The following is a 45,792-nucleotide window of genomic DNA, read 5'->3' on the forward strand; positions in this document are numbered from 1 at the left end:
CCCGCCAGAGCCACGGCCGGGCTGGGCCGGGGTTCGCGATGCCCGCCGGCCGGGGCCGGCGTCACCGCAGCCGCCGTGCCGGCTCGAGGCCGTCGTCGGACCGATCCGGCTCGCCGGCATGGCTGAGGACTGCCTGTCGGTCCACGTGTGGAGCCCTGGCCTGCGCGAACGCCGACCGGTGCTGGTGTTCCTGCACGGGGGCGGGTACGCCGCCGGCGCCGGCGCGCAGGACTGGTACGACGGTGCGCGGCTCGCGGACGAGGGCGGCATCGTCGTGGTCACGGTCAACTACCGGCTCGGGGCGCTCGGGTTCCTCTGTCCCAGTGAGTTGTCCGACGACCTGGGCACCGGCAACGCCGGCCTGCACGACCAGGTCGCGGCGCTGCGGTGGGTGCGCGACAACATCGCGAACTTCGGCGGCGACCCGGACCGGGTCACACTGGCCGGCCAGTCCGCCGGGGCGCTGTCCGCGCTCGCGATGATGTCCAGTCCGCGGGCCGCCGGCCTGTTCCACCGGGTCGTCCTGCAGAGCACGCCGACCGGGATCGCGCCGCGGTCGCCGGGGGACGCGACGGCCGTCACTGAGCAGTACCTCCACCTGCTCGACCTGAAGCCGAACCAGATCCACCGGCTGCGGACGCTGCCGGTCGAGCGGTTGCTCGACGCTCAGGCCACGCTGATGGGAACGGCGCCGCCGCTGCGGCTGGAGCCGCCGTTCCAGCTGGTCGTCGACGGCGACCTGGTCGCGGCCGACCTGGTCGGCACGCCCGGCTGGGCCGACGGCATGGACCGCCTCGTGGGCAGTACCCGCGACGAGGTCGAGGGCTGGGTCCGAGCCTGCCGGCGCCTCGCCGGCGCCGACCGGGCCGGCGCGGTCGCGGTGGCTCGCGACTTCCTCGGCGACGCGGCCGAGGCCGAGTTCGACCGGATCGCCGAGCGCGCACCCGGGGCCGATCCACGGAAGGTCCTCAGCCTGCTGGCCACCGACTTCTTCTTCGAGCGCGACGTGCCCGAGATCGCCGCCGGGGCGCGGCGGTCATACGTCTACCGGTTCGACTGGGCCCCGGCCGGCGCGCCGTTCGGGGCGAGCCACTGCCTGGAGCTGCCGTTCGTGTTCGGCACGCTGGACGCGTGGCGCGAGGCGCCGATGCTCGCCGGTGCGGACCCAGCCGACCAGATGGCGCTGGCGGACGCGATGGCACCGGCGTGGGCGGCGTTCGCCCGGACCGGAAACCCCGCCCACGACGGGATTCCGGCGTGGCCGACCCACCAGGACGGCGGCGTCATGCACTTCGCCTCGACACCGTCCTCCACCGGCTGATCGCCGTGTAGGTGACCAGGAACAGCATCGAACCCAGGATCACCAAGCCCAGCAGGGCCGCCACGTACATGCCGGACACGTCGAGGTCCAGCGCGCCGATCGCGAGCGAGACCACGACGGTGAACGCGAGGAACACCGGCGCCGCGAGCCATGCCCGATGCCGTGGCGGTCGTGTGGAACGTCGCGCTGCCCACGAAGATCAGGCCGATCAGCACCGGCAGCGTGGTCAGCTCGCCGGTGGGCGGGCCCGTCGGATCAGCAGCCAAGCCACGACGGCCGCCGCCAGAAGGCCAGGTTGCTGACCGCGTTCAGCGGCTCGGCCCAGAAGCCGGGCCCGACGCGCTCGCAGTAGTTGTCCACGGCACACCAACAGCAGGTCGGCGAGGGCGCACCGATAGACTCGCGCGCCGTGCGAGTGCTGAGTGTCGTGGGAGCGCGTCCGCAGTTCGTCAAGCTGGCGCCGATCGCGCGCGCCATGTCGGGGCGGGCGGAGCATCGGATCGCGCACACCGGACAGCACTACGACCACAACATGAGCGGCGCGTTCTTCACCGACCTCGGCATCCCCGAGCCGGACGTCAACCTGGGCATCGGCTCGGGCAAGCACGGCGAGCAGACCGGCGCGATGCTGGCCGGGCTGGAGAAGATCGTCGAGGACGCCGAGCCGGACTGGGTGCTGGTCTACGGCGACACGAACTCCACGCTCGCCGCCGCGCTGGCCGCGGTGAAGCTGCACGTCCCGGTCGCGCACCTCGAGGCCGGGCTGCGGTCGTTCAACCGCCGGATGCCCGAGGAGCACAACCGGGTGCTCACCGACCACGCCGCCGACCTGCTGCTCGCCCCCACGCAGGTGGCCATGGACCACCTGGCCACCGAGGGCCTCGCCGCGCGAAGCGTGCTGGTCGGCGACGTGATGACCGACGTCCTGTTCGCCACCCGCGACAAGGTCGCCGGCGCCCCGCCGGCCTTGTCCGCGCCGGTGTCGCCCGGCGAGTACTACGTGGCCACTATCCACCGCCCCGACAACACCGACGACCCGGAGCGGCTGCGCGCGATCGTGGAGAACATCGGCAAGGTCGGCAAGCCGGTGGTGCTGCTCGCGCATCCGCGGCTGTGCAGCCTCGCGGAGCGGCACGGCATCGACCTGGACGCCGGCTCGATCCTGCTGTCCGAGCCGGTCGGCTACCCGCAGCTGGTGAACGCCGCCATGCAGAGTGCCGGCGTGATCACCGACTCCGGTGGGCTCCAGAAGGAGGCCTTCCTCCTGCGCGTGCCGTGCACCACGTTGCGCCCGGAGACGGAGTGGGTCGAGACCGTCGAGCTGGGCTGGAACGTGTTGATGAACTCCGACTTCGCCGCTCTGCCCGGGATCGTGGAGCGCCCTCGCCCGACCGCGACGGAGGCGGCGCCATACGGCGACGGCCACGCCGCGGAGTCCGCGGTCAACGCCCTGCTCGCGGCGGCCCGCTAGCGACTCAGCGGGCTGTGGTTGCGTCCGAGGTGATCCACTTGGCGGCGAGGCGGCCGGTGGTGGACAGGGAGGCGTTGTCGCGCACCCAGTTCACCAGGCGAGTGCCGTCCGGACGGTCGCCGTCCAGCATGGCGATCATCTGGGCGGCCACGGCCTCCGGGGTGTGGTCGGCTACCAAGCCCAGTTCGTTCTCGGTAACCATAGTCGCGCTCGCGCCCACGCCGGCGAACAGCACCGGGGTGCCGCACGCCGCGGCGGCGTAGATCTTCGTCGGCTTGGCGAAGTCGTAGCCCTGGCCGGGGACGATGCTCACCAAAGCGCCCGTCGCGCCGCTGATCCAGCGTGCCGCCTCCGCGGGCGGCACCACGCCGCCGAACTCCACGGCCTCGGGAGCCAACGACGCGGCCAGCGTGCGCAGCGCGGGCTCCGCCGAGCCCTGGCCGAAGAAGCGCAGCCGCGCGGACGGATGCTTCTCCAGCACCATCGGCATCGCCCGCACGAAGACATCCGAGCCCTGCCACTCCGACATCGTTCCCGTGTAGACGAAGTACGGCTCCGAGTCGGGTGTGGAGACCGGGTGGAACGACGACGTGTCGACGCCGTTCGCGATCACCTCGACGTTGCGGGCGCCGAGCGCGCGGGCCCGCTCGGCCACACCGTCGGACACCGCGACCACGCCGCGCGCGCGGCGCAGTGCGAACCGCTCGAACGCGCGCATCACGCCCGACACGAAGGCCGGCGCGTTGATCGCCACGAGCGCGTCCGACCAGATGTCCGCCGCGTAGTAGTACAGCGGCTTGCGGCGCACCAGGCACACCAGCGCGGCCAGCGCGCCGGTGGTGGGCGGCGGCTCGGAGACGACCACGTCGGCCGAGCTGATCAACAGCCGCGCCATCATCGGGAAGTCGTAGCTGGCGTACTGCACGTACCCGCGCACGTTGCCGCCCGCGTCGCGCAGCACGGGCCAGCGCTTGACGGTGTAGTCGTCGAACGACTGCGTGCCGGCGTTCGCGGGCGGCTTCGTGGTGAGCACCGTGACCTGGTGACCGGTCGCCGCCAGCCCGTCGGCGAGCGCCTTGAGTCGGAACGCGGCGGCGGCCACCTCCGGCGCGAACAGCCGGGTCACCAGGACGATCTTCATACCGCCGCCATCGCCGCCGACGTCAGCACCTGCTCGGCCGTGGCCAGCGTGTTCTGACCCTCCTGCAGCGTCACGATGTCCGCGTCCTCGCCCAGGATCGCGTCGCGGAACCTCTCGTGCTCGGTGCGCAGCGGCTCGCGCTTGGAAATCGCGAACCGGGTCACGTCGCCCTCCGACACGCCGCGGAAGTTGGCCACCGAGTCCCACTCGGTGTCGACCACGCCGTTGGCGTAGAAGGTGAGGTCGGCGGTGAGCGTGTCCGCGACGAACGCGCCCTTCTCGCCGGTCACCACGGTGACCCGCTCCTTCATGGGAGACAGCCAGTTCACCAGGTGGTTGGTCACCGCGCCGTTGGCCAGCTTGCCGGTCGCCGCGACCAGGTCCTCGTGCGGCCGACCCGAGCGCAGCGCGACCTGCGCGGACACGGTCAGGAACTCCGACTGCGCGAGCCACGCGGTCAGGTCGATGTCGTGCGTCGCCAGGTCCTTCACCACGCCGACGTCCGCGATCCGGGCCGGGAACGGGCCCTGGCGACGGGTGGCGATCTGGTAGATGTCGCCGAGGTCGCCGTTCGCCATCCGCGCGCGCAGCGACTGCAGCGCCGGGTTGTACCGCTCGATGTGGCCGACCGCACCGACGACGCCGCGCGCCGCGAACGCCTTCACCAGCCGCTCGCCGGCCTCGACGCTGTGCGCGATCGGCTTCTCGATCAGGGTGTGCACGCCCGCCTCGGCCAGCGCCAGGCCGACCTCCTCGTGCATGCCTGTGGGCACCGCGCACACCGCGGCGTCGATGCCGGCGGCGATGAGCTCGTGCACGTCGCCCAGCACCGGCAGGCCGCCGGCGACGTTGTGCGGGTCACCGGTGGCGTCGGCCACGGCGACCAGCTCCATGCCCTCGACCTCGCGCACCACGCGCGCGTGATGGCGGCCCATCATGCCCAGGCCGATCAGGCCCACTCGCAGGTCAGCCATCTCACGCACCCGCCTTCGCCAACGTGTTCACCGCGTGCACGATCCGCTCCCGGTCCTCGGCGTCCAGCGACGGGTGCACCGGCAGCGAGACGACCGTCTTCGCGGCCTGCTCGGTGTTCGGCAGGTCCTCCGTGCGCCGGAAGGACTCGAGCCGGTGGTTCGGGATCGGGTAGTAGACGCCGGAGCCGATCTGGTGCTCCTCCTTCAGCGCCGCGACGAAGCCGTCCCGGTCGTCGGGCACCGTGATCGTGTACTGGTGGTAGACGTGCACCGCGCCGTCGGCCACCACGGGCACGCCGACGCCGCTCAGGTTCGCGTCGAAGTACCGGGCGTTCGCCTGGCGGGTCTCGGTCCAGCCGCCGACCTTGGTCAGCTGCACCCGCCCGATCGCCGCGTGCAGGTTGGTCATCCGGGCGTTGAAGCCGACGATCTCGTTCGCGTACTGCTTCAACATGCCCTGGTTGCGCAGCAGCCGCAGCGTCCGCTCCCGGTCGGCGTCGCCGGTGGAGATCATGCCGCCCTCGCCGGAGGTCATGTTCTTCGTCGGGTAGAGGCTGAACATGGCGAACGCGCCGAACGTGCCGGCCTTGCGACCACCGAGGCTCGCTCCGTGCGCCTGCGCGGCGTCCTCGTACAGCGCGAGGCCGCGGGAGTCGGCGAGCTCGGTGAGGGCCGGCATGTTCGCCAGGTGCCCGTAGAGGTGCACCGGCATGATCCCCTTGGTGCGCTCGGTGATCACGCTGTCGACGCTGCGCGGGTCGAGGCAGTAGTGGTCGAGCTCGATGTCGGCGAACACCGGGGTGGCACCGGTCAGCGCCACGGAGTTCGCGGTCGCCGCGAAGGTGAACGACGGCACGATGACCTCGTCGCCGGGGCCGACACCGGCGGCCAGCAGACCCAGGTGCAGGCCCGCGGTGCCCGAGTTGACCGCGACCACCGGGCGGCCGTCCAGCAGCGTCGCGCTGAACTCCTCCTCGAAGGAGGCGACCTCGGCGCCCTGCGCCAGCATCCCGGAACGGAGCACGGCGTCGACCGCCGCGCGTTCCTCGTCGCCGATGATCGGCTTGGCGGGCGGAATGAACTCCTTGCTCACTGTGCCGCCTCCCCGAAAAATCAAACTGTTGGTCGCCTTGGCGAGCGAATGGTCGGCTTGATCGCGTACTTGTGGCAGGGTTTCGTCACGGTCCCCTGAGGTGCGGTTCACGAGATGTGTCTTTCTCCCTGGTCGGGCGGAGCGTCGGGGCCACTGTATTTGCCCTCGTCCGCCCGGTCGCCGTCAGGGGGCCGCGACTAGGCTTCCCGCCCATGGCGGGTAAGCGCGTGCTGTGCATCTCCTTCTCGGACATCAACCGGGACGCCCGGGTACTCCGGCAGCTGGAGGTGTTGGCGGAGCTGGGCGAGGTGACCACGGTCGCGTACGGCGAGCAGCCGCCGGGGGCGACCGAGCACCTGCGGGTCGACGAGGCCCTGCCGTCGCTGCCGCAGACCCTGTCGGGAGTGGCGCGGCTGGCGTTGCGCCGCTTCGACGCCGTCGAGCTGACCGCGCCGGCCATCCGCGAGGCGCTTCGCCTGGTGGGCGACCGCCGCTTCGACCTGGTGGTGGCCAACGAGGCGCGCGCGATGGCGATGGCGCACGAGATCGCCCACGGCGCGCCGGTGCTGGCCGACCTGCACGAGTGGGCGCCCGAGGAGCGCACTCACGTGCTGTCCTGGCGGCTGCTGGTCAAGCCGTTCATGACCCACCAGTGCGCCAAGTACCTGCCGAAGATGTCCGCGGTGACCGTGGTCAACGACTCGATCGGCGCGATGTACACCGAGCGGTTCGGCGTGGCGCCGCGGACCGTGCGCAACACCGGGCCCTACCGCGACCTCGAGCCGAGCGACATGGCCGCCGGCCGGATCCGGCTGGTGCACAGCGGGGGAGCGGTGCCCGGGCGCAACATCGAGGCGATGATCGAGGCGGTGCGCCGGCTCGACGAGCGGTTCTCCCTCGACATGTACCTCGTACCCGCGCGCGACGGCGGGAAGTACCTGGACAGCCTGCGCGCGCTGATCGGCGACGAGACGCGGATCCGGGTGCACCCGCCGGTCCGGCCCGCCGAGCTGGCGGACACGCTGAACGGCTACGACGTCGGCATCTTCAGCCTGCCCCCGCTCACCCCGAACCACCGGCTGATGCTGCCCAACAAGATCTTCGACTACGTGCAGGCGCGGCTGGGCATCGTGTTCAACGCCTCGCTGGAGACCGACCGGATCATCCTCGATCACGACCTGGGCGCGATCGCGCCGGACCCCACTGAGGGCGCCCTGCACGACACGCTCGCCGAGCTCACCGAGGACCAGGTGCGCGGGTTCAAGCAGAACGCCGACAAGGCGGCCAAGGTGCTGAACTCCGTCGAGGACTCCGCGGTGACCCGCACTCTCGCCGCCGAGCTGCTCGGGCAGCGGGCGTGACGCCGGTGGCCCAGCCGTCGGTGCTGCACGTCAACGAGGCCGCGTTCACCGCGCACCGGCTGATCGCCGAGGCGTCCCGGCGCGGCTTCGCGTGGCACTACCTGCCCAAGGCCGCCCCCGCGCAGGAGTGGCGCGGGCCGACCGGGCAGGCCAGGCGCGCGCTGATCGGCGCCGCCTGGGTGGCGCGGCTGCGGCTGCTGGCCCGGCGCCACGACATCGTGCACGTGCACTCCGCGTCCACCGTGGCGCATTCCCGCTTCGGCGCGCCCCGCTACGTCCTGCACTGCCACGGCTCCGACGTGCGCACCGCGCAGTACGAGCCGAGCCGCGGCGCGGGCATCCGGGACGCGCTGCGCGACGCCGAGGCGGTGTTCTTCTCCACGCCCGACCTCGCCGAGCACGTGCTGCCGCACCGTGACGACGCCGTGTACCTGCCGGTGCCGATCGACGTGGACAACATCGCGCCGTGGACGCCCACGCCGGGCCCGCCGCGGGTCGTGTTCGCCTCCCGCTGGTCGCCGGACAAGAACAGCGCCGTCCAGCTCGAGACCGCGGCCGCGCTGGTCGGTGCACTCGACGGGCGCGCGGACGTGGTCGGCCTCGACTGGGGACCGCAGGCGGCCGACGCGGCGGCGGCCGGCGTCACGCTGCTGCCCCGCGGCGACCACGCCGACTACCTCGCGCTGCTGTCCGGCGCGCACGTCGTGGTCGGCCAGGCCGCCGGGATCCTCGCGGTGAGCGAGATCGAGGCGCTGGCCGCGGGCGCGCCGATGGTGGTTCCGGTGCCGCTGCCGCTCTACGCCGACACAGCCCCGCCCGTGCTCGGCGGCAGCGTGGCCGACGCGGTCGCCGCGGCCGTGTCCGTGCTGGACGGTTCCGTGCCGCACGAGCCGGAGAAGGTCCGGCAGTGGGCGCACGACCACTTCGACGTCGGGCACGCCGTGGACACCGTCGCCGCCGTGCACCGCGACGTCGTGGCGGCGCGCCGGTGACCGTCGTGCAGCTGCGAGGCATGCTGCGGCCGGTCCGGCTGGACGAGCCGACCTCGACCTCGCTGGCCCGCGGCGGCGTGTACAGCACGATCGGCCTGGTCGCGCAGGGACTGCTGCGGTTCGCCACCGCGTTCCTCGTCGGCCACCTCGCCGGCGCGAGCGTGTTGGGCGTGGTGGCCTCGGCCATCGCGACGTCGCTGACGCTGGCCCTGCTGTGGCCGACGACGACCGGCAGTGCCGCGTCGAAGTTCCTGGCCAGGGCGCGGGGCGCGGAGAGTCCCGAGCAGGCCCGGTCCGCGGCGGCGCACCTGCGGATGCGCACGATGCAGACCGGCGTGCTGCTGGGTGCGGCGAGCCTGCCGATCTGGATGCTGATCGACGACGGCTCCTGGACCGACGCGCTCTGCGTGGCCGGCCTGACCATCGCCTACTCCGGCTACAGCTTCACCCGCGGTGTCCAGTTCGGCGCGGGTCAGGTGCCGCGGGCCACGCTGTGGGACGTCACCAGCGTGCTGCTGGGGCTCGCCGGCCTGGTCGTGCTGCTGCTCGCCGGCGTGCGCGACACCGCGCTGGTGCTGCCGCTCGTGGCGACCTACGGGCTGTACACGCTGGCGAGCTGGCCCTACGGCGCGCGCGGCCGGCCGGACCGGACGTTGCGCCGCGAGCTGGACGGGTTCGTCGCCCTCGGCGCGATCGGCTCGCTCGCGAGCACCGGGTTCCTCCAGCTCTCCCAGGTCGCGGCCATGCTGACGGCGGGCGACGCGGAGGCGGGCCAGTACGCCTCGGCGATCGCCCTGGCCACGCCGGCGTCGCTGCTGGCGGCCTCGCTGTCGCTGGTGCTGCTGCCGTCCATGTCCGAGGCGTGGGGACGCCGCGACCTCGTAGCCTTCCGCGCCCGCACTGACGCCGCCACCCGCGGACTGGCCGTGATGCTGGTGGCCATCTTCGGCGCGATCATGGTCTGCAGTCGGCTGATCGTCGACGTGGTCTGGGACGAGGAGTTCGCCGGCGCGGAGAAGCTGCTGCCGGTGCTGGCGGCCGCGGTGCTGGCCACGAACCTCTGCGTGGCCAGCGTGAACGCGCTGAACAGCCGCTCGCAGCGCGGCATGATGGTCAACACCGCGGCGAGCATCATCGGCATGCTGGTGGGCGCGGCGATCTGGGTCGCGGTGGCACCGCGGATGGGGACGGCCGGCGTGGCGCTCGGCTACCTGTGCGGCACCGTGGTGATCACGTCGATCCCGATCACGGTCGTGTGGCGCAAGGACGGCCACCGGTGGGCGCTGGTGTACGTGAAGGTCCTGCTCGGCGTCGCGCTGGCGGGCGGGCTCGTCCTCGTGGAGCACGCGGCCGGCCTGGCACTGCTGCTGGACCCGGTGCTGGCGCTCGGGTTCCTCGTCGTGTGGTGGGCGCTGAACCGGGCGGAGGTGGCGAGACTGCCGATCCCCCGCCCGTGGCGGCGCGGTCGGAGCTGACTCAGCCCTTGCGGTACAAGAAGAACGAGGACTGCAGGTCGACGTCGGCGGGCGGGTCGACGCGCTTGTCCAGTGTCCACTGCGGGCGCTCAGTGCCGACCCACTTCGTGAAGTCGCGGTGCCGCTCGTGTGCGGCGCGCTCGTCGTCGGCCGTGGCGTTGTTGCAGATGACCACGTACCGCTCGGCGCTGTCGAAGAGCCGGGTCATGTAGTCGACGAAGATCTCGTCCTCGATCAGGTGGAAGATGACCTCCATCGACAGCGCGAGGTCGGCGCGCAGCCAGCCGGCCGGGTCGGCCAGGGTCGACGGGTCGTAGGCGAGGAAGCTCTTCGTCTCGTCGCCGCGGAACCGCTCGATGCAGCCACGCACCGCGGTCGACGACGGGTCCAGGCCCAGGTAGCGCGGGTACTTCGCGAGCGAGAGCTGGTTGCCGTCCCCGCAGCCGAGGTCGATCACGGAGGTGACGCCGAGCTCGGCGACCCAGTCGTTGACGATCTCCGCCTTCCACTCGGCCTGCCGGCCGTAGGAGCCGGCGCCGGAGTTGCCGCCGCTCGCGTAGCGGCTCTCCCAGTAGTTGGCAGTGCTCTTGAACGTGCGCCGTCGCACCTCGCGGACCACCGGCATGCGACTGAGGGTGGTCATGACCGATCGAATGCTGCTCACGGCCCACGACGATAGCGGGTCCGCGAGGCAACCTCGGCGGGCACCTCGGGCGTGAGGACGGCATGACCTCCGCGCGACGAAGGATCCTCTGCGTGTCCTTCTCCGACATCAGCGCCGACTCCCGGGTGCTGCGCCAGCTGGACGTGTTGGCCGGGCTCGGGGAGGTGACCACGCTCGGCTACGGCGACAAGCCCGCGGCGGCGGCCGAGCATGTGGCGATCGACGTCGCCCTGCCGTCGCTGCCGCAGGCCTTCCCCGGGGTGGCTCTGCTCGCGCTGCGCCGCCACGACGCGGTCGAGCTGCGCGCGCCGGCGGTCCGGCGGGCGCTGCGGCTCGTCGGTGCCCGGCGCTTCGACCTGGTGGTGGCGAACGAGGCCCGCGCGATGGCCGTGGCGCACCGGGTCGCGCAGGGCGCCCCGGTACTGGCGGACATGCACGAGTGGGCGCCCGAGGAGCGCACGCACGTCCGCTCGTGGCGGCTGCTGGTGAAGCCGTTCATGGCCCACCAGTGCGGGAAGTATCTGCCGAAGATGTCCGCGGTGACCGTGGTCAACGACTCGATCGGCGCGATGTACGAGACGCAGTTCGGCGTGCGCACGCACACGGTGCGCAACGCGAGCGCGTTCCGCGAGCTCACGCCGAGCGAGGTCACCCCGGGGCGGATCCGGCTGGTGCACAGCGGGGGAGCGGTGCCCGGGCGCAACATCGAGGCGCTCGTCAAGGCCGTGCGCATGCTCGACGAGCGGTTCACCCTCGACCTGTACCTGGTCCCGGCCCGCGACGGCGGCAGGTACCTGGCCGGCCTGCGCGCGCTGATCGCGGACGAACCTCGCGTGACGCTGCATCCGCCGGTGCCCACGACGGAGCTGGTGGACACGCTCAACGCCTACGACGTCGGCATCTACAGCCTGCCGCGACTCACCCCGAACCACTGGCTGATGCTGCCCAACAAGATGTTCGACTTCGTCCAGGCCCGGCTCGGCGTCGTGTTCGCCTCGGCGCCGGAGACCGACCGGCTGATCACCGAGCACGACCTCGGCGCGATCGCGCCGGACGCCACCGCGCGGGCCCTGCGGGACACCCTCGCCGCGCTCACCGAGGAGCGGGTGCGGGCGATCAAGCACAACGCCGGCCGGGCCGCCAAGGCACTGAGCTCGATCGAGGACTCGGCGACGACCCGAGAGGTGGCCGCGAACCTGTTGGGGCGGTGAGGTCAGGCCTCCTCGAGCACGCCGTCGCGCTCGACGTAGGCCGCGCCGGTCAGCGGGCACACCCACCGCTCGCCCTCCTGGCGCAGCGGCGCGCCGGCCTTGCCGACCCAGCCGATCCGGCGCGCCGGGACCCCGGCCACCAGGCCGAAGTCGGGCACGTCCTTCGTCACCACCGCGCCCGCCGCCACCGTCGCCCACGCACCGATCCGGACCGGCGCCACGCACACCGCTCGGGCCCCGATCGCGGCGCCCTCGGCGATGGTCACGCCGACCAGCTGCCAGTCCGAGGCGCTCTTCTGACTGCCGTCCGGGTTGATCGCGCGCGGGTAGGTGTCGTTGGTCAGCACCACGGCCGGGCCGATGAACACGCCGTCCGCGAGCTGGGCGGGCTCGTACACCAGCGCGAGGTTCTGGACCTTGCAGTTGTCGCCGAGCCGCACGCCGGTGCCGATGTACGCGCCGCGCCCGACGATGCAGTTCTCGCCCAGCTGCGCGTCCTCGCGCACCTGCGCCTGGTGCCAGATCTTGGTGCCCTCGCCGAGCTTCGCGTTCTCCGCGACGTCGGCGCTGTCGGCAACAAAGGCACTGACGAAAGCCATCTCGCTCACGCCTTCCCGATCGCGCGGTAGGTCACGCCCGGCCACGCGTCCGCCTGGCTCACCCGCCGGCCGTCGACGAACGTGGTGACGCCGGGCAGGTCGTCCGGGCCGAGGTTGGCGTACTCGGCGTGGTTGGCCTGCACCACGGCGGCGTCGACCTTCTCGCCGAGGTGGTAGGGCTCGAAGCCGTACCCGCGCAGCTCCTCGTCGGTGTACATCGGGTCGTGCACGAGCGCGGTCGCACCCCGCTCGCGCAGCGCCGCGACGGTGGCGAACACGCCGGAGAACGCCGTCTCCTTGACCCCGCCGCGGTAGGCGGCGCCCAGCACGACGACCCGCTGTCCGGAGAGCTCGCCGTGCACGCCCTCGAGCAGGCCGATCGTGTAGTCGGGCATGCCGGCGTTCGCCTCGCGGGCCGCGCGCACGACGGTCGCCTCGGGGTCGTTCCACAGGTACAGCCGCGGATAGACGGGGATGCAGTGCCCGCCGACCGCGATGCCCGGCTGGTGGATGTGGCTGTAGGGCTGGGAGTTCGACGCCTCGATGACCTGGTACACGTCGATGCCCGCGGTGGCGGCGAACCGGGCGAACTGGTTGGCCAGGCCGATGTTCACGTCGCGGTAGGTGGTCTCGGCGAGCTTCGCGAGCTCGCTCGCCTCCGCCGAGCCGAGGTCCCATACGCCGTTGGGGCGGTCCAGGTCCGGGCGGTCGTCGAAGTCCAGCACGGCCTCGTAGAACTCGCGGGCCCGCTCGGCGCCGGCCGCGGACAGCCCGCCGACCAGCTTCGGGTACTTGCGCAGGTCCGCGAACACCCGGCCGGTGAGCACCCGCTCGGGAGAGAAGACGAGGTGGAAGTCGCTGCCCTCGGTGAGCCCGGAGCCCTTCTCCAGCATGGGCTTCCAGCGGTTGCGGGTGGTGCCGACCGGCAGCGTGGTCTCGTAGGACACGAGCGTGCCGGGGGAGAGGTGGCGGGCCAGCTCCTCGGTGGCCGCGTCCATCCAGCCGAAGTCGGGGCGGGCCTCGTCGTCGACGAACAGCGGCACCACGAGCACGACCGCGTCCGCGCCGGGCACCGCGTCGCCGTACTCGGTGGTGGCCCGCAGCTTGCCGGCGGGCACCAGCTCGGACAGCTTCTCCTGCAGGTGCGCCTCGCCGGGGAACGGCTCGACCGCACGGTTGACCAGGTCGACGACGGTGGCGTTGATGTCGACGCCGACCACCTCGTGGCCCTTGTCGGCGAACTGCACGGCGAGCGGGAGACCGATCTTCCCGAGGGCGATGACTGCGATTTTCACGGCTCGGAGCCTAAACGGCGCGCTCCGCCCGGGCGCTGCGGGCATCGACTCGAGCTACGACTCGGGCCTCACGCCGGGCGCGAACCGGCGCGCCGGTAGCCTTCTTCGGACGGCAGGACTCGTCCGGTGTCAATAGGTCATCTGGAGGCGATGTGGGCGACCAGCGGGATGTGTGGCTGGTGGTACCGGTCTACAACGAGGCACCGGTCATCGCCGACGTCGTGCGCGAGGCCCGCAAGACCTTCCCGAACGTGGTCTGCGTGGACGACGGCAGCAGGGACCGCTCCGCGGAGCAGATCCGGCTCGGCGGCGCGCACCTGGTGCGCCACCCGGTCAACCTCGGGCAGGGCGCGGCCATCCAGACCGGCATCGAGTACGCGCGGTCCCAGGCCGGCGCGCAGTACTTCGTCACGTTCGACGCGGACGGTCAGCACCAGGTCAAGGACGTCGAGCGGATGGTGGACCGGCTGCGCCACGAGCCGCTGGACATCGTGCTGGGCACCCGGTTCCACGGCGACATCGAGCACATCCCGTTCATCAAGCGGCTGGTGCTCAAGACCGTGGTGCTGCTCTCGCCCGCGTTGCGCAAGCTGAAGCTGACCGACGCGCACAACGGGCTGCGGACGTTCAACCGGACCGTCGCCGACGGCATCAACATCACGCTGAACGGCATGGGTCACGCTTCGCAGATCGTGGAGATGGTCGCGCGGGAGAACTGGCGGGTGGCCGAGGAGCCGGTGACCATCCTGTACACGGAGTACTCGATGGCGAAGGGCCAGTCGCTGATCAACGGCGTGAACATCCTGTTCGACTCGCTGCTCCGGACGAACGCCAGGAGGTAGGGCCCGACCATGCTGATCCAGTACCTGCTCATCCTGGCCGTCGTACTGATCCTGATCTTCTTCCTGCGCCACCACGGCACCTCGCGGTCGGGCGCGACCGTGAAGCTCGGGTTCGCGCTGTTCCTGGTGTTCGGCGTGTTCGCGGTGCTGGCGCCGAACCAGGTCAGCCGGCTCGCCTCCCTGGTCGGCGTCGGCCGAGGCACGGACCTGGTGTTGTACGCGATGGTGGTGGCGTTCGGCTTCGCCACGATCAACACGTACCTGCGCTTCAAGGAGATCGAGCTCCGCTACGCCCGCCTGGCCCGCGCGATCGCCCTGCGCAGCGCGGAGAGCCCGGAGCCGTCGGACACCGAGAACGACGGCACTCTCCACTAGTCCTCGACCGGCTCCTCGACTCAGCTCAGGTCAGCTTGCGGAAGTACTCCACCGTGCGGCGCACGCCCTCGGCGATGTCCACCTCAGGGTGCCAGCCCAGCTCGGTGGTCGCCGCGGTCGCGTCCAGGGCCGACGCACGCAGGTCGCCCAGGCGGGCGGCGGCCGTCTCCGGCTCGTCGGGAGCGTTCGCGGCCCCGGCGACCAGCGTGTGCAGCTGGCGGTCGGAGGTCTGCACACCGGTGCCGATGTTGTAGCGGCGGCCGTCGCCGGAGGGGCCCGCCGCGGCGACGAACGCGGCCACCACGTCGCCGACGTAGACGTAGTCACGGGTGTTGCCGCCGTCGCCGAAGAGCTTCGTGGGGTGGCCGGTCAGCAGCGCGTTCGCGAAGATCGCCACGACGCCCGCCTCGCCGTGCGGGTCCTGCCGCGGGCCGTACACGTTGGCCAGCGCGAGGTGCGTGCATTCCAGGCCGTACAGCTCGCGGTAGCTGTTGAGGTACACCTCGCCGGCGACCTTGCCCGCGCCGTAGGGCGACTTCGGGTTGATCGCGGCGGTCTCGGCCACCGGCAGGTCCTCGGGCGAGCCGTAGATGGACCCGCCGGACGACGCGAAGACGACCTTGCGCACGCCGGCCCGGCGCGCGGCCTCGGCCACCGCGATGGTGCCGAGCACGTTCTTGGCGGCGTCGCCGCGCGGGTCGGTCACGCTGTGCCGGACGTCGATCTGCGCGGCCAGGTGGAAGACGACCTCGGGGCCGGCGCCGGCCACGACCTCGGCGAGCGCGGGGTCGTTGATGTCCAGCTCGTGCACGGTGAGCCGGCCGGTCTCCCGGGCACTGGCGAGGTTCGCGAGGCTGTTCCGGGACAGGTCGTCGACGACGGCCACCTCGTGCCCGTCGGCGAGCAGCCGGTCGACCAGCGTCGATCCGATGAAGCCGGCTCCGCCGGTGACCAGTGCGCGCACAGACAGTTCCCTTCGCGGTCGCGGACGTCCCATCGTATGGGCGAGCGTCGGGCGACCCGGCAGCGGCTCAGGCGTCCGAGTCGCCGGCCGGAGCCGGGCCGAAGACGAAGTCGAGCTGGGCCCGCAGCGTCTCGAGCGCGGTCTCCGAGGTCTGCTCGCCGGTCACGAAGTCGAACAGCAGCCCGTTGAGGAGCGACACGAGCCCGCCCGCGTCGCGGTCGGCGTCGGCGTCCGTGCCGCTCCCGTCGCGGGCGAGGAGGATCAGCTGCTTGAGCCCTGCTCGGAGCTCGGCGCCGCTGCGGGCGAACCGCGCGGCGCTCGCCGGGCTGAGCGTGAACCGGCGGACGAACACGTTCGTCGCCTCGACCTCCGCCTCGCGTCGGGTCGGGCTGGGGATCATCTCGGACAGGATCGTCCACACCAGCAGGCGCGGGTCGTGCGGCTCCGGCAGCGTCGCCACCCGGGCCCGGACTCGCTCGCGGACGTCCTCCTCGATCATCTCGATCGCGAAGCGCAGCATCTCGTCCTTCGTCGTGAAGTAGTGCTGCACCATGCCCATCGACACGCCCGCCTCGGCCGCCACCTTGCGCAGGCTGATCGCGTCCCAGCCCTCGCGTCGGGTGATTCGCCAAAGGGCTTCGGTCAGCTCCAGCCGGCGAGCGCGGTGGTCGATCTTCTTCGGCACCGGTCCACCATTTCACAATGCACTGCATTGTGAAAATGGCGACACAAGGTTACGATGCAGTGCATTGGAACCGGCACGCACTGGGGGTGGTTGCCATGATCGAGAAGGCCCACAACGGCGACGTGGAGCTCGCCTACGAACGCATCGGCCCGCCCGACGGGACGCCGCTGCTGCTCCTCATGGGCGCCGGCGGCCAGCTGGTGATGTGGCCCGACTTCGTCCTGCGGCTGTTCGTCGACCACGGCTTCCAGGTGGTGCGGATGGACAACCGGGACACCGGCCTGTCCACGCATCTGCGTCGGTACGACAACCTCCCACGCAAGCAGCGGCCCGCCTACACGCTGGGTGACGTGGCCGACGACGCGATCGCCGTGTTCGACGCGCTCGGCTGGTCCGGCGGGCACGTCATGGGCGCCTCGCTCGGCGGGATGATCGCGCAGCTGGTGGCGGCCCGGCATCCGGACCGGGTCCGCAGCGTCACGATGCAGTCGGTGAGCCCGTCCTCCTCGCCGCTGCTGACCCGGCCGAGGCTTCGCACCATGCTGCGGGTGTTCCGCGCCGTGGCCGGGCAGTCGAAGACCCGCGACCAGGAAGGGGAGAAGTGGGCGAAGCTCTACCGCGTCATGGCCACCCCGGCGCTCCCGGAAGACTTCGAGCACTGGCGCGAGGCCGGCCGGCTCGCGTTCGACCGCGGGCTCAACCCGAAGGGCGACATGCGCCTGGCCGCAGCGGGGTTCGCGTCCGGGAACCGGCGCCCGCAGCTCGCCAAGATGACGTGTCCCGCTCTGGTCGTGCACGGCGACAACGACGGGATGGGTCACTGGAAGGCGGGCAGGGCGACCGCCGAGGCGATTCCGGGGGCGAGGTTCGTGCGCTACCCGGAGATGAGCCACATCCCGAACAGCACGCAGTGGCCGGCGATGGTGGCCGAGATCAGCGCGCTGGCCGCCCGTGGCGATGCCGGCCACCGGCCGCGAGGTGCAGACACACACCCACGACGATGAGCAGCACGCCCAAGACGACGAGGACCGGCACGGTCAGCGTCGCGCCGAGGAGGAAGAGGGTCGCCCCGATGACGTCGACCGCGATGCGGCCGGCAAGTCGAAAGGGGGAGCGAGGGGGCGGGGTCTCGTAGTTCCGGAGCATCTTGGTGAGGGCGGGGTCGTACTCCTCGAACCACTGCTCGATCGCTCTGAGCTCGCGGTCCTCGTGATGGCTGAGCATGGCGGCTCCACGGCTGCTGTGGCCGGGCCACGCCGCGCCCGGACCAGTGAGCGTGAATACCCATTCCGAAAGCCGGCAAACGCTTGTATACCAAGATCTTCGTCGGACGAGGTCAGCCAAGGTAGCCCAGCCGGCGGCTGATCTCGTCGGCGCCGTGGACCAGGGCCGGCGCCTGTTCGTGCATCAGGGTCTCCGTCAGGCGGTACGCCGGTCCCGAGGCGCTCACCGCGGCGAAGACCTTGCCGTCGTGGCCGCGAATGGGGGCGGCGATCGCGTTGAGGCCGATCTCGTACTCCTCCACCGCGACCGCGTAGCCACGCTCGTGCACCGCCGCCAGGTGCTCGGTCAGCTGTTTGCGCGTGGTGACCGTGTGCGGGGTGAACTGCTCCATCCCGTGCGAGAGCAGCTCCGTGCGCCGCTTCTCGCTGCGGTACGCCAGCAGGATCTTGCCGCTCGACGTCGCGTGCAGCGGGGTCAGCCGGCCCACCCAGTTGTGCGCCGCCACCGCCGACATGCCGCGCACCTGGTCCAGGTTCACCGCGAAATGCGCCTCGCCGACCGCGATGTTCACCGTCTCGCCGAGCTCTCGGGCCAGCCGCTCGCACACCGGCCGGCTGTGCCGCGTCACGTCCATGCCGCCGGACACCGCACCCGCCAGCCGCACGATGCCGAACCCCAGCCGGTACTTCCCCCGATCCTCGGCCTGCTCCACCAGCCCTCTGGTCTCCAGCGCGTTGAGCAGCCGGAACGCGGTCGACTTGTGGACCTCGATCTCGGCGGCGACCTCGCTGACCCCGGCCTCGCCCTGCCGCGCCAGGATCTCCAGCACGCTGATCGCACGGTCGACCGACTGAACCCCGGTGCCGGCCTCCTTGTTGCTCATGGCGAAACTATAAGCGTTGTCGCGAACGCCGAGGGCGGTTACTCTCTTCGAGACGCCATTGCGTATTACGAATCGAGTTTGGCCATGCGCAACGTCGACTGGACGCGGGACATCCGCTACGAGGTCATCCCCACCGCCGCGATCGAGGACGTCATCGCCGGCTCGGTGCCGCCGGAGGTGACCATCACCGTCACGGCCTCGCCCACCAAGGGCCTCGACCCGACGCTCGACCTCACCGAGCGGCTGACCAAGCGTGGCTACCGGGTCGTGCCGCACCTGTCCGCCCGGCTCGTCGTCGACGGCAAGCACCTGGAGGAGATCGTCGACCGGCTCCTCACGGCCGGCGTGGACGACGTGTTCGTCCCGGCCGGCGACGCCGACCCGCCCGCCGGCCGCTTCCACGGCGCGCTGCCGCTGCTCGCCGAGCTCACCGCGCAGGGCCGGCCGTTCCGGCACGTCGGGATCACCGGCTACCCGCAGAGCCACCCGTCGATCGACGACGACATCGTCGTGCAGGCCATGTGGGACAAGCGCGCACACGCCACCTACATCGTGTCGAACCTGTGCTTCGACGCGAAGGTGCTCACCGGCTGGGTGCGCCGGGTCCGGCGGCGCGGCGTGGACCTGCCGGTCCGGATCGGGCTCGCCGGCCCGGTCGAGCGCACCAAGCTGCTGGCGATGGCCGGCAAGATCGGCGTGGGGGAGTCGGCTCGCTTCCTCGGCAAGCACCTCGCCTGGTTCGCGCGGCTGGCGACCACGTACTCGCCGGATCGGCTGCTCGACCGCGCGGCGCCGGGGTTGTCGGAGCCGGGGATGGCGGTGACGGGACTGCACGTGTTCACGTTCAACCAGGTCGCCGAGGCCGAGCGGTGGCGCGTCAGCTCCTGAGCGGAGCTTGCGGAGCGAACATGTCACAGGAGGTCCGCCAGCTCACGCTCCAGGCCTTCGTCCCCGACGGACACGATCGACAGCGGCAGACCGAGCGTCTCGGCGGCCTGGCGAGCTTTGGCGCGCAACGACTCCGTCGGCCGCTGCGCGAGCCAGACCACCCGGCGGTAGTGGCGGAAGTAGTCCTCGCGCAGCTCCGGGTACCGGTCCAGGCCGAGCTCGGCGACGACCGTGCGGCGGAACGAGCGGACGAGGAAGTCGGTCAGCACGTAGGTGCCGGGCTCGGCCTCCAGGAGCTCGCGGAGCCGGCCAGCGCCGGCGAACACCTCGTAGCAGTGCGCCCCGCCGAGCCGGGCCACGCCGCGGCGGGCACACACCTCGTCGAGCGCGCCGTACGTGCCGCAGTCCGCGAACGCGACGGCCACCCGGTCGTACCCGCGCAGCGTGTCCAACGCGGACTCGACGGCGGCCGCGATCCGCTCGGGACGGTTGTGCAGCAGCGGCGGCAGCGGGTGGACGTGCACCGGCCAGCCCCGCCGCGCGGCGATCTCCGTGACGTGCGTGGACAGCGCGCCACAGGCGACTACGGCGACCTCAGCCGGGGAAGGAGAGCTGCTCGATGAACCGGTCGTTGAAGTCCGGGCGGTCGGAGAGCTCGACATAGCGCACCTCCCTCAGCAGTGCCGCGGCCCCCGCCCGCTCCCGCATCGACAGCAGTGTCATCTTCGCGCCCTCGCCCGCCACGTTGCCCGCGCTGACGATGCGCAGCACCGAGATGTCCGGCACCAGCCCGATCCGCACCGCGTTGGCCGGCGACAGGTACGAGCCGAACGAGCCCGCGAGCAGCACCTGCTGGATGTCGCCCTCGGCCACGCCCAGCTCCTCGACCAGGAGCCGCCACCCGGTGGCGATCGCCGCCTTCGCGAACTGCAGCTCGCGCACGTCTCGCTGCGACAGGTAGATGTCGGGCTCGTGCAGCATGAAGACGCGCTCGCCGTTGACCTCGCGCAGCCGGCCGGCGAGCTTGGGGAACTTCTCCTGCGCGGCGTCGACCGCCATCAGCCGCCCCGACGCGTCGAGCAGCCCGATCGCGACGAGCTCGGCGACCGCGTCCACCAGGCCGGAACCGCACAGCCCGGCCGGCTCGACGTCGCCGATCACCTGCAGCCGCACGTCCTCCTGGTCGATCTTGACGACCTCGATCGCGCCCTCGGCCGCCCGCATCCCGCAGCGGATCGCCGCACCCTCGAACGCCGGCCCCGCCGGCGCCGCCGTGGCGAGCAGCCGCTGGCCGTCGCCCAGGACGATCTCGCAGTTGGTGCCCACGTCGACGAACAGCCGCAAGCGTTTGTCCCGGTCCATTCCGGACGCGAGCATCCCGGAGACGATGTCGCCGCCGACGTACGCGCCGAGCGCGGGGAACGTGTACGCGGGCGCGCCCGGGTGCACCGGCACGCCGAGGTCGGCGGCCAGAATCCGAGGGAGAGTGCGGGTGGCCATCACGAACGGGGCCACGCCGAGCGGCTCCGGGTCGATGCCAAGGGCCAGCTGGGTCATCGTGGCGTTGCCGGCGAGCGCGACCTCGTACACCCGCAGCGGGTCGACGCCGGCCTCCTCGCACACCTCGCCGGCCAGCGTCGCCAGCGTCTGGTGCGCGGCCGCGGTGAGCCGGCCCATGGCCTCGGGGTCGAGCATGGTGGCGCTGATCCGGGTGATCACGTCCGCGCCGAACGGCTGCTGGCGGTTGAGCATCGAGCGCACCGCGGCCGGGGTGCCGGTGGACAGGTCGAGCAGGGTGGCGACGACGGTCGTGGTGCCGAGGTCGAACGCGATGCCGTAGCGCTGCTCGCTCGTGTCGCCCGGCTCGACGTCGACCAGCCGGTCGTCCACGACGACGGCCGTGACCGTGAAGTCGTTGTCCCGCAGCGCCTTCGGCAGGTTGCGCACCACGCGCAGGTCGACGGTCAGCTCCAGGTCGTCCAGCGCCGCGACCAGGCGCTCCACATCGGACTGCTGGTCGGCGAGCGAGGGCTCGGACAGCGTCACGCAGCGCTTCTGCACAGCGGGGCGCAGGATCACCTGCCGCCCGACGCCCACGGTGGCCGCCTTCGGCCGGGTCACCAACGGCGGCACCTCGACCGCGAGGTCGGCGGACGCCTTGGCGAGGCAGGCGAGCCGCCAGCCCGCGTCCAGCTCGTCCGGCGAGAACGCCCGCGGATCCGATGTGGACACGTCAACCGGACCGTCGATCCGGACCTTGCACTTGCGGCACGTGCCGTGTCCACCACAAGTGGAGTCGATGGCGATCCCGTGCCAGCTGGCCGCATCGAACACGGATACCCCGGAAGGCACCCGAACCTCACGATCGTTAGGGGAAAAGGAGATCCGAACCCGATCAGTCATGGCCCGGCCCCGCCCCTCCCGCGCACGGCGGTGCAGGCCAACGGAGGGCTCGGTGGGTCATGTCGACGCAGCCGCGGCGGCGCGCAGTTTGGCGCGGTGCGCGGCGATCCACGCGGCACCCCAGTCGTCGTTGCCCAGCAACAGGTCCGCGGCCTTGACGGCCTCGACCATCTCCGGCGACCGGGCGTCCATGATCGCCGAGGTGAGCCCGCAACGCATCGCGATCGGCAGGAACGTCGCGCCCAGCACGGCCCGGTTGGGCATGCCGAACGACACGTTGCCCGCGCCGAGCGTCATGTTGACGCCGAACTCCTCGCGGATCAGCCAGATCGTGTCGAGCGTCTTGTTCACCAGCGTGGTGTCCGCACCGATCGGCATCGCGAGCGGGTCGATGACGATGTCGGCGAGCGGGATCTCGTACTTGCCCACCGCGACGTCGATGATCTTGCGAGTGATCTCGAGCCGCTTTCGTGGGTCGTCGGGGATCTCGTCCTCCTCGTTGGGCAGCGCGATCACCGCTGCGCCGTGGCGGCGCACGAGCGGGAGGATCTCGTCGAGCCGCTCCTGCTCGCCGGTCACCGAGTTCACCAGCGGCTTGCCCTGGTAGACCTCCAGGGCCGCGTCGAGCGCCTCGACGACCGACGAGTCGATCACCAGCGGCAGGTCCGTCAGCCGCTGCACCAGCTTGATGGCCGAGCACAACAGCTCCGCCTCGTCGGTCAGCGGCACGCCCATGTTGACGTCGAGCACCATCGCCCCGCCCGCGACCTGCTGGGCCACGTCGACCTCGATGCGGGACAGGTCCCCGGCGCGCAGCTGCTCCTGGAACTTCGACCGGCCCGTCGGGTTGATCCGCTCGCCGATTATGCAGAACGGCTCGTCCGGCCCGATGGTCACCGAGCGGGTGGCCGAGGAGATGACTGTCTGCATGGGACGCTCCGAGTAGGTAGGTCAGACGGCCGCGACGCGGCGCTTGCGGATGAGCTCCTTGGCTCGCTTGACCGCCGCGGACGCGTCGGACGCGTACCCGTCGGCGCCGACCGCGTCCGCGTACTCCTGGGTGACCGGGGCGCCGCCGACCATGACGATGACCTTGTCCCGCAGGCCGGCCTTCTCCAGCGCGTTGATGTTGGCCTTGAACATCGGCATGGTCGTGGTGAGGAACGCGGAGAAGCCGACCACGTCGGGCTTGTGCTCCTCGATCGCGGCGACGAACTTCTCCGGCGCGACCTGCACCCCGAGGTCGATCACGTGGAAGCCCGCGCCCTCGAGCATGATGTTGACGAGGTTCTTGCCGATGTCGTGCACGTCGCCCTTGACCGTGCCCATCAGGAACGTGCCGACGGTCTCCACGCCGGTGTCCGCGAGCAGCGGGCGCAGCACGTCGAGCGCGCCGCTCATGGCCTTGCCCGCGATGAGCATCTCCGGCACGAAGAAGTCGCCGCGCTCGAACCGGGCGCCGACCTCCTCCAGGGACGGGATCAGCGCGTCGAAGAGCATGGTCTCCGGCGACATCCCCGCGTCCAGGCCGACATGGGTCAGCTCCAGCACGCGCGCCCCGTTGCCGACCAGGGTCTCGTCGTACAGCGCCTTGAGGATGTCGTCGGGGCTCATGGCGTGGCCTTTCTTCGGTAGCCGAGCTGGCGGGAGATGACTCCGGTGTCGCCCGCCAGCTGCTCGCCCAGGCGGGGCACGTCGGTCGCGGTGATCCGGGTCGTGGGACCGGACACGGACACCGCGGCGACCACGGTGCCGTCACGCGCACGTACCGGCGCGGCGACGGCCACGAGCCCCTCTTCGAGTTCTTCCCAGGTCATCGCCCAGCCACGGCGAGCCGTTTCCGCGAGGTCGGCGTCCAGCGCGCGGCGGGTGAGCGGCCTGCCGTTCGAGGGCACCGCCAGGTCGCCCTCGGGCAGCGTCATCACCTGGTACGCGTAGAAGATCTTGCCCAGCGCCGAGCAGTGCGGCGGCACGGACACGTCGAGCCAGTTGGTGAGGCCGAGCAGGTAGCTGGCGTCGACCTGCGCGACCTGCACGACCTCGTCGCCGCGGGCGACGGCCAGGTTCACCGTCTCGCCGGTGCGCTCGCCGATCTCGTCGAGGGTCGCCTGCGCGACCTCCAGCAGGTCCTGGGAGGTGTCGTGCTGCGCGGCGTAGACGGCGAACAGCGAGCCGGGGCGGAACAGGCCGGCCCGGTCGCGGCGCACCAGCCGGTTGCGTTCGAGCGCGGTCAGCAGCCGCGAGGTCGTGGACTTCGCCAGGCCCAGCTCGTCGACCAGGGACGTGAAGGTGCGGGGCTCGTCCGCCTCCACGACGAGCGCGAGCAACGCCGCCGCCCGATCGACGGCCTGACTGCCCGCCGGCACCGTCACTCGTCCTCCTTGCCTGGAAGGACGCCTTCCTGACGTTGAGCGTCCGTAAGGCGTCCTTCCTAGAGTTCCATAATATGGAACCATGGTTCCATAACACGAGCGTAGGATCCGGCGAGACCGGGCGTCAAGGAGTGCGTCGAGGGAGAGCGATGTTCCGCAACCAGTTGCCTCGCTACGAGATCCTGTCCGCGGACGCGATGGCGGTGCTCGACACCGGCTGGCGCCGGATCGTGTCCGAGATCGGGGTCGAGTTCCTGTCCGATCGGGCGCTGGAGCTGTTCCGCAAGGCCGGCCAGAAGGTCGAGGACAACAACGTCCGGTTCGATCCGGACTTCCTGCTCGAACAGGTGAAGCTGGCGCCGCGCGAGTTCGACGTGCAGGCCCGTAACCCCGCGAACAGCGTCCACATCGGCGGCGACGACATGGTCTTCGGCGGCGTGTACGGCCCGCCGTTCGTGCGCGAGGGCGAGGTGCGCCGGGACGGCTCGCTCGCCGACTTCGAGAACTTCGTCAAGCTCGCGCAGAGCTTCCCGATCCTGGACACCGCGGGCGGGATCATCTGCGAGCCGAACGACGCGCCGCTGGACTCCCGGCACCTCGACATGACCTACCGGCTGCAGACGCTGACCGACAAGTTCTACATGGGCAACGTGGTGTCCGCGGTGAACGCGGCCGACACGATCCGGATGACCGAGATCCTCTTCGGCGGCCGCGAGGCGATCGAGCGGACGCCGGCCACGATCTCGCTCATCAACTGCAACTCGCCGCTGCGCTGGGACGACCGGATGCTGGAGGCGCAGTTCGAGTACACCTCGGCGAACCAGCCGGTCGTGCTGACGCCGTTCCTGCTGATGGGCGCGATGTCCCCGGTGTCCATCCCGGCCACGCTGGCCCAGCAGATGGCCGAGGCGCTGTCCGGGATCGCGCTCTCGCAGCTGATCCGGCCGGGCGCGCCGGTGATCTTCGGCTCGTTCCTGTCCAACATCGACATGCAGTCCGGCTCGCCGCAGTTCGGCACGCCGGAGTCGGCGGTCGGCCTGCTGTGCACCGGTCAGATCGCCCGCCGGTTCGGGCTGCCGGTGCGCTCCGGCGGCGGGCTGACCTCCAGCCAGACGGCCGACGCGCAGGCGGCCTACGAGGGCCTGATGACGATGCTGCCGACGTTCCTCGCCGGCATCAACTGGGTCATGCACTCCGCGGGCTGGCTGGAGGGCGGACTGGTCTCGTCGTACGAGAAGTTCGTCCTCGACGTGCAGGTGCTGGAGATGCTGCAGCAGGAGTTCCGTCCACTCGAGATCACCGAGGAGTCGCTGGCGTTCGGCGCGCACGCCGAGGTCGGCCACGGCGGGCACTTCCTCGGCGCGGCGCACACGCTGGAGCGGTTCCGCACCTGCTTCTACCGCCCGTTCCTGTCCAGTTCGGACAACTACGAGCGGTGGGTCCGGGGCGGCGCGAAGGACGCGGCGGCCCGGGCCGGCGACGTCGCGAAGAAGAAGCTGGCCGAGTACGAGCGGCCGCCGCTGGACGACGCGATCCGTGAGGAGCTGGCCGAGTACGTCACCCGACGGCGCAAGGAACTGGGGGACTAGGCGTGAGCGGGAGCGACGGAGCGTTCGCCGTCTGGACTGACGCTCGCGCGCAGGCGCGCCAGCGCCGAGCACGGAGGAGGGAAGACGGTGAGTAGCGGAGGAGCGGAGCGAACCATCGATACAGCGCAGCATCCGGACTTCCTCTGGCGCAACCCCTCGCCGAAGTGGTCCTACGACGTGGTCATCGTCGGGGCCGGCGGGCACGGGCTGGCGACCGCGTACTACCTCGCCCGCAACCACGGCATCACCAACGTCGCCGTGCTGGAGAAGGGCTGGCTCGCCGGCGGGAACATGGCCCGCAACACGACGATCATCCGCTCCAACTACCTGTGGGACGAGAGCGCGGGCATCTACGAGCACGCGCTGAAGCTCTGGGAGGGCCTGTCCGAGGAGCTCGACTACGACATCCTGTTCAGCCAGCGCGGCGTGCTGAACCTCGCCCACACGCTCGGCGACGTCCGCGAGGGCATGCGCCGGGTGAACGCGAACCGGCTCAACGGCGTCGACGCGGAGTGGCTCGATCCCGGTCAGGTCAAGGAGTTCTGCCCGATCGTGAACACCTCGCCGGACGTGCGCCACCCGGTGCTCGGCGCGACGCTGCAGCCGCGCGGCGGGATCGCCAAGCACGACCACGTCGCGTGGGCGTTCGCCCGCGGCGCGGACCGGCTCGGCGTGGACCTCGTACAGGGCTGCGAGGTGACCGGGTTCGTCCGGGACGGCGACCGGGTGATCGGCGTCGAGACCGATCGCGGGCCGATCCGGGCGGGTGCGGTGGCGCTCGCGTCGGCGGGGCACTCGTCGATGCTGGCCTCGCTCGCGGGCATCCGGCTGCCGATCCAGAGCCATCCGCTGCAGGCGCTGGTGTCCGAGCTGCTGGAGCCCGTGCACCCGTGCGTGGTGATGTCCAACCACGTGCACGTGTACGTCAGCCAGGCGCACAAGGGCGAGCTGGTGATGGGCGCGGGCATCGACCCGTTCAACTCCTACGCCCAGCGCGGCTCGGTGCACGTGGTCGAGCACCAGCTCGCCGCCGCGCTGGAGCTGTTCCCGATCTTCGGGCACGCGCACGTGCTGCGGACCTGGGGCGGCATCGTCGACGTGTCGCCGGACGCCTCGCCGATCATCGGCTCGACGCCGCTGCGCGGGCTGTACGTCAACTGCGGCTGGGGGACCGGCGGGTTCAAGGCCACGCCGGCGGCCGGCTGGGTGTACGCGCACACGATCGCGACCGGCGAGCCGCACGAGCTGAACGAGCCGTTCGGGTTGGACCGGTTCACCACCGGCGCGCTGATCGACGAGCACGGCGCGGCCGCCGTGGCCCACTGAGACCGCCCACTGAGACCGCGCACTGAGGAGGGCCGTTAGTGCTGCTGATCCGTTGTCCCTGGTGCGGCAACCGGGACGAGGTCGAGTTCTCCTACGGTGGCGCCGCGGGCGTGGCCTACCCGGCCGATCCCGATGCGCTGTCCGACGCGCAGTGGGCCGAGTACGTGTTCGTCCGGGACAACCCGAAGGGGCCGTTCGCGGAGCGCTGGGTGCACACCAACGGGTGCCGGCGCTGGTTCGACGTCGTCCGGGACACCGCGACCCACGAGTTCCTCGGGGACGGCTCATGAGGCTTCCCGAGGGTGGCCGCATCGACCGGTCCGCGCCGCTGACCTTCACCGTGGACGGGGTGTCCTACTCGGGGTTCCAGGGCGACACGGTCGCGTCGGCGTTGCTGGCGAACGGGGTTCGCGAGGTCGGCCGCAGCGCGTACCGGGACCGGCCGCGCGGCATCGTCGACGCGGGGGTGGCCGAGCCCAACGCGCTGTTGCAGGTCGGTGCGGAGCCGATGCTGCCGGCCACGACCGTCGAGCTGTACGACGGGCTCGCGGCCGAGACGCTGTCCGGTCGCGGCCGGCTCGTCGAGCCGAACGGCGACCGCTACGACCACAAGCACGCGCACTGCGACGTGCTCGTTGCCGGCGCCGGCCCTGCGGGACTGGCGGCCGCGCTCGAGGTGGGACGCAACGGCGCGCGGGTGATCCTCGCCGACGAAGGGCCCGAGGTCGGCGGCTCCGCGCTGTCCACTCCGGACCGCTGGGCGTGGGTCGACGACGTGGCCGGCGAGCTGGCGGGGTTCGCGGAGACGCGCGTGCTGACCCGGGCCACGGTGTTCGGCTACTACGACCACAACTACCTGACGATCGCGCAGCGCCGGCCCGGCGGCGGCCGGCTGTGGCACGTGCGCGCCGGGCGAGTCGTGCTGGCGACCGGGGCGCACGAGCGGCCGCTGGTGTTCGCCGGCAACGACCGGCCGGGCGTCATGCTGGCGAGCGCGGTGCGTACCTACCTCAACCGGTACGCGGTCCGGCTGGGCACCCGCGCGGTCGTGTGCACCACCAACGACGGCGCCTACGCGACCGCGCTCGACCTCCTCGCGTCCGGAGTGGACGTGCTGGTCGCGGATGCCCGCCCGGAGTCGGCGCTCGCCGGCGCGGTGCGGGCGGCCGGCGGCGAGGTGCGGTTCGGCACCGTCGTGGTCGGCACCGAGGGCGACTCCTCGGTGACCGCCGCGCGGCTCGGCGCGCCGACCGGCGGTCCGGTCGAGACGGTCGACTGTGACCTGGTCGCGGTGTCCGGCGGCTGGAACCCGGTGGTGGCTCTGCACAGCCAGGCGCGTGGGACGCTGCGCTACGACGAGGCGCTGGCCGCGTTCGTCCCCGACCGCTCGCGCCAGGCAAACGTTTCCGTCGGCTCGGCGAACGGCGAGCTGGACCCGAACCAGCCACTGTGGACGGTCCAGTCGCCGGACGGCAGCTGGGATGACCACTTCGTCGACCTGCAGCGGGACGCGACCGTGGCCGACGTGCTGCGCGCGACCGGCGCCGGCATGCGCTCGGCCGAGCACGTCAAGCGCTACACGACCATCGGCACCGCGCACGACCAGGGCAAGACCGCCGGCGTGAACACGCTCGGCCTCATCGCCGAGGCGCTGGGTGCCGGCCCGCCCGGGCCCACCACCTTCCGGCCGCCGTACACGCCGGTGCCGTTCGCGATGTTCGCCGGCCGCGACCGCGGCGCGCTGCACGACCCCGCGCGGGTGACCGCGATCCACGACTGGCACGTCGCGCGCGGCGCGGAGTTCGAGAACGTGGGCCAGTGGCAGCGGCCGTGGTTCTACCCACGCGCCGGCGAGGACATGACGGCGGCCGTGCTGCGCGAGTGCGCGGCGGCGCGCACCGGCGTCGGCATGCAGGACGCGTCCACGCTCGGCAAGATCGAGATCGTCGGCCCGGACGCCGGCGAGTTCCTGAACCGCATGTACACCAACGCGTTCAAGAAGCTGACGGTCGGCGCGGCGCGCTACGGCCTGCTGTGCAAGGCGGACGGCATGGTGTTCGACGACGGCGTGGTGCTGCGCCTCGCCGAGGACCGCTTCCTGGCCACGACCACGACCGGCAACGCGGCCGCGGTGCTCGACTGGTTCGAGGAGTGGCTGCAGACCGAGTGGCCGGCCCTGCGCGTGCGGCTGACCTCGGTGACCGAGCAGTGGGCCACGATCGCGGTCGTCGGCCCGAAGTCCCGCGCGGTCATCGCGAAGCTGGCACCGGACGCGGTCGACCTGGAGTTCATGCGGTTCACCGACACCACGCTCACGAACGGCGTGCCGGCCCGGATCGCGCGGATCAGCTTCTCCGGCGAGCTGGCATTCGAGGTCAACGTGGCCACCTGGTACGGGCTCGCGGTGTGGGAGGCGGTGTACGCGGCGGGGTCCGAGCACGGCATCACCCCGTACGGCACCGAGACCATGCACGTGCTGCGCGCGGAGAAGGGCTACCCGATCGTCGGGCAGGACACCGACGGCACGGTCACCCCGATCGACCTGGGCATGGAGTGGATCGTGTCCAAGCGCAAGCAGTTCGTCGGCAGCCGGTCGCTGCGCCGGCCGGACACCGCGCGCCCGGACCGCAAGCACCTGGTCGGCCTGCTGCCGGTCGACCCCGACGCCCTCCTGCCCGAGGGCGCGCAGCTGGTCGCGCCGGACACGCCGCTCGACCCGCCGGTGCCGATGCTCGGCCACGTGACGTCCAGCTACCGCAGCGCGGCGCTCGGCCGCACGTTCGCGCTGGCGCTGGTGCGCAGCGGCCGGGACCGGCTCGGCCACGTGCTGCACGCGCCGCTGGGCGACCGGACGATCGCGGCGACCGTGGTGGAACCCGTGCTCTACGACCCGGAGGGAGCCCGCCGTGACGGTTGAGCCGCGCCTGGAACTTCGGCGGAGCCCACTCGCGGGCCGGTCGGACGTGCGGGAGATCCCGTTCCTCACGATGATCAACGTCCGCACCACCGCCGACACACTGCTCGGCGTCCCGCTGCCCGCGCCCAACCGGGTGGCGATGGCGGGGGAGCGGGCGATCCTCTGGCTGGGGCCGGACGAGTACCTCGCCGTGGCGCCGGCCGGCGACCGCGTGGCAGAACTCACGGCGGAGTCCGCGGAGTCCGTTGTCGACGTGTCGGCCAACCGCACGACGATCGAGCTGTCCGGCCCGCACGCCCGCGACCTGCTGGAGCACGGCATGTCGATCGACCTGCACCCGCGGGCGTTCGGACCCGGCCAGTGCGCGCAGACGCTGCTGGCCCGGGCGCAGGTGATCCTCCGGCAGGTCGACAGCCATCCCGACAGCACCGAGCCGACCTACCATGTGCTGGTACGGGGGTCGTTCGCGCCGTACCTCGCAGACTGGCTGGTAGACGCCTCCAAGGAGACTTAATTGCCCATCAGCGTGTTCGAGCTGTTCTCGATCGGCATCGGACCGTCCTCATCGCACACCGTCGGCCCGATGCGGGCCGCGCGGACGTTCGTGTCCGGCCTCGCCGAGGACGGCCTGCTGGCGAAGGTCACCTCGGTGCGGGCCGAGCTGTTCGGCTCGCTCGGCGCCACCGGGCACGGGCACGGCAGCCACCGCGCGGTGCTGCTCGGGCTCGCCGGCGAGGAGCCGGAGACCGTCGACACGGACGCCGTGGCCGACCGCGTCGACGAGATCCGCGCCACGAAACGGCTCGTGCTGCTGGGTACGCGCGAGATCGACTTCGACCCGGACGCCGACCTCGTGCTGCACCGGCGCAAGAGCCTGCCGGCTCACCCGAACGGCATGCGGTTCCGCGCCGCCGGCGACGGCGTCGAGCGGGAGCGGACGTACTACTCGGTCGGCGGCGGGTTCGTCGTCGACGAACAGGCCCAGGGCGCGGACCGCATCAAGGTCGACGACACCGAGGTGGCCTACCCGTTTCGCACCGGCGCGGAGCTGCTGGCGCACTGCCGGCGCACCGGGCTCCCGATCAGCGAGGTGATGCGGGCCAACGAGACCGCGTGGCGCACCGACGACGAGATCCGCGCCGGCCTGACCGGCATCTGGGACGTCATGCGGGAGTGCGTGCGGGCCGGCTACACGCAGGACGGCGTGCTGCCGGGCGGGCTGAAGGTGCGCCGCCGCGCCCGGGAGATGTACGAGCGGCTGTCGACCGACCCGTTCTCCACCGACCCGCTGCGCGTCATGGACTGGGTGAACCTCTTCGCGCTGGCGGTCAACGAGCAGAACGCGTCCGGCGGGCGGGTCGTCACCGCCCCGACCAACGGCGCGGCCGGCATCATCCCGTCGGTGCTGCACTACTACTGGCGGTTCGTGCCGGGCGCGTCGGCGGCCGGCGTGGTGCGCTTCCTGCTGACCGCGGGCGCGATCGGCGTGATCTACAAGGAGACCGCGTCGATCTCCGGCGCCGAGGTCGGCTGCCAGGGCGAGGTCGGCTCGGCCTGTTCGATGGCCGCCGGCGCGCTGTGCGAGGTGCTGGGCGGCACGCCCGAGCAGGTGGAGAACGCCGCCGAGATCGGCATGGAGCACAACCTCGGCCTGACCTGCGACCCGGTCGGCGGGCTGGTGCAGATCCCGTGTATCGAGCGCAACGCGATGGCGTCGGTGAAGGCCATCAACGCCGCGCGGATGGCGCTGCACGGCGACGGCAACCAGGTGGTGTCGCTGGACAAGGTCATCAAGACCATGCGCGAGACCGGCCGGGACATGAAGATCAAGTACAAGGAGACGGCTCGCGGCGGCCTGGCGGTCAACGTGATCGAATGCTGACCGCCGACGATCTCGACGGCGCCGTCCGGCTGTCCCTCGACACGCTCGGCAGGGCGGTCGACGCGGACTGGGACGTGCCCGCCGGCACGCTCGAATGGACCTGCTGGGAGACCGTCGAGCACCTCGCCGACGACCTGTTCGCCTACGCGATCCAGCTCGGTCCCCGCACGCCCTCGCTGGAGCGGGAGGTGCCGCTGCACTGGTGGGCCAGCCGGGAGGGCGGGCCGGCGAACGTCATCTTCGCCGACCGGACCGCCGGGCCGGCCGGGCTGCTGGAGGTCCTGGACGGCTGCGGCGCGCTGCTGGTCGCGATGGTCCGCACCGCGGCGCCGACGGTGCGTTCCCACCACGGCCACGGCGCCGCCGACCCGGTCGGCTTCGCCGCGATGGGCGTGGTGGAGATTCTGGTGCACACCCACGACATCGCCCTCGGGCTTGGCCTGGGCTGGAACCCGCCGGCGCAGCTGTGCGACAAGGTGCTGGCCCGGCTGTTCCCCGACGCCCCGGCCGACACCGACCGGTGGCAGACCCTGTTGTGGGCCACCGGTCGAGCCGAGCTGCCCGGCCGGCCGCGGCTCACGTCCTGGCGTTGGTACGGGGCCCCGGCCGGCGAGCGCTGACGCTCTCAGCGGCGGGCGAACTCGGGGGCGTGCTCCGGGCGGACGCCGTAGCCGATCGCGTACGCGGGAATCGCGCGCAGCTTCGGGAACCGCTCGACCAGGCGCATCGGCAGCGGCGGCTTCTCCAGGTTGACGACGTCGAAGTCGCCGTCCACCGCACGGCTGATCACCCGCGCGTGCAGGAACCGCTGCATGCCCTGCACCACCACGGTCGGCAGCCGGCGGCGGCGCTGCACCTTCGCGAGGTCGCCGGTGTTCAGCGTGCCCCGGCGCAGCGGCTCGGCCAGCAGCGTGGCCGCGGCGACCGCGTCCTGCACCGCCAGGTTGATGCCCACCCCGCCGACCGGCGACATGGCGTGTGCCGCGTCGCCGATGCACAGCAGGCCGTCGCGGTACCAGCGGTCCAGCCGGTCGAGCCGGACGTCCAGCAGCTTCACGTCGTCCCACGAGTCCAGCGAGTCGACCCGGTCGGCCAGCCACGGCGCCGCCGCGGCGATGCTCGCGACCATGTCGCGCACCGGGCCCTTGCGCTGCTCGGGGTCCGAGCCCTTCTTGATCAGCGTCGCGCTCTGCCAGTAAGACCCGCGGTCGAGCAGCACCGCGGCCCGGTGCTGGCTCACCACGCCCACCGCGCCGGACGGGTCGCCCTCCTTGCGTGGCAAGCGGAACCACCACACGTCCAGCGGCGTCGGCCAGTCCCGCACGGTCAGCGCCGCAACCTTGCGCAGCACCGAGGTGCGGCCGTCCGCGGCCACGGTCAGGTCGGCCAGGATGCGGCCCGACCCGCCCTCGCGGGTGCGGTACTCGGCTCCGGTGACTCGGCCGTCCTCGACGACGAGTCCGGTGGCCTCGGTGTTCATCCGCAGCGTGAACGTCGGCTCCTGCTTGGCCGCGCCGGCCAACAGGTCCAGCAGGTCCCACTGCGGCACCAGCGAGATGTACGGGTGCTTGTGCCGGCCGTTCAGCTGGGTGAAGTCCGCGAACTTCAGCGTGCCGTTGCGGTAGGGGACCTGTGCCTGTTGGAGCCGTCGCTGCGGCAGCTTCGCGAACTGCTCGCCCAGCCCCAGCTCGTCGAGCAGGTCCAGCGTCGACGGATGCACGGTGTCGCCGCGGAAGTCGCGCAGGAAGTCCGCGTGCTTCTCCAACACCGTCACCTCGATGCCGGCCCGTGCGAGCAGCAGGCCGAGCACCATGCCGGCCGGTCCGCCACCGGCGACGAGGCAGGTCGTCCGCTCGGTGTCCGTCATGTGAATCCCTCCAGGACCCTCGATTTCACCGGGTGTTGAATAACATCAGGATGCACCGGGCGGGGTGGCGAGTCAAGGCGGATACCCTGATCGGGCCATGAGTACTGCATCCGCCCCGGCCGACGTCCGGGCCCGCTTCTGCCCATCGCCGACGGGAACCCCGCACGTCGGGCTCGTCCGCACGATGCTGTTCAACTGGGCGTTCGCCCGGCACAACGGCGGCAAGCTCGTGTTCCGGATCGAGGACACCGACGCCTCGCGCGACTCCGAGGAGAGCTACGCCGCACTGCTCGACGCGCTGCGCTGGCTGCACCTGGACTGGGACGAGGGGCCGGAGGCCGGCGGGCCGGACGGGCCGTACCGGCAGAGCGAGCGCGGCGAGATCTACGCCGACGTCGCGCGCCGGCTGCTCGAGGCGGGCGAGCTGTACGAGTCCTTCTCCAGCAACGAGGAGGTCGAGGCACGGCGGCGCGCGGCCGGGCAGGACCCCAAGCTCGGCTACGACAACGCCGACCGGGACCTCACCGACGAGCGCAAGGCCGAGCTGCGCGCCGAGGGCCGCGAGCCGGTGCTGCGGCTGCGGATGCCGGACGAGGACATCACGTTCGACGACCTCGTCCGCGGCGAGGTCACGTTCAAGGTCGGCAGCGTGCCCGACCCGGTGCTCGTGCGAGCCAACGGCGCGCCGCTGTACACGCTGACCAACCCGGTCGACGACGCGCTGATGCGGATCACGCACGTGCTGCGCGGCGAGGACCTGCTGCCGTCCACGCCCCGGCAGATCGCGCTGTACGGCGCGCTGCGGCGGATCGGCGTCACCACGTTCACGCCGACCTTCGGGCACATGCCGCTGATCCGCGGCGAGGGCAACAAGAAGCTGTCCAAGCGGGACCCGGAGTCGAACCTGTTCCACTACCGGGACCGCGGCTTCCTGCCCGAGGGCCTGCTCAACTACCTCGCGCTGCTCGGGTGGGCGATCTCCGAGGACCGGGACATCTTCACCATGCCGGAGATGACCGAGGCGTTCGACATCTCCCGGGTGAGCTCGAACCCGGCCCGCTTCGACCTCAAGAAGGCCGAGGCGATCAACGGTGAGCACATTCGGCGACTGTCCGAAGCGGATTTCGTCGAGCGGGTCGTACCCTACCTGGTTTCCGCGAACGTCCTACCGGAAAACCCGTCGGACGAACAGATAAGCACGCTGACTGCGATCGCGCCGCTCGTCCGCGAGCGGGTGACCGTCCTTTCCGACGCCGTCGAGATGGTCAGGTTCCTGTTCGTCACGGAAGACGAGTTCGCGCCGGAGCCGGACGCGGCCGCCAAGACGCTCGGCGAGGCCGCCGATCCGGTACTCGACGCCAGCATCGCCGCGCTCGAGGGAGTCGCGGAGTGGGAGACGCCGGCGATCGAGGAGGCGCTGCGCGCGGCGTTGATCGACGGCCTGGGGCTCAAGCCACGCAAGGCGTTCGCACCGGTCAGGGTCGCCGCGACGGGCCGCACGGTGTCGCCGCCGCTGTACGAGTCGCTGGAGCTGCTGGGCCGCGAACGGTCACTTCGGCGGTTGCGTCATGCGAAAAGCTGAGAACGCCGTAACGCGGCACTGACAAAAAACGATATAGCCTTTTCGGCCGGCTGGTTTGGTTGCTGACTTAATCGTGTCAGTAGAGCGACTATCGCCTGGTTAGCCCATTTCGGTTCCCGCCGGTCAGGGCCTAGCCTCGCCTGATGACCTTTGGGCTCGTTCCCTTTCAGACACAAGCCCCCGCGGGGGTACGCCGGCCGCGCGCGGCCGCGGCCCGCGGGCTGGAAGGCGTGCACCGGCCCATCCCGATCCGTGCCGTCTGCCTCGACATCGACGACACGCTGATCGACTTCACCAGCACCGCTCGCGAGGCGCTCTTCGACCTCATCGGTCGCGACGACATGTGGTCGCGCTGGCAGCGCACCACCGACGAGCACGTGGCGCGCGTGGTGGCCGGCGAACTGGCGTACGAGGACATGCACGCCGAGCGCACGAAGGCGTTCTTCGCCGACCTGGGCGCGTTGCTCGACGACGACCTCGTCGCCGACCTGGAGCACCGCCGGTGCGCGCGGCTGCGCGACGCGTCGCGGCTGTTCGAGGACACGCTGCCGTGCCTGGACTGGCTGTGCGCCGCGGGAGTTCGGCTCGCCGCGGTGACCAACGCGTCGGGCGGCCACCAGCGCGCCAAGCTCGACCGGCTGGGCATCGGCCGCTTCTTCGACACGGTGATCATCGCCGGCGAGCTCGGCGCCGCCAAACCCGATCCGGTGATCTTCCACACGGCGTGTGCCCGGCTCGACGTGCCGGCCGAGGCCACCTTGCACGTGGGCGACCTGCTCGAGGCGGACGCCCTCGGCGCCCGGGACGCCGGCCTGCACGGTGTGTGGTTGGACCGTGCGCTCACGGCTTGTCACGAAGTGCGCACGGACGCCGGGGTCCATGTGATCGAGAGCCTCGCCGACCTGCCCGAGTTGCTGGTGACCGAGTACCGGACCCCGGACCTGTCGGCAGCTCCCGCCCCGATTTCCGGAGTCGACGGCCTGTGGTCTAACATCTCTTCCCGGCACTAGGGGCGGTGAGCCGCGGCCACAAGATCCTCTGTGCTGGTGGGGTATGGTGTAATTGGCAGCACGACTGATTCTGGTTCAGTTAGTCTAGGTTCGAGTCCTGGTACCCCAGCAGGGAAGAACGAAGTCGACACTGATAGCGTTCTCCCTGATCGACCAAGTCGATCGCCGCGGCCCCGTCGTCTAGCGGCCTAGGACGCCGCCCTCTCAAGGCGGTAGCGCGGGTTCAAATCCCGTCGGGGCTACTTTTTATCGCGGTGGCATCAAAGCGAGATTGATGCCACCGCGATTTTTTTATCGCTAGTCGACAGAAGTCAGGCCGCCCGCTCGGTGGCGTCCGCCGCCGGAGCGGGCTGGGCGTCCCCGTGGGTGTCCTCGTGGCCATGCCCGTCCTCGTGGTCGTCCTCGTGGTCGTCGCCGTGCCCGTGGCCGTGGCCCACCGGGCCCTCGTGGCGCAGGGCGCGACCGGCCAGGATCGCCAGGCCAAGGAACAGCACCGCGCTGACCGCCGCCACCGCGCTCAGCCCGCCGGTGAACGCCTCCCGCGCGGAGGCCAACAGCTCGCCGGCGGCCGGCTGGGACAGCTGACCGGCCACCGCGGCCGCGCCGGACACGCTCTCCTGCGCCGTGGCCGCCAGCTCGCCCGACACCGCCGTCGGCACCTCGACCTGTGCCGTGTAGACCGCCGTGCCGATGCTGCCGAGCGCGGCCACGCCGAACGCGACGCCGAACTCGCCGCCGGTGCCCACAAGCGCGCCCGCCGACCCGGCCTTCTCCGGCGGCGCGGCACCGATCGCGAGCTGGTTGACCACCGCGCCGACCGGGCCGACGCCGAAGTACACGACGCTGAGCCCGACCATCAGCACCGCGAGCCCGGCACCGGTGCCGACCTGGGTGAGCACGAGCTGCCCCAGCACCGCGATCCCCATGCCGGCCGCGAGCACGTAGCCCGGCCGGAAGGTCCGCGTCGCCTTCGGCGTCAGGGTGATCGCGAGCACGAGCGCCAGCGCCGGGATCACCAGCCACAGCCCGGCCTCCAGCGGCGTGAGGCCCTCGCCGACCTGGAGGAACAGGTTGGCCAGCAGGCCGGTCCCGCTCTGCAGGACCGCCACGAGCAGGCCGATCAGCACCGCCGCCCGGAACGTCGGGTTGGCGAACAGCCGAACGTCCAGCAGCGGGCTGGCGAGCGTCTTCTGCCGGCGCACGAACGCCACGCCGAACCCGACGCCGACCACGATCGCCAGCACCGACGACGCCGCCCAGCCGGTGCGCGCCAGCTCCTTGAGCCCGTAGATCACCGGCAGCGCGGCCGCCAGCGACAGCACGACGCTCACCAGGTCGAGCCGCCCCGACTCCGGCGAGCGGAACTCGGGCAGCAGCTTCGGCGCGGTCGCCAGCAGCACCGCCATCACCGGGAGCGCCAGCAGGAACACCGAGCCCCACCAGGCCGTGGCGAGCATCGCGCCGCCGACGACCGGACCGAGCGCGATACCGGCCATGAACGCGGCGGTCCAGGCGGCCATCGCCGTGCCGAACTGTTTGGGGTCGGTGAACATGTGCGCGACCAGCGAGAGCGTCGAGGGCAGCAGCGTCGCGCCCGCGATGCCCATCAGCGCGCGCGCCACGATCAGCAGCTCGGCGCTCGGCGCGTACGCGGCGAACACGGACGCCATCGCGAAGAGGGTGCCGCCGATGAGCAGCAGCCGCCGCCGGCCGACCCGGTCGCCGAGGTTGCCCATGGTGACCAGGAAGCCGGCGGTCATGAACCCGTAGACGTCGGTGATCCACAGCTGCTGGGTGCTGTTCGCCCCGAGGTCCGCGCTCAGGTGCGGCAGGGCGAGGAACAGCACGCTGATGTCGAGCGACAGCAACATCGTCGGCAGGGCGAGGACCGCGAGCCCCAGCCATTCCCGGCGACCCGCCTTGGATGCGTGGTCGGTAGTCACGTCAGGGTCCTTTCTCGATCGGGTGCGCTCAGCCGACGTCGAGCCGGGGCGGGGTGCGCCGGCGTGGCCCGTGGCAGTGCGCGTTGTAGTCGTCCAGCAGGCGTTGCCCCTCGGCGTTCGCCGCGGCGAACCGCTCGGCCGGGTCGGCGTCGCGCTCCAGCACGTCCGCCATCGCCTGGGTGAGCAGGTCCTGGATCGCCGCGAGGTCACCGAGCACCGGGCCGAGCGCCGCGGGCGACCGGTCCGACGCCGCGAGCTGACCGGTCGCGGCGGCCAGCTGCGGGGTGGCGTCGAACCAGCCCTCGCCGGCCAGCAGGTCGTAGGCCGCCCCGGTCGCCGGCACGAACCCGGTGCCGCGGTGCCAGGCCGCCGCCGTGTCCGGCGCCAGCAGGTGGGACAGGAACGCGAGCGCGGTGTCCTGAGTGGACTCGTCGAGCCCGCGCGCCAGCCACAGGGACTGTCCGGACACGACGTTGCCGGCGTAGGGGACCTCGCCGTTGTGCGGCAGCCGGCTCGCGCCGACCTCGAACCCGGCCTCGCGGCCCGCCGCCACGATCATCCCGGTCTGCACCGAGGAGGCGACGGTGAACGCGACCCGCCCGGACACGAACGCATCGAATGCGCCGGCCCAGTCGGCCTGCGCGCCGGTGTAGAGGTAGTGGCCGGCCCGGTGCAGCCGGCGCCACCACTCGACATAGGCCAGGAGCTCCGGCGAGCACAGGTCGACCCGTCGCGGCCGGCCGGTCCGCCCGTTGTCGTGGTCGGCGAGCAGTCCGCCCTGCTCGGCGACGGCCTGCTGGAAGAGCCACCCGTGCACCGGCCAGACGGCGCCGCGCTCGGGGCCGCGCTCGTGTCCGCTGCCCAGCTCCGCGAGCGCCCGGCACGCCGTCTCCAGCTCGGCCCAGGTGCACGGCGGCTCGGTGATCCCGGTGCGCCGCAACAGGGTCAGGTTCGTGTACAGCAGCGGCGTGGTGATGGTGACCGGTGCCGACCGCAGCTCGCCGTCGACGACGTACGTGTCGCGCGCGGTCGGCAGGATCTCCGCCAGGCGCACCGGCTCGCCGAGGATCTCGCTCCGCCCGGCCACCGCCCGCTCGACCGAGGTGAACAGCGGCTCGCCGTCCTCGGCGATCGTGTCCAGCGCGAGCTGGGTGGCGCTGGTGTAGTACTCGGCGACGTCCGGCGGGTTGCCGCGCGCCACGGCGTCGGCCACGTCCGCCGGCAGCTTGCGGAAGTCGTGGCCCTCGACCACGATCCGCCGCCCGGGGTGGGTGGCGTTGAACGAGTCCGCGGCCTCCTTCAGCGGGTCGAGGAAGCCGGGGAAGAACGGATGGTCGGCCAGCCAGACGGTGACCACGACCTCGTCACCACGAGAGTCGGGCATCACGCGGCCCGACCGAGCGAGCCCTGGTCGTCCACGATGGACTGTCCGGCCGCGACCCGCTTCGCGCCGCGCAGCACCCGCAGCACCACGCTCGGGCGCATCAGCGCGGGCATGGGGTCGACGAGCCCGGCCACCCGGAAGAACGCCTCGGTGACGACCGGGTCGATCGTCGCCGCGGCGTGCAGCTTGGCCATGAACGCGTTGCCCATCCGCACCTTCAGCGTGCGCGGGCCTTCCACGCCCGGGAAGCCCAGGTCGCCGCCGGCGGAGATCTCCCACGGCGAGTCGATGATCGGCGAGATCGCCCGGAAGAACGCGAGCGGCCGCGGGTCACCGTCACGCAGGTGGTCGCGCAGCGCGTACGCCTCCAGCGCGGCGACGGTCATGCCCTGACCGTAGACAGGGTTGAAGCTGCACACGCCGTCGCCGATCACCAGCAGCGCCTCGGGGAAGCGGGTGAGCTTCTCGTAGCGGCGGCGCACGCTCGCCGGGTAGCGGAAGGTCACCGGGTCGTCCAGCGGCTCCGCGGTGCGCACCGCCTCGTAGATCTCCGGCGCGGCAAGGGTCTTCACGAACGCGAGGAAGCCGTCCGGGTCGGTCGGCGGGTGGTCGCCGAGGATGCCGGTCAGCGACAGCTGCGAGCTGCCGTCGGCGAGCTTGGGGAAGAAGGCGCCGCGCGGGTTGGCCGGCGAGGCCACCGGGTTGATCGACAGGTCGGTGCCGTACGGGTCGCTGTCGAGCCGGTAGTGCCGCGTGGTGTAGGCGAGGTCGACCTTGATCCGCTCCTCGGCGGGCCGGGCGTAGCCCAGCTCCTCCAGCCAGACCGTGGCGCGCGAGCCGCGCCCGGTCGCGTCGACCACCAGGTCCGCCTCGATCAGCTCCGCCGCGCTTCCCTCGGCGGCCGCCTGCACGGTGGCGCCGACGACCCGGCTCCTGTCCGGTGTGGACTCGATGCCGCGGATCGCGTGCTCCTCCAGGAACCGGACGTTGGGCAGCGCCGAGACCCTGGCCCGCACGTGCGCCTCCAGCACTGGACGGGTGGCCGACACGCTGGTGAGCCCGGTCTTGGCCGGCGCGAGGCGGCGGCCGTTGAAATACCAGCGCAGGTTCCCGGCCAGGTCGCCGGCCGGGATGCCGCTGTCGACCAGCTCGCGCTCCAGCCCGGGGAACAGTTCCTCGAGGATCTGCTGGCCGCGGGCGAGCAGTGCGTGCGCGTGCCGGCCGTGCGGCACGCCGCGCCTCGGCTCCCGCACCCCGGCGAGCGCGTCGCGGTCCACCACGACGACCTCGGCGTAGGACTCGGACAGCACCCGCGCGGTCAGGAGGCCGGCCATGCCGCCGCCGAGCACGAGCGCACGATTCCGTACGTTCCCCATTTCCGGAAACCTCCTCGGACTCCACGCGGATTCGCCGAAGATTCCCACGGCCGGCTCGCGAGTCGCATCTTCTGGAATGTGCGACATCTCCGCACAGGTGGCGCAACCGGAGAGATGCGCAGAGGCGGCATCGGGCAGCACCGTCATGGCATGGAGCCTTATCGCATCGAGATCCCGCAGGCCGATCTTGACGATCTGCGTCGACGGCTCGCCGACACCCGCTGGCCCACCGAGCTGCCCGACACCGGCTGGGATCGCGGTGTGCCGCTGGGCTACCTGGCCGAGCTGGCGGAGTACTGGCGCACCGAGTTCGACTGGCGCGCCGCGGAGGCGCGGCTGAACGCCCATCCCCAGTTCACCACCGAGATCGACGGTGCGACCGTCCACTTCCTACACGTCCGCTCGCCCGAGCCGGACGCGACGCCGCTGCTGGTCACGCACGGGTGGCCCGGGGCGGTCGCGGAGTTCCTGGACGTGATCGGCCCGCTGGCCGACCCCCGCGCGCACGGCGGCGACCCGGCCGACGCCTTCCACCTGGTCATCCCGTCGATCCCCGGGTTCGGCTTCTCCGGCCCGCACGGGCAGGCCGGCTGGAGCACCGCGAAGGTGGCCACCGCGTGGGCCGAGCTGATGAGCCGGCTCGGCTACGACCGCTACGTCGCCCAGGGCGGCGACGCCGGCTCGGTCATCTCGCTCGCGCTCGGCCGCACCGATCCCGAGCACCTGCTCGGCGTGCACGTCAACATGCTGATGACCTTCCCGTCCGGCGACCCCGAGGAGCTCGCCGGCCTCCCCGAGTCCGACCTCGCCCGGCTCGGCCGGCTGCAGCGGTTCGACACCGAGCTCTCGGCGTACATGAAGCTCCAGTCCACCCGCCCGCAGACGCTCGCCTACGCGCTGACCGACTCGCCGGTGGGTCAGCTGGCCTGGGTCGTGGAGAAGTTCCGCGAGTGGACCGACTCGGACAAGGTGCCCGAGGACGCGATCGCCCGCGACCTGATCCTCACGATCGTCTCGATCTACTGGCTGACCGGTACCGCGGGATCGTCGGCACAGCTGTACTTCGAGGACGCCGAAGGACTGCGCCAGATCAGCGGCGCGGGCGGCGCGGCGCCGCCGCCGGTGACCGTGCCGGTCGGTGTCGCGGTGTTCCCGCACGACATCCTGCTGCCGATCCGCCGGCTCGCCGACCGCGACCTGCCGACGATCACGCACTGGACCGAGTTCGAGCACGGCGGGCACTTCGCCGCGATGGAGCAGCCGGCGTCGCTGGTCGCCGACATCCGGGCGTTCGTCCGCTCGCTCCCGTGACGAATCGAGCGACCCCGAACGAGAAACCAAACCGCACGCGCGGAACGGAGGACAACAGTGATCAACTCTACTGACGATTTCGACGTCGTCGTGATCGGCGGTGGACCGGGTGGATCGGCCACGGCCGGGCTGCTCGCCCAGCGGGGCCACCGAGTGCTCGTCCTGGAGAAGGAGAAGTTCCCGCGCTACCACATCGGTGAGTCGTTGATCACCGGCTCGATGCCCACGCTCGAGGCCCTGGACCTGCGCGAGCGGCTGGACGACATGGGCTTCATGAAGAAGTACGGCGGCACCCTGCTGTGGGGCCGCAACCAGGGCACCTGGGACTTCCGGTTCAAGGAGGCCTCCGACTACGAGTACGCCTACCAGGTGCGCCGCGCGGACTTCGACGCGCTGGTGATGACCAGGGCGCGCGAGCTCGGCGCATTCGTCATCGAGGAGGCCACGGTCAAGGAGCCGATCTACGACGGCGACCGGATCGTCGGGGTCACCTACCTGCGCAAGGGCGACAAGGAGACCAGGACGGCGAACTGCCGGCTGCTGGTCGACGCCTCGGGTCAGTCCCACCTGCTCGCCAAGCGCTACGACCTCGTCGAGTACCACGACGACCTGCGCAACATCGCCGTGTGGACCTACTGGCAGGGCTGCCAGCGCTACGGCGGCACTCGCGCCGGCGACACGGTGACCGAGAACCGTCCGGCCGGCTGGTTCTGGTACATCCCGCTGTCCGACGGCACGGTCAGCGTCGGGTACGTGACGCCGATCGACGAGTACAAGAAGTCCGGCAAGACGCTCGAGGAGCTCTACCACTCGGAGCTGAGCCAGTCCGAGGAGGTGCGCGCGCTCACCACCGGTGCCTTCCAGGCCAGCGCCTTCCGCACCATCAAGGACTGGTCCTACACCTGCACCCGGTTCGTCGGCCCCGGCTGGGCACTGGTCGGCGACGCGGCGGCGTTCATCGACCCGCTGCTGTCCACCGGCGTCGGGCTGGCGATGCGCGGCGCGAAGGGTCTCGCGGAGACGGTCGACGCGATCCTGGCGGCGCCGGAGACCGAGGAGCGGATGCTCGAGCTGTACGAGCAGGACTACCGCGACTTCCTGTACTCGCTGCTGGACTTCGTCCGCTTCTTCTACGACCGGACCAAGAACAAGGAGGAGTACTGGGAGAAGGCCCAGGACACGCTCGACCCGGACCGGCTGCGGCCGAAGAAGATCGACTTCGCCACCATGCTGTCCGGGGTGTCCGGCATCCACGAGATCTTCCACAACCCGGACGTGAAGCCGATGGACCGGGTCCGCGACGCCGAGGCGGACGCCGCCTGATCCCGCGCCACCACGACGGCCGGTCCACCGTGCGGTGGACCGGCCGGTCGTCGCTGGGCCAGACGATCCACAATGGACAGTAGTGACGAAGCTCGCAACCGAGGAGATGCGTCTCGTGCCGGTCGGGTCGGACTATAGGACCACCAGGAAACGCACTGCGACCGCATGGCCGCCGAGAAGAATGGACGCTGGGCGATGACCGAATCCAGTTGGAAAGTGGTCATGGACCGCGACGGCCTGACCATTTCCGGAGACAGGTTCAAGCTCACCACGAGCGGTGCGGAGCCGACCCAGCTCGAGGCGGTCGTCTCCGAGCTGCAGTCGGTCACGCGGGCCACCTACGGGCAGTACTGCGGGCTGTCCCGGGCGGCGGAGATGGTCGGTGAGCGTTGGGGGCTGCTGATCATCCGCGATCTGCTCGTGAGCCCGAAGACGGTGGCGGAGCTGCACAACGGCCTGCCCCGGATCTCCGAGAAGCTGCTGACCACGCGGCTGAAGGAGATGGAGTACAGCGGCGTGATTTGCCGCCGCGACCCGGTGGACGGCGACCACGTCGTCTACGAGCTGACCGAGTACGGGCGGGCGCTGGAGGAGGCGCTGCTGGCGCTGGGCCGGTGGGGGGCGATCTCGCTGGCCACGCCGCGGCCGGAGGACATCGTCACGGCGGACTCGCTGATCGTGGCGATCCGCGCCTCGTTCCTGCCGCAGGCGGCGCGCGGCGTGCACCTGACCTTCGTGCTGAACCTCGGCGACATCGTGCTGCACGCCAAGATCGACGACGGCGCGGTCGAGGTCGGCAGCGGCGCGCTGGCCGACGCCGACGCGGTGATCAACCCGGGCGCGCAGCTCAAGGCATTGCTCACCGGGGAGATCAGCGCCGAGGAGGCCCTCGCTAGCCGGCAGGTCTCGGTGTCCGGCGACCCGGCGATGCTCAACCGGTTCGTGGAGCTGTTCCAGCTGCCGCGGCTGAAGGCACCCGTGCCCGCGTAGCCAGTCGACACCCGAGCGGCCGCATCCCAACCTGCCCCGAAATCGGCAAGGTCGAAGATGCGGCCGTTCGTCGTATTCTCTTGACTGGCGCACGAGGTTCCGCGATCTAGCCAGGGGAGCGATCATGGTGGCGGTGCTGAGTGTGGGCGGCGGCCACGACCACGTGCTGACCGTCGGGTTCAGCATCGGCCCGACCCTGTTGCGCGTCGTCCTCCTCGCCGCCGTGCCCCTGGTGGCCGGTTTCGTGCTGCTGCGGGGGTTCCTCGCCGAGCCGGACCGGCGGACCACCGCGGCCGTGGTCGGCGTCGCCGGCGCCGCCGCGGTCATCGAGCTGCTGGTTTCCGGCGGGTTGCGGCTGCCGGCGCAGGTCGTGCCCCTGCTGCTGGCCGGCCTCGCCGTGCCGATGTACGTGCTGCTCTCGCGTGACCCCCGCTTCGCACCGCTCGTCGAGATACTCCGCCGGGTCGCGCCGTGGTTGTTCGCCGCCTGCGCCTGCCTGGCGCTCGTGGAGTTCGCCCGGGCCTGGCTGAGCGCCGGACCCGACGGTGCGCTGCCCGGCCTGCACACCGGGGTCGTGCTCGCCCTGGTTGGGTTGGCGTGGTTCGCCGTGGCCCGGCCAAGAGCGCGGGCGACGACCGTCGGCGTCCGGGTCGCGGCGTCGGTGGTGGCCCTCGCGCTGACCGCCGGCACCGCGCACGCCGTCGTCCTGCGCCCCGCGGACCCGGTGCCGGGCGTACCCACCGCGGCGCGGATCGCGCTGGGCGACGAGCTCGTCGACGTGGTCGTCGTGCCGAACCGGCCCGGCTGGAACCTCGTGCACGTCGCGGCCGACGGCGCCGAGGTGGGCACCAGCGCCGACGAGCTCACCCCGGCCCGCCCGCGGCCCGGCACGTCCGGCGGCTGGGCGGCGGTCGAGCTGCCCGAGGGACCCGGCGACGTCTGGGTCCGCGCCGGCGGCGAGCCGGCGCGGCTGTCCACCGACACCGGCACGGGCGGTGCCGCGCCCGCCGGGTTGACCGGGCCCGACGGCCCGGAGTGCGCCGGCGCGCTGCTCGGCGC

The 45,792-nt window shown here is 71.7% G+C and carries 43 protein-coding genes and 2 tRNA genes; 25 read left to right on the plus strand and 20 right to left on the minus strand.

Annotation, left to right across the window (positions count from 1 at the left end):
• The coding region (locus ACRDSK_RS07415; protein WP_431439204.1) for a carboxylesterase/lipase family protein at positions 1-1,321 on the plus strand (1,321 nt) is incomplete at its 5' end.
• On the opposite strand, the gene ACRDSK_RS07420 is transcribed toward ACRDSK_RS07415, so the two are convergent.
• Positions 1,284-1,457, minus strand: coding sequence for a hypothetical protein (locus tag ACRDSK_RS07420; protein WP_431439205.1), 174 nt, complete (start codon positions 1,455-1,457; stop codon positions 1,284-1,286). The genes ACRDSK_RS07415 and ACRDSK_RS07420 overlap by 38 nt on opposite strands.
• A 273-nt stretch (positions 1,458-1,730) precedes the next feature.
• On the opposite strand from ACRDSK_RS07420, the gene wecB reads away from it, so the two are divergent.
• Positions 1,731-2,792 carry a non-hydrolyzing UDP-N-acetylglucosamine 2-epimerase gene (gene wecB / locus ACRDSK_RS07425; RefSeq protein WP_431439206.1) on the plus strand — a complete coding sequence of 354 codons (1,062 nt, stop codon included), beginning with the start codon at positions 1,731-1,733 and terminating at the stop codon, positions 2,790-2,792.
• A gap of 4 nt (positions 2,793-2,796) precedes the next feature.
• Here wecB and ACRDSK_RS07430 read toward each other — a convergent pair whose 3' ends face one another.
• From ACRDSK_RS07430 to ACRDSK_RS07440, 3 genes are read right to left on the minus strand one after another with little or no spacing between them, the layout of a single operon-like run.
• Positions 2,797-3,933: a glycosyltransferase family 4 protein gene (locus ACRDSK_RS07430; RefSeq protein ID WP_431439207.1), complete on the minus strand. Its 1,137-nt coding sequence runs from the start codon at positions 3,931-3,933 to the stop codon at positions 2,797-2,799.
• The gene (locus ACRDSK_RS07435; RefSeq protein WP_431439208.1) at positions 3,930-4,907 is read right to left on the minus strand and encodes a Gfo/Idh/MocA family protein; all 978 of its coding nucleotides are present in this window, start codon (positions 4,905-4,907) and stop codon (positions 3,930-3,932) included. The genes ACRDSK_RS07430 and ACRDSK_RS07435 overlap by 4 nt, the downstream gene beginning before the upstream one ends.
• 1 nt (position 4,908) lies before the next feature.
• A complete protein-coding gene (locus tag ACRDSK_RS07440) occupies positions 4,909-6,000 on the minus strand; it encodes a DegT/DnrJ/EryC1/StrS family aminotransferase (protein WP_431439209.1) in 1,092 nt (363 codons plus the stop codon).
• Positions 6,001-6,212: 212 nt separating this feature from the next.
• On the opposite strand from ACRDSK_RS07440, the gene ACRDSK_RS07445 reads away from it, so the two are divergent.
• From ACRDSK_RS07445 to ACRDSK_RS07455, 3 genes are read left to right on the plus strand one after another with little or no spacing between them, the layout of a single operon-like run.
• Positions 6,213-7,361, plus strand: a complete 1,149-nt coding sequence (locus tag ACRDSK_RS07445) for a hypothetical protein (protein ID WP_431439210.1) — start codon at positions 6,213-6,215, stop codon at positions 7,359-7,361.
• Positions 7,358-8,353: a hypothetical protein gene (locus tag ACRDSK_RS07450; protein ID WP_431439211.1), complete on the plus strand. Its 996-nt coding sequence runs from the start codon at positions 7,358-7,360 to the stop codon at positions 8,351-8,353. The genes ACRDSK_RS07445 and ACRDSK_RS07450 overlap by 4 nt, the downstream gene beginning before the upstream one ends.
• Complete coding sequence (locus ACRDSK_RS07455; RefSeq protein WP_431439212.1) at positions 8,350-9,828, plus strand: lipopolysaccharide biosynthesis protein; 1,479 nt, start codon at positions 8,350-8,352, stop codon at positions 9,826-9,828. Before ACRDSK_RS07450 ends, ACRDSK_RS07455 begins: the two co-directional genes overlap by 4 nt.
• A 1-nt stretch (position 9,829) precedes the next feature.
• On the opposite strand, the gene ACRDSK_RS07460 is transcribed toward ACRDSK_RS07455, so the two are convergent.
• Positions 9,830-10,471, minus strand: coding sequence for a class I SAM-dependent methyltransferase (locus tag ACRDSK_RS07460; RefSeq protein ID WP_431439213.1), 642 nt, complete (start codon positions 10,469-10,471; stop codon positions 9,830-9,832).
• Positions 10,472-10,584: 113 nt separating this feature from the next.
• Between ACRDSK_RS07460 and ACRDSK_RS07465 the strand changes: the two genes are divergently transcribed.
• The gene (locus ACRDSK_RS07465; protein ID WP_431439214.1) at positions 10,585-11,703 is read left to right on the plus strand and encodes a hypothetical protein; all 1,119 of its coding nucleotides are present in this window, start codon (positions 10,585-10,587) and stop codon (positions 11,701-11,703) included.
• 2 nt (positions 11,704-11,705) lie between these two features.
• On the opposite strand, the gene ACRDSK_RS07470 is transcribed toward ACRDSK_RS07465, so the two are convergent.
• Entirely contained in the window at positions 11,706-12,302 is a 597-nt protein-coding gene (locus ACRDSK_RS07470; protein ID WP_431439215.1) for a DapH/DapD/GlmU-related protein, read from the minus strand.
• Positions 12,303-12,307: 5 nt separating this feature from the next.
• Positions 12,308-13,597 carry a nucleotide sugar dehydrogenase gene (locus ACRDSK_RS07475; RefSeq protein WP_431439216.1) on the minus strand — a complete coding sequence of 430 codons (1,290 nt, stop codon included), beginning with the start codon at positions 13,595-13,597 and terminating at the stop codon, positions 12,308-12,310.
• A gap of 152 nt (positions 13,598-13,749) precedes the next feature.
• On the opposite strand from ACRDSK_RS07475, the gene ACRDSK_RS07480 reads away from it, so the two are divergent.
• The gene (locus ACRDSK_RS07480; RefSeq protein ID WP_431439217.1) at positions 13,750-14,439 is read left to right on the plus strand and encodes a glycosyltransferase family 2 protein; all 690 of its coding nucleotides are present in this window, start codon (positions 13,750-13,752) and stop codon (positions 14,437-14,439) included.
• A 9-nt stretch (positions 14,440-14,448) separates the two neighbouring features.
• On the plus strand, positions 14,449-14,814 hold the full coding sequence (locus tag ACRDSK_RS07485; RefSeq protein ID WP_431439218.1) for a DUF2304 domain-containing protein: 366 nt from the start codon (positions 14,449-14,451) through the stop codon (positions 14,812-14,814).
• Positions 14,815-14,839: 25 nt separating this feature from the next.
• Here the strand turns inward: ACRDSK_RS07485 and ACRDSK_RS07490 are convergent, their stop codons facing one another.
• Both ACRDSK_RS07490 and ACRDSK_RS07495 read right to left on the minus strand, forming a co-directional pair.
• Positions 14,840-15,778, minus strand: coding sequence for an NAD-dependent epimerase/dehydratase family protein (locus ACRDSK_RS07490; RefSeq protein WP_431439219.1), 939 nt, complete (start codon positions 15,776-15,778; stop codon positions 14,840-14,842).
• 67 nt (positions 15,779-15,845) lie between these two features.
• Complete coding sequence (locus tag ACRDSK_RS07495) at positions 15,846-16,463, minus strand: TetR/AcrR family transcriptional regulator (RefSeq protein ID WP_431439220.1); 618 nt, start codon at positions 16,461-16,463, stop codon at positions 15,846-15,848.
• 95 nt (positions 16,464-16,558) lie between these two features.
• Here ACRDSK_RS07495 and ACRDSK_RS07500 point away from each other — a divergent pair, with 95 nt between their 5' ends.
• Entirely contained in the window at positions 16,559-17,467 is a 909-nt protein-coding gene (locus ACRDSK_RS07500) for an alpha/beta fold hydrolase (RefSeq protein ID WP_431439221.1), read from the plus strand.
• Here the strand turns inward: ACRDSK_RS07500 and ACRDSK_RS07505 are convergent.
• The gene (locus tag ACRDSK_RS07505; protein ID WP_431439222.1) at positions 17,397-17,687 is read right to left on the minus strand and encodes a DUF3040 domain-containing protein; all 291 of its coding nucleotides are present in this window, start codon (positions 17,685-17,687) and stop codon (positions 17,397-17,399) included. The genes ACRDSK_RS07500 and ACRDSK_RS07505 overlap by 71 nt on opposite strands.
• A gap of 112 nt (positions 17,688-17,799) precedes the next feature.
• Positions 17,800-18,570 carry an IclR family transcriptional regulator gene (locus ACRDSK_RS07510; protein ID WP_431439223.1) on the minus strand — a complete coding sequence of 257 codons (771 nt, stop codon included), beginning with the start codon at positions 18,568-18,570 and terminating at the stop codon, positions 17,800-17,802.
• Positions 18,571-18,654: 84 nt separating this feature from the next.
• Between ACRDSK_RS07510 and ACRDSK_RS07515 the strand changes: the two genes are divergently transcribed.
• Positions 18,655-19,458 carry a methylenetetrahydrofolate reductase gene (locus ACRDSK_RS07515; protein WP_431439224.1) on the plus strand — a complete coding sequence of 268 codons (804 nt, stop codon included), beginning with the start codon at positions 18,655-18,657 and terminating at the stop codon, positions 19,456-19,458.
• A 23-nt stretch (positions 19,459-19,481) separates the two neighbouring features.
• Here the strand turns inward: ACRDSK_RS07515 and ACRDSK_RS07520 are convergent, their stop codons facing one another.
• The 5 genes from ACRDSK_RS07520 to ACRDSK_RS07540 are packed head-to-tail and all read right to left on the minus strand — an operon-like array spanning position 19,482 to position 24,233.
• Positions 19,482-20,120 (minus strand): DUF1638 domain-containing protein, encoded by a 639-nt coding sequence (locus tag ACRDSK_RS07520; protein ID WP_431439225.1) that lies wholly within the window; start codon positions 20,118-20,120, stop codon positions 19,482-19,484.
• Complete coding sequence (locus tag ACRDSK_RS07525) at positions 20,053-21,861, minus strand: ASKHA domain-containing protein (RefSeq protein WP_431439226.1); 1,809 nt, start codon at positions 21,859-21,861, stop codon at positions 20,053-20,055. The genes ACRDSK_RS07520 and ACRDSK_RS07525 overlap by 68 nt, the downstream gene beginning before the upstream one ends.
• Positions 21,862-21,918: 57 nt before the next feature.
• On the minus strand, positions 21,919-22,791 hold the full coding sequence (locus tag ACRDSK_RS07530) for a dihydropteroate synthase (protein WP_431439227.1): 873 nt from the start codon (positions 22,789-22,791) through the stop codon (positions 21,919-21,921).
• A 21-nt stretch (positions 22,792-22,812) separates the two neighbouring features.
• A complete protein-coding gene (locus ACRDSK_RS07535; protein ID WP_431439228.1) occupies positions 22,813-23,475 on the minus strand; it encodes a corrinoid protein in 663 nt (220 codons plus the stop codon).
• A complete protein-coding gene (locus ACRDSK_RS07540; protein WP_431439229.1) occupies positions 23,472-24,233 on the minus strand; it encodes an IclR family transcriptional regulator in 762 nt (253 codons plus the stop codon). The genes ACRDSK_RS07535 and ACRDSK_RS07540 overlap by 4 nt, the downstream gene beginning before the upstream one ends.
• Positions 24,234-24,382: 149 nt before the next feature.
• Between ACRDSK_RS07540 and ACRDSK_RS07545 the strand changes: the two genes are divergently transcribed.
• The 7 genes from ACRDSK_RS07545 to ACRDSK_RS07575 all read left to right on the plus strand — a co-directional run bounded on the left by ACRDSK_RS07545 (position 24,383) and on the right by ACRDSK_RS07575 (position 32,567).
• A complete protein-coding gene (locus ACRDSK_RS07545; protein ID WP_431439230.1) occupies positions 24,383-25,822 on the plus strand; it encodes a trimethylamine methyltransferase family protein in 1,440 nt (479 codons plus the stop codon).
• A gap of 87 nt (positions 25,823-25,909) precedes the next feature.
• The gene (locus ACRDSK_RS07550) at positions 25,910-27,148 is read left to right on the plus strand and encodes a sarcosine oxidase subunit beta family protein (RefSeq protein ID WP_431439231.1); all 1,239 of its coding nucleotides are present in this window, start codon (positions 25,910-25,912) and stop codon (positions 27,146-27,148) included.
• Positions 27,149-27,186: 38 nt separating this feature from the next.
• The gene (locus ACRDSK_RS07555; RefSeq protein ID WP_431439232.1) at positions 27,187-27,438 is read left to right on the plus strand and encodes a sarcosine oxidase subunit delta; all 252 of its coding nucleotides are present in this window, start codon (positions 27,187-27,189) and stop codon (positions 27,436-27,438) included.
• Complete coding sequence (locus tag ACRDSK_RS07560) at positions 27,435-30,065, plus strand: 2Fe-2S iron-sulfur cluster-binding protein (protein ID WP_431439233.1); 2,631 nt, start codon at positions 27,435-27,437, stop codon at positions 30,063-30,065. Before ACRDSK_RS07555 ends, ACRDSK_RS07560 begins: the two co-directional genes overlap by 4 nt.
• Positions 30,055-30,579 carry a sarcosine oxidase subunit gamma gene (locus ACRDSK_RS07565; RefSeq protein ID WP_431439234.1) on the plus strand — a complete coding sequence of 175 codons (525 nt, stop codon included), beginning with the start codon at positions 30,055-30,057 and terminating at the stop codon, positions 30,577-30,579. Before ACRDSK_RS07560 ends, ACRDSK_RS07565 begins: the two co-directional genes overlap by 11 nt.
• Positions 30,580-31,947 carry an L-serine ammonia-lyase gene (locus ACRDSK_RS07570; protein WP_431439235.1) on the plus strand — a complete coding sequence of 456 codons (1,368 nt, stop codon included), beginning with the start codon at positions 30,580-30,582 and terminating at the stop codon, positions 31,945-31,947. It abuts the gene before it with no gap.
• Positions 31,941-32,567 carry a maleylpyruvate isomerase N-terminal domain-containing protein gene (locus ACRDSK_RS07575; protein ID WP_431439236.1) on the plus strand — a complete coding sequence of 209 codons (627 nt, stop codon included), beginning with the start codon at positions 31,941-31,943 and terminating at the stop codon, positions 32,565-32,567. Before ACRDSK_RS07570 ends, ACRDSK_RS07575 begins: the two co-directional genes overlap by 7 nt.
• A gap of 5 nt (positions 32,568-32,572) precedes the next feature.
• On the opposite strand, the gene ACRDSK_RS07580 is transcribed toward ACRDSK_RS07575, so the two are convergent.
• On the minus strand, positions 32,573-33,814 hold the full coding sequence (locus ACRDSK_RS07580) for an FAD-dependent oxidoreductase (protein ID WP_431439237.1): 1,242 nt from the start codon (positions 33,812-33,814) through the stop codon (positions 32,573-32,575).
• A 97-nt stretch (positions 33,815-33,911) separates the two neighbouring features.
• On the opposite strand from ACRDSK_RS07580, the gene gltX reads away from it, so the two are divergent.
• From gltX to ACRDSK_RS07600, 4 genes are all read left to right on the plus strand, one after another.
• A complete protein-coding gene (gltX, locus tag ACRDSK_RS07585) occupies positions 33,912-35,396 on the plus strand; it encodes a glutamate--tRNA ligase (protein WP_431439238.1) in 1,485 nt (494 codons plus the stop codon).
• 143 nt (positions 35,397-35,539) lie between these two features.
• Complete coding sequence (locus ACRDSK_RS07590) at positions 35,540-36,406, plus strand: HAD family hydrolase (RefSeq protein WP_431439239.1); 867 nt, start codon at positions 35,540-35,542, stop codon at positions 36,404-36,406.
• Between the two features lie 37 nt (positions 36,407-36,443).
• Positions 36,444-36,515 (plus strand) — tRNA-Gln (locus ACRDSK_RS07595).
• Between the two features lie 60 nt (positions 36,516-36,575).
• Positions 36,576-36,648, plus strand: a tRNA-Glu gene (locus tag ACRDSK_RS07600).
• A 69-nt stretch (positions 36,649-36,717) separates the two neighbouring features.
• Here the strand turns inward: ACRDSK_RS07600 and ACRDSK_RS07605 are convergent.
• The 3 genes from ACRDSK_RS07605 to ACRDSK_RS07615 are packed head-to-tail and all read right to left on the minus strand — an operon-like array spanning position 36,718 to position 41,109.
• Entirely contained in the window at positions 36,718-38,349 is a 1,632-nt protein-coding gene (locus ACRDSK_RS07605; protein WP_431439240.1) for an MFS transporter, read from the minus strand.
• 28 nt (positions 38,350-38,377) lie between these two features.
• Positions 38,378-39,733 carry an extracellular solute-binding protein gene (locus ACRDSK_RS07610; RefSeq protein ID WP_431439241.1) on the minus strand — a complete coding sequence of 452 codons (1,356 nt, stop codon included), beginning with the start codon at positions 39,731-39,733 and terminating at the stop codon, positions 38,378-38,380.
• Entirely contained in the window at positions 39,733-41,109 is a 1,377-nt protein-coding gene (locus ACRDSK_RS07615; protein ID WP_431439242.1) for an FAD-dependent oxidoreductase, read from the minus strand. The genes ACRDSK_RS07610 and ACRDSK_RS07615 overlap by 1 nt, the downstream gene beginning before the upstream one ends.
• 150 nt (positions 41,110-41,259) lie before the next feature.
• Between ACRDSK_RS07615 and ACRDSK_RS07620 the strand changes: the two genes are divergently transcribed.
• From ACRDSK_RS07620 to ACRDSK_RS07635, 4 genes are all read left to right on the plus strand, one after another.
• Positions 41,260-42,420: an epoxide hydrolase family protein gene (locus ACRDSK_RS07620; protein ID WP_431439243.1), complete on the plus strand. Its 1,161-nt coding sequence runs from the start codon at positions 41,260-41,262 to the stop codon at positions 42,418-42,420.
• A gap of 57 nt (positions 42,421-42,477) precedes the next feature.
• The gene (locus tag ACRDSK_RS07625; protein ID WP_431439244.1) at positions 42,478-43,743 is read left to right on the plus strand and encodes an NAD(P)/FAD-dependent oxidoreductase; all 1,266 of its coding nucleotides are present in this window, start codon (positions 42,478-42,480) and stop codon (positions 43,741-43,743) included.
• A gap of 195 nt (positions 43,744-43,938) precedes the next feature.
• Positions 43,939-44,733 (plus strand): winged helix-turn-helix transcriptional regulator, encoded by a 795-nt coding sequence (locus tag ACRDSK_RS07630; protein WP_431439245.1) that lies wholly within the window; start codon positions 43,939-43,941, stop codon positions 44,731-44,733.
• A 124-nt stretch (positions 44,734-44,857) separates the two neighbouring features.
• Positions 44,858-45,792 (plus strand): DUF6239 family natural product biosynthesis protein (locus ACRDSK_RS07635; protein ID WP_431439246.1); only part of this gene is annotated, 935 nt, incomplete at its 3' end.

Source organism: Actinophytocola sp., from assembly GCF_050699915.1.
GTDB lineage: Bacteria > Actinomycetota > Actinomycetes > Mycobacteriales > Pseudonocardiaceae > Actinophytocola.

Coding starts and splice junctions, on each gene's coding strand:
- ACRDSK_RS07470 (WP_431439215.1), bottom strand. CDS start 12,302: ATGGCTTTCGTCAGTGCCTTTGTTGCCGACAGCGCCGACGTCGCGGAG.
- ACRDSK_RS07510 (WP_431439223.1), bottom strand. CDS start 18,570: ATGAGCAACAAGGAGGCCGGCACCGGGGTTCAGTCGGTCGACCGTGCG.
- ACRDSK_RS07525 (WP_431439226.1), bottom strand. CDS start 21,861: ATGACTGATCGGGTTCGGATCTCCTTTTCCCCTAACGATCGTGAGGTT.
- ACRDSK_RS07545 (WP_431439230.1), top strand. CDS start 24,383: ATGTTCCGCAACCAGTTGCCTCGCTACGAGATCCTGTCCGCGGACGCG.
- ACRDSK_RS07520 (WP_431439225.1), bottom strand. CDS start 20,120: ATGTCGAGCTCTCCGACCGCCCGGACTTCAACGACCGGTTCATCGAGC.
- ACRDSK_RS07505 (WP_431439222.1), bottom strand. CDS start 17,687: ATGCTCAGCCATCACGAGGACCGCGAGCTCAGAGCGATCGAGCAGTGG.
- ACRDSK_RS07485 (WP_431439218.1), top strand. CDS start 14,449: ATGCTGATCCAGTACCTGCTCATCCTGGCCGTCGTACTGATCCTGATC.
- ACRDSK_RS07515 (WP_431439224.1), top strand. CDS start 18,655: ATGCGCAACGTCGACTGGACGCGGGACATCCGCTACGAGGTCATCCCC.
- ACRDSK_RS07615 (WP_431439242.1), bottom strand. CDS start 41,109: ATGGGGAACGTACGGAATCGTGCGCTCGTGCTCGGCGGCGGCATGGCC.
- ACRDSK_RS07560 (WP_431439233.1), top strand. CDS start 27,435: ATGAGGCTTCCCGAGGGTGGCCGCATCGACCGGTCCGCGCCGCTGACC.
- gltX (WP_431439238.1), top strand. CDS start 33,912: ATGAGTACTGCATCCGCCCCGGCCGACGTCCGGGCCCGCTTCTGCCCA.
- ACRDSK_RS07610 (WP_431439241.1), bottom strand. CDS start 39,733: ATGCCCGACTCTCGTGGTGACGAGGTCGTGGTCACCGTCTGGCTGGCC.
- ACRDSK_RS07530 (WP_431439227.1), bottom strand. CDS start 22,791: ATGCAGACAGTCATCTCCTCGGCCACCCGCTCGGTGACCATCGGGCCG.
- ACRDSK_RS07620 (WP_431439243.1), top strand. CDS start 41,260: ATGGAGCCTTATCGCATCGAGATCCCGCAGGCCGATCTTGACGATCTG.
- ACRDSK_RS07575 (WP_431439236.1), top strand. CDS start 31,941: ATGCTGACCGCCGACGATCTCGACGGCGCCGTCCGGCTGTCCCTCGAC.
- ACRDSK_RS07535 (WP_431439228.1), bottom strand. CDS start 23,475: ATGAGCCCCGACGACATCCTCAAGGCGCTGTACGACGAGACCCTGGTC.
- ACRDSK_RS07580 (WP_431439237.1), bottom strand. CDS start 33,814: ATGACGGACACCGAGCGGACGACCTGCCTCGTCGCCGGTGGCGGACCG.
- ACRDSK_RS07445 (WP_431439210.1), top strand. CDS start 6,213: ATGGCGGGTAAGCGCGTGCTGTGCATCTCCTTCTCGGACATCAACCGG.
- ACRDSK_RS07630 (WP_431439245.1), top strand. CDS start 43,939: ATGACCGAATCCAGTTGGAAAGTGGTCATGGACCGCGACGGCCTGACC.
- ACRDSK_RS07430 (WP_431439207.1), bottom strand. CDS start 3,933: ATGAAGATCGTCCTGGTGACCCGGCTGTTCGCGCCGGAGGTGGCCGCC.
- ACRDSK_RS07500 (WP_431439221.1), top strand. CDS start 16,559: ATGATCGAGAAGGCCCACAACGGCGACGTGGAGCTCGCCTACGAACGC.
- ACRDSK_RS07435 (WP_431439208.1), bottom strand. CDS start 4,907: ATGGCTGACCTGCGAGTGGGCCTGATCGGCCTGGGCATGATGGGCCGC.
- ACRDSK_RS07460 (WP_431439213.1), bottom strand. CDS start 10,471: ATGACCACCCTCAGTCGCATGCCGGTGGTCCGCGAGGTGCGACGGCGC.
- ACRDSK_RS07590 (WP_431439239.1), top strand. CDS start 35,540: ATGACCTTTGGGCTCGTTCCCTTTCAGACACAAGCCCCCGCGGGGGTA.